The sequence below is a fragment of the Myxococcus hansupus genome (assembly GCF_000280925.3).
In the GTDB taxonomy this organism is placed as follows: Bacteria; Myxococcota; Myxococcia; order Myxococcales; family Myxococcaceae; genus Myxococcus; species Myxococcus hansupus.
On the sequence record NZ_CP012109.1, the window covers coordinates 5343084 to 5400330 of the forward strand.

The 57247-nt window shown below is 70.1% G+C and carries 51 protein-coding genes and 1 pseudogene (2 of these 52 only partly in view); 24 read left to right on the forward strand and 28 right to left on the reverse strand.

The window, feature by feature from the left end; translation table 11 throughout:
* Together A176_RS20555 and A176_RS20560 are read right to left on the reverse strand one after the other, a co-directional pair.
* A protein-coding gene (locus A176_RS20555; protein ID WP_002634916.1) for a hybrid sensor histidine kinase/response regulator crosses the window boundary here: on the reverse strand, positions 1-1537 show its 5' portion. The gene continues 29 nt to the left of window position 1, outside the view; the window shows 1537 of its 1566 coding nt (coding positions 1-1537); its start codon is at positions 1535-1537; its stop codon lies beyond the left edge, outside the window.
* An 88-nt stretch (positions 1538-1625) separates the two neighbouring features.
* A complete protein-coding gene (locus tag A176_RS20560) occupies positions 1626-2618 on the reverse strand; it encodes a TIGR02757 family protein (RefSeq protein WP_002634915.1) in 993 nt (330 codons plus the stop codon).
* Between the two features lie 295 nt (positions 2619-2913).
* Here A176_RS20560 and A176_RS20565 point away from each other — a divergent pair, with 295 nt between their 5' ends.
* A complete protein-coding gene (locus tag A176_RS20565; protein WP_002634914.1) occupies positions 2914-4227 on the forward strand; it encodes a hypothetical protein in 1314 nt (437 codons plus the stop codon).
* Between the two features lie 62 nt (positions 4228-4289).
* Here A176_RS20565 and A176_RS20570 read toward each other — a convergent pair whose 3' ends face one another.
* The 3 genes from A176_RS20570 to A176_RS20580 all read right to left on the reverse strand — a co-directional run bounded on the left by A176_RS20570 (position 4290) and on the right by A176_RS20580 (position 7652).
* Positions 4290-6335: a M20/M25/M40 family metallo-hydrolase gene (locus tag A176_RS20570; RefSeq protein WP_002634913.1), complete on the reverse strand. Its 2046-nt coding sequence runs from the start codon at positions 6333-6335 to the stop codon at positions 4290-4292.
* A 172-nt stretch (positions 6336-6507) separates the two neighbouring features.
* Positions 6508-6975 (reverse strand): MogA/MoaB family molybdenum cofactor biosynthesis protein, encoded by a 468-nt coding sequence (locus A176_RS20575; protein WP_044890146.1) that lies wholly within the window; start codon positions 6973-6975, stop codon positions 6508-6510.
* 359 nt (positions 6976-7334) lie between these two features.
* Positions 7335-7652, reverse strand: a complete 318-nt coding sequence (locus A176_RS20580; RefSeq protein WP_002634911.1) for a Rieske (2Fe-2S) protein — start codon at positions 7650-7652, stop codon at positions 7335-7337.
* Between the two features lie 78 nt (positions 7653-7730).
* Here A176_RS20580 and polX point away from each other — a divergent pair.
* The 4 genes and pseudogenes from polX (at position 7731) to A176_RS20600 (ending at position 13243) form a co-directional block, all read left to right on the forward strand.
* Positions 7731-9475 (forward strand): annotated as a pseudogene (gene polX / locus A176_RS20585) (DNA polymerase/3'-5' exonuclease PolX).
* 19 nt (positions 9476-9494) lie between these two features.
* Positions 9495-10112, forward strand: a complete 618-nt coding sequence (locus tag A176_RS20590; RefSeq protein WP_002634909.1) for an MXAN_2756 family trypsin-like serine endoprotease — start codon at positions 9495-9497, stop codon at positions 10110-10112.
* Positions 10109-10828 carry a myxosortase MrtX gene (gene mrtX, locus A176_RS20595; RefSeq protein WP_002634908.1) on the forward strand — a complete coding sequence of 240 codons (720 nt, stop codon included), beginning with the start codon at positions 10109-10111 and terminating at the stop codon, positions 10826-10828. The genes A176_RS20590 and mrtX overlap by 4 nt, the downstream gene beginning before the upstream one ends.
* Positions 10829-11029: 201 nt before the next feature.
* Positions 11030-13243 (forward strand): M4 family metallopeptidase, encoded by a 2214-nt coding sequence (locus A176_RS20600; RefSeq protein ID WP_002634907.1) that lies wholly within the window; start codon positions 11030-11032, stop codon positions 13241-13243.
* 111 nt (positions 13244-13354) lie between these two features.
* On the opposite strand, the gene A176_RS20605 is transcribed toward A176_RS20600, so the two are convergent.
* From A176_RS20605 to A176_RS20635, 7 genes are all read right to left on the reverse strand, one after another.
* Entirely contained in the window at positions 13355-13690 is a 336-nt protein-coding gene (locus A176_RS20605) for a DUF1330 domain-containing protein (RefSeq protein WP_002634906.1), read from the reverse strand.
* Between the two features lie 20 nt (positions 13691-13710).
* Positions 13711-15657: a GYF domain-containing protein gene (locus A176_RS20610; protein WP_002634905.1), complete on the reverse strand. Its 1947-nt coding sequence runs from the start codon at positions 15655-15657 to the stop codon at positions 13711-13713.
* A gap of 327 nt (positions 15658-15984) precedes the next feature.
* On the reverse strand, positions 15985-16494 hold the full coding sequence (locus tag A176_RS20615; RefSeq protein ID WP_002634904.1) for an STAS domain-containing protein: 510 nt from the start codon (positions 16492-16494) through the stop codon (positions 15985-15987).
* The gene (locus A176_RS20620; protein WP_002634903.1) at positions 16491-17066 is read right to left on the reverse strand and encodes a SpoIIE family protein phosphatase; all 576 of its coding nucleotides are present in this window, start codon (positions 17064-17066) and stop codon (positions 16491-16493) included. Before A176_RS20620 ends, A176_RS20615 begins: the two co-directional genes overlap by 4 nt.
* Positions 17057-17728: an ATP-binding protein gene (locus A176_RS20625; protein ID WP_002634902.1), complete on the reverse strand. Its 672-nt coding sequence runs from the start codon at positions 17726-17728 to the stop codon at positions 17057-17059. Before A176_RS20625 ends, A176_RS20620 begins: the two co-directional genes overlap by 10 nt.
* The gene (locus tag A176_RS20630; protein WP_226993941.1) at positions 17725-18168 is read right to left on the reverse strand and encodes an ATP-binding protein; all 444 of its coding nucleotides are present in this window, start codon (positions 18166-18168) and stop codon (positions 17725-17727) included. Before A176_RS20630 ends, A176_RS20625 begins: the two co-directional genes overlap by 4 nt.
* Before the next feature lie 276 nt (positions 18169-18444).
* A complete protein-coding gene (locus A176_RS20635) occupies positions 18445-19278 on the reverse strand; it encodes a class II glutamine amidotransferase (protein WP_002634900.1) in 834 nt (277 codons plus the stop codon).
* 205 nt (positions 19279-19483) lie between these two features.
* Here A176_RS20635 and dnaK point away from each other — a divergent pair, with 205 nt between their 5' ends.
* From dnaK to A176_RS20655, 3 genes are all read left to right on the forward strand, one after another.
* A complete protein-coding gene (gene dnaK / locus A176_RS20640) occupies positions 19484-21091 on the forward strand; it encodes a molecular chaperone DnaK (RefSeq protein WP_044890144.1) in 1608 nt (535 codons plus the stop codon).
* Between the two features lie 2070 nt (positions 21092-23161).
* On the forward strand, positions 23162-24037 hold the full coding sequence (locus tag A176_RS20650; protein ID WP_226993942.1) for a J domain-containing protein: 876 nt from the start codon (positions 23162-23164) through the stop codon (positions 24035-24037).
* Between the two features lie 20 nt (positions 24038-24057).
* Positions 24058-24813, forward strand: a complete 756-nt coding sequence (locus tag A176_RS20655) for a CvpA family protein (protein WP_002634897.1) — start codon at positions 24058-24060, stop codon at positions 24811-24813.
* A gap of 1 nt (position 24814) precedes the next feature.
* Here the strand turns inward: A176_RS20655 and clpX are convergent, their stop codons facing one another.
* Positions 24815-25885, reverse strand: a complete 1071-nt coding sequence (gene clpX, locus A176_RS20660) for an ATP-dependent Clp protease ATP-binding subunit ClpX (RefSeq protein ID WP_002634896.1) — start codon at positions 25883-25885, stop codon at positions 24815-24817.
* 240 nt (positions 25886-26125) lie between these two features.
* Between clpX and speA the strand changes: the two genes are divergently transcribed.
* On the forward strand, positions 26126-28153 hold the full coding sequence (gene speA, locus A176_RS20665) for a biosynthetic arginine decarboxylase (protein WP_002634895.1): 2028 nt from the start codon (positions 26126-26128) through the stop codon (positions 28151-28153).
* 144 nt (positions 28154-28297) lie between these two features.
* Here speA and A176_RS20670 read toward each other — a convergent pair whose 3' ends face one another.
* From A176_RS20670 to A176_RS20680, 3 genes are all read right to left on the reverse strand, one after another.
* Positions 28298-28825 (reverse strand): hypothetical protein, encoded by a 528-nt coding sequence (locus tag A176_RS20670; RefSeq protein WP_002634894.1) that lies wholly within the window; start codon positions 28823-28825, stop codon positions 28298-28300.
* Positions 28826-28933: 108 nt separating this feature from the next.
* A complete protein-coding gene (locus tag A176_RS20675; RefSeq protein WP_044890142.1) occupies positions 28934-29368 on the reverse strand; it encodes an OsmC family protein in 435 nt (144 codons plus the stop codon).
* A 41-nt stretch (positions 29369-29409) separates the two neighbouring features.
* Positions 29410-29694 carry a hypothetical protein gene (locus A176_RS20680; protein ID WP_002634892.1) on the reverse strand — a complete coding sequence of 95 codons (285 nt, stop codon included), beginning with the start codon at positions 29692-29694 and terminating at the stop codon, positions 29410-29412.
* A gap of 117 nt (positions 29695-29811) precedes the next feature.
* Here A176_RS20680 and A176_RS20685 point away from each other — a divergent pair, with 117 nt between their 5' ends.
* The 4 genes from A176_RS20685 (at position 29812) to A176_RS20700 (ending at position 35117) form a co-directional block, all read left to right on the forward strand.
* Positions 29812-30630, forward strand: a complete 819-nt coding sequence (locus tag A176_RS20685) for a PHP domain-containing protein (protein WP_002634890.1) — start codon at positions 29812-29814, stop codon at positions 30628-30630.
* A gap of 56 nt (positions 30631-30686) precedes the next feature.
* Complete coding sequence (locus tag A176_RS20690; protein WP_002634888.1) at positions 30687-33791, forward strand: tetratricopeptide repeat protein; 3105 nt, start codon at positions 30687-30689, stop codon at positions 33789-33791.
* The gene (locus A176_RS20695) at positions 33788-34678 is read left to right on the forward strand and encodes a sigma-70 family RNA polymerase sigma factor (protein ID WP_002634887.1); all 891 of its coding nucleotides are present in this window, start codon (positions 33788-33790) and stop codon (positions 34676-34678) included. Before A176_RS20690 ends, A176_RS20695 begins: the two co-directional genes overlap by 4 nt.
* A 202-nt stretch (positions 34679-34880) precedes the next feature.
* Positions 34881-35117, forward strand: coding sequence for an amphi-Trp domain-containing protein (locus tag A176_RS20700; protein ID WP_002634885.1), 237 nt, complete (start codon positions 34881-34883; stop codon positions 35115-35117).
* Positions 35118-35120: 3 nt separating this feature from the next.
* On the opposite strand, the gene A176_RS20705 is transcribed toward A176_RS20700, so the two are convergent.
* Positions 35121-36683: a methyl-accepting chemotaxis protein gene (locus tag A176_RS20705; RefSeq protein WP_002634884.1), complete on the reverse strand. Its 1563-nt coding sequence runs from the start codon at positions 36681-36683 to the stop codon at positions 35121-35123.
* Positions 36684-36933: 250 nt separating this feature from the next.
* Between A176_RS20705 and A176_RS20710 the strand changes: the two genes are divergently transcribed.
* Positions 36934-37305: an NADH-quinone oxidoreductase subunit A gene (locus A176_RS20710; protein ID WP_002634883.1), complete on the forward strand. Its 372-nt coding sequence runs from the start codon at positions 36934-36936 to the stop codon at positions 37303-37305.
* A gap of 6 nt (positions 37306-37311) precedes the next feature.
* Positions 37312-37875, forward strand: a complete 564-nt coding sequence (locus tag A176_RS20715) for an NADH-quinone oxidoreductase subunit B (protein ID WP_002634882.1) — start codon at positions 37312-37314, stop codon at positions 37873-37875.
* A gap of 84 nt (positions 37876-37959) precedes the next feature.
* Here A176_RS20715 and A176_RS20720 read toward each other — a convergent pair whose 3' ends face one another.
* On the reverse strand, positions 37960-38328 hold the full coding sequence (locus A176_RS20720) for a PaaI family thioesterase (protein WP_002634881.1): 369 nt from the start codon (positions 38326-38328) through the stop codon (positions 37960-37962).
* On the reverse strand, positions 38318-40453 hold the full coding sequence (locus A176_RS20725; protein WP_002634880.1) for a sulfatase-like hydrolase/transferase: 2136 nt from the start codon (positions 40451-40453) through the stop codon (positions 38318-38320). Before A176_RS20725 ends, A176_RS20720 begins: the two co-directional genes overlap by 11 nt.
* A gap of 95 nt (positions 40454-40548) precedes the next feature.
* Between A176_RS20725 and A176_RS20730 the strand changes: the two genes are divergently transcribed.
* From A176_RS20730 to A176_RS20760, 7 genes are all read left to right on the forward strand, one after another.
* Positions 40549-41856 carry an adenylate/guanylate cyclase domain-containing protein gene (locus A176_RS20730; RefSeq protein WP_002634879.1) on the forward strand — a complete coding sequence of 436 codons (1308 nt, stop codon included), beginning with the start codon at positions 40549-40551 and terminating at the stop codon, positions 41854-41856.
* Between the two features lie 179 nt (positions 41857-42035).
* On the forward strand, positions 42036-42554 hold the full coding sequence (locus A176_RS20735) for an NADH-quinone oxidoreductase subunit C (RefSeq protein ID WP_002634878.1): 519 nt from the start codon (positions 42036-42038) through the stop codon (positions 42552-42554).
* Positions 42555-42566: 12 nt separating this feature from the next.
* Entirely contained in the window at positions 42567-43817 is a 1251-nt protein-coding gene (gene nuoD, locus A176_RS20740) for an NADH dehydrogenase (quinone) subunit D (RefSeq protein WP_002634877.1), read from the forward strand.
* A complete protein-coding gene (locus A176_RS20745) occupies positions 43814-45697 on the forward strand; it encodes an NADH-quinone oxidoreductase subunit G (protein WP_002634876.1) in 1884 nt (627 codons plus the stop codon). The genes nuoD and A176_RS20745 overlap by 4 nt, the downstream gene beginning before the upstream one ends.
* A gap of 2 nt (positions 45698-45699) precedes the next feature.
* The gene (locus tag A176_RS20750) at positions 45700-47148 is read left to right on the forward strand and encodes a complex I subunit 1/NuoH family protein (RefSeq protein WP_002634875.1); all 1449 of its coding nucleotides are present in this window, start codon (positions 45700-45702) and stop codon (positions 47146-47148) included.
* 42 nt (positions 47149-47190) lie between these two features.
* A complete protein-coding gene (locus A176_RS20755) occupies positions 47191-47964 on the forward strand; it encodes a NuoI/complex I 23 kDa subunit family protein (RefSeq protein ID WP_002634874.1) in 774 nt (257 codons plus the stop codon).
* 195 nt (positions 47965-48159) lie between these two features.
* Positions 48160-48525: a (2Fe-2S) ferredoxin domain-containing protein gene (locus A176_RS20760; protein WP_002634873.1), complete on the forward strand. Its 366-nt coding sequence runs from the start codon at positions 48160-48162 to the stop codon at positions 48523-48525.
* Between the two features lies 1 nt (position 48526).
* Here the strand turns inward: A176_RS20760 and A176_RS20765 are convergent, their stop codons facing one another.
* Positions 48527-51061 carry an adenylate/guanylate cyclase domain-containing protein gene (locus A176_RS20765; protein ID WP_044890141.1) on the reverse strand — a complete coding sequence of 845 codons (2535 nt, stop codon included), beginning with the start codon at positions 51059-51061 and terminating at the stop codon, positions 48527-48529.
* Positions 51062-51219: 158 nt separating this feature from the next.
* Between A176_RS20765 and A176_RS20770 the strand changes: the two genes are divergently transcribed.
* Positions 51220-52056, forward strand: a complete 837-nt coding sequence (locus A176_RS20770) for a hypothetical protein (protein ID WP_002634871.1) — start codon at positions 51220-51222, stop codon at positions 52054-52056.
* A gap of 268 nt (positions 52057-52324) precedes the next feature.
* Here the strand turns inward: A176_RS20770 and A176_RS20775 are convergent, their stop codons facing one another.
* The 8 genes from A176_RS20775 to A176_RS20810 form a co-directional block, all read right to left on the reverse strand.
* Positions 52325-53245 carry a hypothetical protein gene (locus A176_RS20775; protein WP_002634870.1) on the reverse strand — a complete coding sequence of 307 codons (921 nt, stop codon included), beginning with the start codon at positions 53243-53245 and terminating at the stop codon, positions 52325-52327.
* Positions 53246-53344: 99 nt separating this feature from the next.
* Positions 53345-53644, reverse strand: coding sequence for a YtxH domain-containing protein (locus A176_RS20780; RefSeq protein ID WP_044890077.1), 300 nt, complete (start codon positions 53642-53644; stop codon positions 53345-53347).
* Between the two features lie 38 nt (positions 53645-53682).
* Positions 53683-54117, reverse strand: coding sequence for a hypothetical protein (locus tag A176_RS20785; protein ID WP_002634868.1), 435 nt, complete (start codon positions 54115-54117; stop codon positions 53683-53685).
* 35 nt (positions 54118-54152) lie between these two features.
* A complete protein-coding gene (locus tag A176_RS20790) occupies positions 54153-54353 on the reverse strand; it encodes a hypothetical protein (RefSeq protein WP_002634867.1) in 201 nt (66 codons plus the stop codon).
* Between the two features lie 41 nt (positions 54354-54394).
* On the reverse strand, positions 54395-54616 hold the full coding sequence (locus tag A176_RS20795; RefSeq protein ID WP_002634866.1) for a DUF3618 domain-containing protein: 222 nt from the start codon (positions 54614-54616) through the stop codon (positions 54395-54397).
* The gene (locus A176_RS20800; protein WP_002634865.1) at positions 54606-55067 is read right to left on the reverse strand and encodes a phage holin family protein; all 462 of its coding nucleotides are present in this window, start codon (positions 55065-55067) and stop codon (positions 54606-54608) included. The genes A176_RS20795 and A176_RS20800 overlap by 11 nt, the downstream gene beginning before the upstream one ends.
* Before the next feature lie 142 nt (positions 55068-55209).
* On the reverse strand, positions 55210-55974 hold the full coding sequence (locus tag A176_RS20805; RefSeq protein WP_002634864.1) for an endonuclease/exonuclease/phosphatase family protein: 765 nt from the start codon (positions 55972-55974) through the stop codon (positions 55210-55212).
* A 17-nt stretch (positions 55975-55991) separates the two neighbouring features.
* A complete protein-coding gene (locus A176_RS20810; RefSeq protein WP_002634863.1) occupies positions 55992-56513 on the reverse strand; it encodes a hypothetical protein in 522 nt (173 codons plus the stop codon).
* Positions 56514-56813: 300 nt separating this feature from the next.
* Between A176_RS20810 and A176_RS20815 the strand changes: the two genes are divergently transcribed.
* On the forward strand, positions 56814-57247 hold the 5' portion of the coding sequence (locus A176_RS20815; protein WP_002634862.1) for a M23 family metallopeptidase. 556 nt of this gene lie beyond the right edge of the window; only the first 434 of its 990 coding nucleotides appear in the window; the start codon lies at positions 56814-56816; its stop codon lies beyond the right edge, outside the window.

Below are 57247 nucleotides of genomic sequence, written 5' to 3' on the forward strand. Positions count from 1 at the left end.
AGAGGCGCTCGCGCTCGAAGGGCTTCTCCAGCAGCCCGCGCGTGCGGCGACCCACGAACTCACGGGCCTGCGCGGTGAAGGCGCCGCCGGTCATCAACCCGGTGCGCAGCGCCAGCTCGGGCGCCAGGCGCTCCAGCTCCACCACGAAGTCCAGCCCGCTCATGCCCGGCATCATCACGTCGCACAGGATGGCGTCGAAGCGCTCGCCCATGGACAAGAGCCGGAGGGCCTCGCGCGCATCCTGGACGACGTGAATCTCGTAGACGTCGCGCACCAGGCGGCTGACGGAGTTGCCCACGGAGGGCTCATCGTCGATGAGCAGCAGCCGGCGGCGCATCATGGGCGACACGGGCTCTGGAACCACGGGAACGAGGGGGGCCTCCGTCCAGCCCGCGGTCTGCGCGGGCAGCACGATGCGGAAGGTGCTGCCCCACCCTGGCGCGCTGGAGACCTCGATGCGTCCGCCCATGGCCTGCACCAGCGTGAGGCAGATGGACAACCCCAGCCCCGTGCCCTCGCCCACGGGGCGCGTGGAGAAGAACGGATCGAAGATGCGGCGCTGCACGTCTGGCGCCATGCCGTGCCCGTTGTCCGAAACCTCCAGCTCCACGTGACGGGAGCTGCTGGCGCGCAGCGACACGCGCACCCGGTTCTCCTCCGGCGTCCGGTCCGGCAACGCCTGCAGCGCGTTCAGGAGCAGGTTCACGACAATCTGGCTCAGGCGCGACTCGTTGCCATGAACGGGCAGCACCGGCTCCAGCGTGCACGTCAGCCGCGCGCGCAGCGCAATCTGGTTGCGAAGCAGCCGCAGCGCGCCATCCACCACGTGCGCCATGTCCACCGGGCCATGCAGCTCCTCGTCCGCACGGGAGAAGGTGCGCAGGTCGCGGACAATCCCGCTGATGCGGCCGGCGCCTTCCTGGGCCTCGGCCACCACCTCGCGCAGCTCCATCAACTGCTCGGAGGGCAGCTCCTGCTGCGAGAGCAGCTCGCGCATGTACGAGAGATTGGAGCTGACGTACGACAGCGGGTTGTTGATTTCGTGCGCCACGCCCGCGGCGAGCGTGCCAATGGACGCCATCCGATCCGCCAGCACCCACTGCGACTCCAGCCGCTCGCGGTCCGTCAGCTCCGGGACGGCGGGCGCGGAGGCTTCATCCCCCGCGGACTTGGGCACCAGGCGCCTGCGGAGCGCCACCAGTCGGGCGCCCCAGTGCGTCCCCGGCGCGGGCAAGCACTCGTCCGCGCCCGCGTCCGCGAGCACTTCCGTCTGCTCCGGTGCGCGGCCCGTGAGCAGCACCAGGTGCGTGCGCGCCACCACCCGGCAGGCGTGGACGCGCTGACACCGGGCGAGCACGTCCGACAAGGCACCGCCATCATCCCAGAGGACGATGAGTCCTTCCGCGATGGCTTCGGGCAAGGAGCCCGCCAGGGACACATGCAGAATCTGGCAGTTCCGCCCCACGTCGGATTCGAGAATCCCCTGCTCGACCTCCTCCGACACCTCGGGAGGCAATGCCACCAGCGTTGCAAACACGGCGTCAATCCTCCGGCCCCATGAGCCTTGGGTTCCGCGCGCATGAGCCGGAGCCACCCGCCCATTGCAGCGCCCAGTCGCTCCCCGGTCAACGGCGTCGCGCCACGGACAGTCCATTGCCCTTTCGAGCGGTGGTTTTGCCGACCCGGCGGGTCGCCACCGCCACCACCTCTGGCCCCACCGCGCACACCTGCAGCAACGGGCAGCGCCCACAGTTTTCTGACACGGGTTGGGCGGGACACGCCCCACTCATGCCGTAGTGACACAATGCGAAGTCGAAGCGAACGGGGTCGGCCGCATCCAGCGCGCGCAGGGCGGCCGTCACCTCTTCCGCCGTCCGCCACGTCAGGTCACTGCGGTGTGTCAATCCCAGGTGCCGCGAGATGCGGCCAATGTGTGTATCCAGCGGAATCAGGAGCGAGGAAGGCGGAATGCGCTTCCAGATGCCGAAATCCACGGCGTCCGGACCTCGCACCATCCAACGAAGGAAGAGGTTGAGGCGCTTGGCGGCCCCTGCCCCCAAGGGCGATGGCAGCAGGTGGTGCAAGCCCCGTTCGGGTCCCAGGGCCGCGCGCAGAGGCTCCATGGGCACGGCGCGCAGGCCCGTGGTGAAGTGGTCCAGCGCACCGTGAAGCGTCCCGCGCGTCTGGAGCCCCTCCAGGAACAAGGCCTCCAGGCTGCCGTGCTCGCGCAGCACGCGGCCCATGCCCAGCAGGAGCACCGCCACGTCCGTGCCCACGTTGAAGCGGTACACGAACCCGGTGAGCAGCTTCCGAGCCCCTGGCACGTCGAGCGCGCGAACGAAGGCCGCGGGCGACGTCCCCATGCGCTGGAGCAAGGCGTCCACCTTCGGCCGGAACAGGTCCGCGCGGCCGTACGCCAGCCCAGCGGCCAGCAGGGCGCTGACCTCGATGTCGCGCGGGTCGGTGTAGCGGTGCGGGAACTCCACCGGGTCAGCGGCGATACGGGCGCGGGCGTCCGTCGACGACAGGACGGCCTCCAGCCGCGGGCGCAGGTGCTCGACCGCTTGGGGTGAGAGCCCCGTGACAGCGGGCCCGCGCGGCTTGGACTTCAGTGGCACGTCGGGGACTCCCAAATGGTCCTAGAACGGCGGGCTGCCCCCCAGTCTTCCCCACTCTCGCGGCTGCCTCCACGGCGCGCAACGGTTCGTCACGACGACGTCTCAAGCCAGCGCCATGCGTCAAACACAGTCATGGGCTGTAAAACCAACCGGCCCTGCGCCCGGTGCGTGAGACATCCACATTCCGCTTTACTCATAACCTCTTTAAGTCGTAATTCGAGAATGTCGCGACCACCGGTCGGACCGCGCGCCCGGAAGCCGCGGGCGTGACGCAATCCCAGAGGGGGAAGTCCACATGCAAGAGCAACCGTCGACGCAGGGCGTCTGGGGCGCCGTGCGAGCCGTCATCTCTCACCCGGGGCTCCAGACCCTGGCGCTGGCCGTGGCCATCACCGTGCCCTGGAGCGCCTCCGCGCAGCCCATGTCCCTGCCAGGGATGGATTTGAATCAGCACTGCCGAAGCGTCTACGACAACACCGCGTTCGCGTATCTCGCGACGTCCAACGCCTTCGGATGGAAGTGCTACCACCAGGGACAGGACAAGCCCATGGACCTGGACCGGGCGTGCCGGGACCAGTACGCGTACAACAGCGAGGGCTTCCAGGCGGACTACCTGAACTTCAGCGATCCGTATTCCTGGTACTGCGTGCTCAAGGCCAACTACACGCCCGCGAGCTACCCCTCCACCACGCTGTCGATGTTCCTGTGGAAGGGACGGAAGATCGCGCTGCGGACGCCGGACCGGACGACCTGCACGACGCAGCAAATCCAACACATCGTCACGGGACTCGATAAGGGCGCCGACTTCTACGAGCTGGCCACGGGACGGACGCCCACCCCGTATCTCAGCTACGGCGGACTCAACAGCTTCGTCGTGCTGCCCAACGGCTACGTCTCGCCGTGCGGCGGCCTCGCCTGCGGCTACGTGGGCTACACGGGCGTGGAGTTCAAGTTCGAGGTGTTCCGGGACCAGATGTGCCCCGATGCCGCGGCCGGCGTTCACGACAGCACGCCCTACTACGAGCTGGGCCGCAACTACTGGTTCTACAGCGCCCAGCTCGCCTCGACCGAGTCCGCCTACGGCAGCAGCATCGTCACGGGTTATGCGGTGGCGATGCGGTTCCTGGCCATGAACCACGAGGGCCTGTCGGGCAACAGCACCCACAACGCCCTCCACAGCCAGGTCGTGGGGCTCGTGGACACGTACCGGACGGCGACGGTGGCCTGCGGAACGGCGGGAGCCACGACGACGCCCACCACACCCGGCGGCTCGACGTGCTACCGCCATGACTGGGAGAACACGCTGCGGGCCGGGACCGGGCTTTCGGGCCTCAATTCGACGGACCTGTTCGCGTCCTTCGTCCTCCGGCTGCGCCGGCAGCACGGCTGGAGCTTCGTCTACAACGTCTGGCAGGAGGCCGCGGCGCTCAGCAGCGTGAGCAGCGCGTACCATGCGGCGGACAACTTCGTCATCGCCGCCAGCCGGGCCGCGGGCGCCAACCTGTCGGACGTCTTCCAGCAGTCCTGGCGGTGGCCGGTGAGCAGCAGCGTCCGGACCCAACTGCAGAGCGAGCTGGGCACGCCGGTCGGCGTCACCGCGTACCACTGAACCCAGGCCGCGTGACGAGGCCCCCACCCCGCTTCGTGGGCGGGGGCCTCCTCCGCGTCACCTCAGTACAGGCTGGGGTCGCGCCCCACGGCGAAGACGAGGTCGTCGTGGTCGTTGTAGCTCCCCGGGTTGCAGGGATACGCGCTGCCGCGCACCCGGAAGATGGCGCGCACCACCTGGGTGGTGCCCGTCGGCAACAGATACGGGGTGGACAGCACCTGGAGTCCCTTGTCCGGCGGAGACAGCGTCGCGACGAACTGCCAGACCGGCGCGTTCGCGTCAGCGGCGACGTACAGGTCCAGCTTCTCGCTGCGCGGCGTCTGAGACCAGACCGTCGCGCTGATGTTCACGAGCGCTCCGCCCGTCAGGTGCGCCCCATCGATGGAGGACACCACGATGCGCTCGTTGGACGACTCCCGCAGGTATGTGCCCGACAGGCCGTCCGCGCAGCTATTCTGGACGGTGTTGGGGGCATTCAGCTCCGGGCCCATGAAGCCGCCGCGCCCGTTGAGCAGCGTTCCGGAATCACACTCGTTGGAGACAGACGCGCACCGCGGCGCCCTCAGTCCGGAATCGAAGCCCGCCGCGCTGGTGGCGTTGCTCACCGTCACGAGAACCCCAGCGCTGGTGGCGGACTGATTCACACCGTCCACGGCCCGCGCCGTCAGCGTGTGGCTGCCATTGGTCTCCACGGCCGTGTCCCAGGCGAACGTATAGGGGGACGTGGTCGCCGTCGCCCTCACCACGCCATCCACCAGCAGCTCCACCCGGCTCACGCCCGAAGCATCCGTGGCGTTGACCGTCACCGTCGTCACGCCGGACACCGCGCTGCCCTGGGCCGGAGAGGTGATGGCCACCTCCGGCGGCGTCACGTCATCCGGCTGCAAGCTGCCCTTGGCGAGCTCCGCCAGGTACGCCGTGGCGAGCTTCGCGAACTTGAGCGACTGGTTCGCGTTGCCACCGCTGTTGGCGAGCGTGTCCCGGGGCGTGTGGATGTGCGGATTGGACACGCTCAGCGGCGCCTCGAAGGGCATCGAGGCCGGGAAACCCGCGGTCGTCCACGACGCATGGTCCGAGCAGGCATAGCCGCACGACGTGGTCGTCCAACTGATTTCGCTGCTGAAGTAGGTGCCGATGAGGCTGGTGAGGAACGTGTTCTGCGCCGCGTTGGTGCGGTCCGTCACCAGCGCCACGTCATGGGTCGGCGAGCCCTTGTAGTTCGTCATGTCGAGCTGCAGGACGCCCACCACGTCGATGTTCCGGTTGCGGTGGTCGGTGGCGATGGCCGCGGAGCCACGCAGGCCCACTTCCTCGGCCGCGTACGCCATGAACTTCACGGTGCGCTCCGGACGGTACCCCTGGAGCAGGGCCACCCGAATCACCTCGGTGAGCGTGGCGATGCCCGACGCATCGTCGTCCGCCCCCGGCGCGGCGCTGCCCGAGCTCGTGGAGTCCAGGTGACCGCCGAGCACGATGACCTCATCCGACAGCGTCGTGCCGTTGATGGTCATGATGACGGAGGGCTGCGCCGACGACGGCGTCGGGAATTGCGCGACAGAGACCCCCGTGCGTCCCGCGGGAATCAGCGACTCCCAGCGGTCCTTCAGCGCGTTGGAGGCATCCAAGCCAGACTGCGACGAGTGGAAGCGCGTCTGGAAGGCGGACAGCGTGTTGATGGTCTGCCGGATGGCGGTCTCCTGGAGGCCCGCGACCAGGCTGTTGACCGTCTGTGCATTGTCAATGCTGTACGTGACAGCCGTGGCCTTGGCGGCCTCCTCCGCAACCGTCAAATCCAGCGCGGCCAGCGCCGCCGATTCCGTCTCGTGATAGATGAACCCGCCGCAGCGCTTCAGCGTCTCATGCATCGTCCGCGAGATGAGGTTGAGCTGGGACTCCCGCACCCGCAGGACGGTGATGCCGTCTTTCTCCCCACCCGACGCGGCGGCCTCGTGACCGGCGTTCTTCAAGGCCTTGTGGACGTGGTCGAGGGCGTCCGAACCGATGGTGATCCACACCTCACGGTCCGGCGGCTGCGCGGGCTTCGCCTTCGCGAATGCCGAGACACTCCAGAGCACCAACAAGACTGAAGCCAGGCGCTTCATGTTCATGCGTTTCTCCACTGCCATGTGGGGGGACCTTGCGGCGGAACCGGCAGGGACAGGATTCCCTGCGTCCACCGGCAATTTACACTCCCGGAAAAAACAGGGAATACTGCTCAATCCAAAACACAGGCCCTGTCAGCCATTCTCACGGCGTGAGACAAACGCGGCGCGGCGGACGTTAGCGAGACAGCTCGCGCACGGCGTGGCCCAGCTCGGGAAGGATGAGTGCCTCCAAGGCGAGCCGCACGGCCTTGGGTGAGCCCGGCAAGGCGAAGAGGATCATCCCCTGGTACGTGCCGGCCGTCGCGCGGGACATCATCGCCGCGCTCCCCACCTGTCGGTAGGACAGCATCCGGAAGAGCTCACCGAAGCCCGGGAGTTCCTTCTCGAACAGGGGACGCAGCGCCTCCACCGTGCAATCGCGCCGGCCAATGCCCGTGCCGCCGGTGAACAGCACCGCCCGGGCGCCCGACTCCCGCGCGGTCTCCAACGCGGCGCGAATCGCCTCCGGGTCATCCTTCACCACCACGGAGCCCGCGAGGGTGTGCCCGGCGGCCTCCAAGCCGTCACGCAGCACCCGGCCACTCTCATCGCGCGCCGCGTCGCGGCTGTCCGAACACGTCACGACGAAGGCGCTGACATGCACCGGCGCATGCGCCTTGTGCTCCGCCACCGGCCCCGCGTCGTGCGCGTGCGGGGCGTGGTGGTGGTGGTGGTGCTCATGCGTGTGGCCGTGGTGCTCGTGGGCGTGGTCGTGGTGCCCAGGACCGTGCTCATGCTCATGCCGGTGCGAGTGTGCGTGCTCGTGGGTATGGCTGTGCTCGCCGTGGCGGTGCTCGTGGGTGTGGCCATGGCTGTGCTCATGCGAGTGCCCGGAGTCCGCAGGACCGTGGTCGTGGCCATGGGGGTCATGCCGATGCGCGTGGCCGTGGCCGTGCGCGCCGTCGTGCTCGGAATCGTGTCCGTCGTGTGCCATGGCGGGTGCTCCAGCCTGCGAGAAGTATGTCAGGGGTTTTCGGGCAGCTCGACGACGAGCGCGCCGTCTTCCACGGCCACGTTCACTGTCGGCTGGTCGTCACAGACCCCCGGCGAAGTCTCATTGCGCCCGGTGTCCATGTCGAAACCGACCTCATGGCACGGGCAGACGACCATGTTGTCCTCGATGCGTCCGCCCGACAGCAGGCACCCGGCGTGGTTGCACCAATCGTCCAGGCCCTTGTAGCGCCCGTGGATCTTCGCGATACACACGTTGCGCTTGCCGACCTCGTAGCCCCGCATTTCCCTCTCGGCGAAGTCCGCCGGTCCCAGCTTGATCTTCGTCATCGCGGCCCCTTTTCCCACAATGGAGGACGGGCTGCACTCCCGATACCCGGGCATTACCTTCAGCCAGTGACTCCCGACGTGACCCAACCTACCGCCGTCGACAAGGCCACCGTCGCCCAGGTCCTCCGTGACATCTCCCTCTTGCTCCAACTCCAGGGCGAGAGCGGGTTCCGCGTCCGCGCCTACGACATGGCCGCCGACCGCATCGCCGGCCTGCCGCAGGACCTGGGCACCGTGGTCGCGGAAGGCCGCCTGGAGAGCCTGCCGGGCATCGGGCCCGCGCTCGCGGAGAAGATTTCCGAGCTGGTGACCACCGGACGCCTTGGCTACCTGGAGGAGCTGCGGGCTCAATTCCCCCGGGCCTGCTGGAGCTGACGCAGCTCCCCGACGTCGGGCCGAAGAAGGTCGCCAAGCTCTGGAAGGAGCTTCAGGTCAGCGGCATCGAGGAGCTGGAGCGCGCCTGCCGCGAGGGCCGCGTGCGCCAGCTCAGCGGCTTCGGCGCGAAGAGCGAGGCGAAGATGCTGGAGGGCATCGCCCTGTACCGGCGCGCCCGCGGCGAACGCAAGCTGCTGGGTGACGTCATGCCCGTGGCCGCGGCGCTGCTGGAGCGCGTCAAGGCCGCGCCCGGCGTCGTGCGCGCCAGCCTGGGCGGCAGTGTCCGCCGGCAAGCGGAGACGGTGGCGGACGTGGACATCATCGCCTCCGCGCCCCAGGCGGGCCCGGTGCTGGATGCGCTGGCGAACGCCCCCGGCGTGGCGACGGTGCTCGGCAAGGGCGACAGCAAGTGCTCCGTGCGGCTGGAGGCCGGCGACCTCCAGGTGGACCTGCGCGTGCTGCCCGACGAGGACTTCGCCACCGCGCTGCACCACTTCACGGGCTCCAAGGCGCACCACATCCGGCTGCGCAACCTGGGCCATGAGCGCGGCCTCAAGATTTCCGAGTGGGGCATCCACCGCGATGACGGCACCAAGGTGCCGGTGAAGGACGAGTCCGACCTCTACGCGCTGCTCGACATGCAGTACGTGCCGCCCGAGCTGCGGGAGGACACCGGAGAGTTCGAGGCCGCGCGCGCTGGCACGCTCCCCAAGGACCTGGTCACCCTGGAGGACATCCAAGGCGCGGTCCATGCTCACAGCACCTGGTCCGACGGACGCAACAGCCTGGAGGAGATGGCGCTCGCGGCCCAGGCCCTGGGCCTCAAGTACCTCACCGTCACCGAGCACAGCGAGGCGGCCATCTACGCGGGCGGCTTGAAGGAGGACGACCTCAAGCGCCAGTGGGAGGAGATCGACCGCATCAACGCGGCCATCCCCGGCGTGCGCCTGCTCAAGGGCATCGAGGTCGACATCCTGGAGTCCGGGGCGCTCGACTACGCGGACTCCCTCCTGGAGCAGTTGGAGGTCGTCATCGGCTCCATCCACGTCCGGCATGGCATGGACGAGGACCAGATGACGCGCCGCCTGCTGGCCGCGCTGGACAACCCCTGCCTCCAGATTCTGGGACACCCCACCGGCCGGCTCATCAACAGCCGGGAGCCCTACCCCGTCCGCATGGAGGAAATCCTGGAGCGGGCGGCCGAGCGCGGCGTGGCGGTGGAGGTGAACGGCAAACCCGCGCGGCTGGACATCAAGGCCGAATACGTCCGGCTGGCGGTGAAGCTCGGCGTCCGGCTGGTGGTGAGCTGCGACGCCCACCAGAAAGAGGACCTGCGCAACCTGGCCTTCGCGGTGGCGACCGCGCGCCGGGGCTGGGCGCCCAAGGGGAGCGTGCTGAACACGCTCCCGGCCAGCCGCTTCATCTCCGCGCTGCGCGACCGCCGGTGATAGGCTGCGGCCCTCGCCGATGGCCCGCCTGTTGCCGCTCGTCCTCTGTCTCACGTCCCTCGCCTCCGCCGCCGCGGACCGGGAGCGCCCGTCCCGCGCCGCCCTCCAGCGCGCGCTGGAGCGGCACGAGCGCTCGGTCGTGCACGTCCAGGGGCCTCGCCGCGCGGGCCCCGGCGTCTTCATTGGCGCCGCCGGCCAGGTGCTCACCTCCGTGGCACCGGTGGGCCTGGGCTTCACGGGGTTGAACGCCACCACGGTGGAGCACGAGGGGAAGTCGCTGCCCGCCCGGGTGGTGATGGCCAGCGAAGAGCTCCAGGTGGCCGTGCTCGCCGCGCCAGAAGGCACCTACCCCGCCGCGCCCGTGAAGCTGCTGAAGGACGGCGCCAGCCTGGAGGGCCAATGGCTGGTGGGCGTCATCCCCGCCACGCGAGGCAAACCCGCGCGCCCCATGCCCGCGCAGGCGCGCGCGGCCCCGCAGCCCTTCTATGACGTCGCCCTGGCCCTCCCCGCGGGCAGCCCCGTCTTCGACGCGGAGGGTCGGCTGGTCGCGGTGGTCGTCAAACAGCACCGCCGAGGCTGCCGGGTGTTGCCCCTGGGTGCGGTGAAGGTGGAGCTCGCCGCCATGGACACGCCATGACCCAGGCCATGACGACGCCGTGGCGTCCGAGCGCCGTTCAGGAAGCCGTGGGCCTGTGGGCCGTGGGCTTCCTGACCATCGTCGCCGCGTTCCTGCTCCTGGCCGGCACCGACTACCCCAAGCTCATCGCCACGGTGGGCTTCCTCTACCTGCCCCTCATCCCCATGCGCTGGCGGAACGAGGACTACCCGGACTACGGACTGTCGCTCCGCGCCTGGCGCGAGGACCTGCGCCTGTTCCTGGTGATGTCCGCCGTGGTGGGCCCCGTGTTCTTCCTGGGCTTCGCCGGCTTCGTGGAGGTGCTGCCCCATCTGCCGGCGGAGCTCTCCAGGCACCTCACGCCGCTGGTGGGCGAAGCCCGCTTCCAGCCCCGGCTGCCGCCGCGCTTCGGCGAGTGGGTCGTCGACCAGCTCCTCGTCGTCGCCCTCCCCGAGGAGTTCTTCTACCGGGGCTACCTCCAGACGCGCCTGCGCGACGCCTGGCCCCAGGGGCGCAAGTTCCTGGGCGGCCGGCTGGGGCCCGCGTTCTGGCTCACCGCCCTGCTCTTCGCCCTGGGCCACCTGGCCATCTTCCAGGCCTGGCGGCTGTCCGTGTTCTTCCCGGCGCTGATTTTCGGCTGGATGCGCGAGCGCACCGGAACCGTCATCGGCGCCGCCCTGTTTCACGCGGCCTGTAACCTCTTCGTGCGATTTCTCGAGGTTTCGTTTTTCGGCTGAGGCACTCCGCGGCACAGCCCGGAGCCACCCGCCGTGAAACATGGCGTGTTTCACCTGCCCGTAACCTGAATTCTACGGAAGCTGACGCACGTTTTACTTGCTTTCCGTTCGCACGGTTTTGCATCGAAAATGTCACAGGAAACTTCGTGGCACACCGCGGCGATAACTCTTCAACCCCCTTGCACTGAGTTCGAGACCCCCATGACGATCCGCCGCACCGAAGGTCCGAAGCCCACGATTCGCACCAACGCCGCTTCCGAGACGCAGGCGAAGACGGCGGCCAAGCCCGCGACCATCGCGCCGAACGTCATCAAGGATGGGTTCGGTCCCGCGGCGAAGACGACCGAGCTGGCTCGCGCCGAGAAGACGCTGAAGCCGCTGCCGCCGGCGGTGGGCCGCCTCTCCCTGGACAGCCGCGAGGCGCAGTCGGCCATCCAGACGTCGCTGGCGCACCTGACGCCCAACACGAAGACGTCCATCCGCAACCCGGGCATCGTGGGCGGCTTCCAGTTCCCCTCGTACACCCCGAAGAGCGTGGACCGTGACGAGCTGGGCATGACGCACGTGCGCCTGGACCGCCAGCACGAGGGCGTGAAGGTCTTCGGCGAGCAGGTCGTCACGCACCTGGACCAGCAGGGGCAGTTGAAGTCCGTTACGGGTGACCAGAACGACATCCCCGCGGGCCTCGGCACCCAGAAGCCGGCCCTGTCCCACACGCAGGTGCTGGACATCGCGCTGAAGGAGTTCAACGGCAAGCCGGACCGCCAGCCCCACTCCGAGCGGGTCATCTACAAGGACCCCACCGGCGAGTACCGCAACGCCTACCGCGTCGAGGTCTCCAACACGGACGGCACCGATGAGCCCCGCCGGATGAACTACCTGGTGGATGCGAACTCCGGGAAGATCTACGAGCAGTTCAACACCATCGACGGTTTCGCCCGTCAGCACGGCGCGGTGAACGGCCACGGTCACAGCCACGCGCACGGCGCGGATGGCCACGACCACGCCCACGGCGCGGATGAGGCGCACGCGGCGGCTCCGGGCACGTCCGCCGCCGACTCGGACATCAAGGCCTCCGCCACGCCGAAGGCCCCCATCAACGACCTGGCGACCGTCACGTCCAAGATCAACATCGACCAGGACGTCACGGTGGACCAGCTCAAGCTGGACCTGGACATCGACCACACCTTCAAGGGCGACCTGACGGTGGCGCTGACCAGCCCCTCCGGCAAGACGGAGACCATCCACAACCGCACCGGCGGCAGCGCGGACCACATCAAGGGCAACTTCGACCTGAGCGCCTTCAAGGGCGAGTCCGCGAAGGGCGAGTGGACGCTGACCGTGAAGGACAACGCGCGTCGCGACACGGGCACGCTGAATAGCTGGAGCCTGAACATCACCCCGAAGGCCACCCAGAAGCCCGAGGAGCCGGGCAGCCAGGCCAAGGCCGACGACACGTCCATGTACAGCGGCAAGGTCGCGCTGGAGACGACGAAGAACGCGGACGGCACCTACCAGCTCGAGGACAAGACGCGCGGCAAGGGCATTGGGACCTACGACGCGCTGAACCGTGAGCGCGCCAGCGGCCAGACGCAGGTCAAGGACGACAACGACGTCTGGGGCGAGGCCACGGACCCGGAGCGCAACCGCGCCGCGGTCGACGCCCACTTCGGCGCCCAGGCGACGTACGACTTCCTCAAGAACGTCCTCGGCCGTGACTCGATCGACGGCTCGGGCGAGAAGCTGGTCTCCTACGTCCACGTGAGCAACAACTACGTGAACGCGTACTGGGACGGCGAGAAGATGAGCTACGGCGACGGCGACGGCAAGACGGCCGGCCCGCTCACCGCGCTGGACATCGCCGGCCATGAAATCGCGCACGGCCTCACCGAGCGCACCGCCGGCCTCATCTACCGCGGCGAGTCCGGTGGCCTGAACGAGGCCATGAGCGACATCATCGGCGCGGGCGTGGAGTGGTACGCGGCCAAGTCGAACCCCGGCGTGAGCTTCAACTGGACGGTGGGCGAGCGCGCCTGGACGCCGACCAACGGCGATGACACGGACGGCCTGCGCTACATGGACGACCCGACGAAGGACGGGTACTCCATCGACCACTACAGCAACTACCCGAAGCAGACCGCCGTGCACGGCTCCAGCGGCATCGCGAACAACGCCTTCAAGCTGATGGTCGAAGGCGGCACCAACCGCACGTCCGGCATCGAAGTGAAGGACGGCATCGGCATGGAGGCGGGCCAGAAGATCTTCTACCGCGCCCTGGCCCACTACATGACGCCGAGCACCACGTTCGCCCAGGCCCGCGTCGCGACCATCAACGCGGCCACGGACCTCTACGGCGCGGACTCGGCCGAGGTGGCGAAGGTCAAGGAAGGCTGGAGCGCCGTCGGCGTGAACTAGTCGCCTGACGTCCTGAAGATTCCAGAGCCCGGTCCGGCCCGCGATACACCGCGGGCTGGCGCCGGGCTCCGGCTTTTGGAGGGCCCCGTTCGTGGCGAGGAAGGACCCGCGTCAGGAGGCGGAAGCCGTCACGGGTGCCTCCGTCACGGGCGTCGTCGCGGGCACGCCTTCCACCAGGAGCATGATGGAGTGCGCGCTCTCATGACGGAGCGCCTTGGCGGCGGCGTACTCCGGGGAGGACCACCAGGCCTGGGCCTGCTCCACGGAGGGGAACTCCAGCAGGACGAAGCGCGGGGGCTGCCACGTGCCCTCCAGCGCCTGCGTGGGCCCGCCGCGAACGAGGTAGCGGCCACCGTAGGGTTCGAGCGACGGAGGAGCGAGCTGCTTGTACCGCTCGTAGGTCTGCGCATCGTGCACCGAGACCTCGACCACGACATAGGCAGGCATGGACGCTCCTTGCGGCTGTCTCAGAACTCGTATCGGAAGACGACAGGTGCTCCCTGGGTCCGGTGCCGAGGGAACGTCCAAGCCCCAATCTTCTGCTGCATGCAACGCACGAGCGAAGTGCCGCGCAGCCACGGCGTCTCCGTGGTGATGGACTCCACCTTGCCACTGGGGAGAACGCTCAAGCGCAGCACTGCCCGGTCGCCCTCCCCCGGCGGCGCGGACTGCTCCCGGCCACAGGCCGCGAGCTCCGAACGGCGGGCGTGAACCACCGCGAAGACGGTGGCCAAGTCCAACGTCTCGCGCGGCGCGGTGGGATCCGGCGGCACCCACACGGTCCGCTTCTCCCGCTTGGTGGCGTTGGGGCCAGGCCCCGACAGCATGCGGTCGAAGTCCTCGTCCGGGCCCAGGTCATCCTCCGACCGGGGCGCCACCGCGGCCTCCGCCACCGTCGTGGCGGGCCGAGCCGAGGATGCCGGCTCCGGCGCGGGCGCCACCGAGTTCTTCCCAATCACGAACGCCACGGCGACATCCCGCGACGAAAGGCTGCCCGTGGGCCGCTCGAAGACGCGCTCCTCGGGCGAGGTGCGCGTGCCCCCCGTCGCGGCGCGCGTCGTGCGCTCTGTTCCCGTGAGCTCCGGTACGCGGTCTCCACGGTCGACGGAGACCGCGGACAGGCCCGGAGCGCTCGAGCCAGCACCCACGGGCGCCTCCGGAGGAGCACGCCGCGCGGTCTCCGCCACGGACGGGGCGAGCGAACCCGTGCTCGCGACCGGGCCATCGGACTCCATCCGGGTGCCACCGCCCGCGCCCCCGGCAGAGGGCGTGGGCGCCGCGACGTCGGGGCTCGCCTGCGCGACGGCCTCCGCCTCGGCCGATGCGGGCTCGGCGACGGCGGGCGTGGCCGACGCGCGAGGCGTGGCATCCACGGCGTCCGCGCCCTGCCCCTCGCGCTTGCCACCGTCGAACACGCCCAGCGCCAGGGCCACGGACATGCCACCCACCGCGCCCACCGCCAGGACGACGCCCAGCCGGCGCTTGCGGCGCGCCCGTGCGTCACGCGAGGCCGAGGCGTCGGTCAGCACCGCGTGCGTGCCCACCGGCTGCGGCGCGACCTCCATGGGAGGCGCCCCTCTGGCCGCGAGCGCGACGGCGCCATCGAGCGGTTCCGCATGCGGCGCCGCCGTGACAGGTCCAGGCGTCCGTGGTGCCGCGAATCCAGGGCTGTCGCTCCGGGCGGCCTCACCGCCGCTGAAGCCCGCGACGGGCTGTCCCGCGCCCTGCGGGGCACCGCCCCCGGGCACCGTCACGGGCTCCGGCGCGTCCATCCGCGGTGCCAGCGTCGCGGGCGGCACGGCCGCGGGCGTCGTCGACACCGGCGCGTGTGGCTCCAGGATCACCCGCTCCGTGGTGGCCTCGGCGAGGTCCACGGTCCGCGCGACCTGGGGCAAGCCAGACCCCATCGCGGCGGCGGGGACGGGCGGCGCCCCCGCGGGCACCGAGGAAGGCAGCAATGCCGAGGCCAGCTCCGGGATGTGCCCCAGGGGCAACCACTCCCCGAACCCCTCGCGCCAGCAGAGTGAATCCGGCCCCACCGCGCCGCGGTCCAGGTGGCCTTTCAACTCCGTGAGGTCGTGCGGGCCATAGGCCGCGCCTCCGATGACGATGTACCAGGCCTGCTTCGCGGGGGGCGGCGCCGCCTCGCGAGGAGGCTCCTCTCCCAAGGTGGAGGCACGGGTGCGGCCCGCGCCCCGGTGCAGGCGCTCCGACTGCGGGGCCTCACGGTAGCGCGGTTGGGCGGAGGCGCGGACGCGGAGGTTCTTGTCCGTCCGGAGCTGGCCCACGATGGCATCCAGCTCCGCGTCCGACACGCCGTCCAGCACGGGCGAGCTGCCCGCGTCAGGGGGCTCGGGGGCAGCCTCCCGGCGGTGGTCCGGGTTGGCGTTGTCTTCCCCTGAGTTGCCGGCCATCGACCCGCTCCTTCATTCCATCCGGTCCCGGATAAGCCGCACCATCAGACCTCACCCAATGGAATGCCACCACGGCGATTCGTCAACGGCGAGCGTCTGCGCGGAGGTGGACATGGCCCCCACGTAGGACGGGTCCCTAGCGTAGTTCCCCGGACCCACCTTCGTACAATCGAGCGCCTGTGCGCCGCGAACGTACAGCAGCAGACGCCGCCTCCCTGGTCGGCCACCAGGCACGAAACGTAAGCCCACTGACGGGCTCAGCGCACCTTGACGGCGAAGGCGCGTGGCCACACCACATGTCAGGGATTCACCTACGCGATGCCCGTGCTAACGCCCCGGCCCCGCGGGAGGCTTCGCCAGGGGGACCTCCTCGAAGCCCAGCATCGCGTCGGCCAGGCGCTGCGCCGATTCACGCTCCGCCTCGGCCGTGAGCGCCCCCATCACCTGGATGCCGAGCAACGACAGGCCTTCCTCCAGCCCCAGCGCGGTCTCCACCCCATCGAGTTCGATGCCCATGCTCTGGAGCGTGAGGGCCACGTCCGCGCCCATGCCGCAGAGCACGGTCCGCGTGCCCATCAATCGCGCGGAGGCCGCCAGCCGGGCCAGCACCGCGCACAGGTGGCTGTCCACCATCCAGAGTCCGGAGATGTCCACCACCATGCCGCGCGCGCGGGTGCGCTGGATGTCGCGCAGCACGTCCGAGCACAACTGCGCGGCCTGCGCGTCGGTGATGTCGCCCTGCAACGGAACGATGAGATTGCCCCAGAGCGGAATGATGGGGATGCGCGCGGTGTCGCGCTCGGGCCGGGCGAGTGCAGCGGAAGCGGCGAAGCTCATGGTGTCTCCACGTCCACCACCAACACGGTGGCGTCGTCGGTGTTGCGGCCGTAGCGCTCCATCAGCAGGTCGCAGGCCGCGTCAGGAGAGAGGTTCCGGGTGTCATCGAGCTCCAACCGCGAACTCAAGCCATCGCTGAAGACGGCCATCCGGTCCCCCGGCAGCAAGGCCGCGGACGTCACCCGCAGCGCGCGGTGGGACTGGCCGAGAATGCCCGGCGTGGGAATCACGGGCACCCGCGTGCCGCGCGTGCGCAGCTCCACGTTGCCCACGCCGCCGCAGTGCACCCGCTGGCCGTCGAAGAGCGCGACCATCACCGCCGCGCCCCGCCCACTCCGCAGCGCCAGGTGCATCGCGGCGACGATGGACTCCACGTCCTGGTTCAAGTCGACCTGCGCCAGACACCGCAGGGCCTCCGAGGTGACCCGGGCCGCCACAGGGCCGTGGCCCAGCGCATCCACCACCGCGCACAACGTCCGCGAGCGCTCCTGGCGGACCATCACCCCGTCCCCGTTCTCCAATTCGCCCACCTTGGGCCGGGAGCGATGGGCGATGGCGAGTCTCACAGCCACACCTCGAACTCCACCTGCGTGCCGTCGGGCCCGGTGCGCACATCGAAGCGGTCCGCCAGACGCTTCACGCCCAGCAGCCCCAGCCCCATGCCCGTCTTGCTCTTGTAGGTGCCCGACAGCACGCGCGTCAGGTCCGAGATGCCCTGACCGGAGTCCTCGGCGCTGACGCGCAACACCCGCTTGGGGTCAAGCTGCGGCGCGAGGTGGATGGTGCCGCCCCCCGCGTAGGAGATCTGGTTGCGCGCCAGCTCACTCACGGCCGTGGCCACCTTCTGGCACTCGTAGCCGCGGCCTCCCATGGACTCGCACATGACCTTCGCCGCGAGCCGCGCATGGCTGGCGTCCGCCTCCGTGCGCACCAGATAGGTCGTCGCACGGACGTCCGATGGCGCGGCCGTGGCCCCCACCCCGTTCGAGGCGGGCGACGTCGACAACAACAGCTTGAGCTGCGTCATCAACTGCGGCTTGCGCACGGGGTCCACGAAGTGACGCGTCGCCGGCTCCAGCGCTTCGATGATGCGAGGCAGCTCCGCACGCGTCGCCGATTCCAGGGACAGCCGCAGGGGCTCCAGCGTGCCGCGCAGCACCAACCGCGCCGCCGTCTCCGACATGAATTGCTGAAGGACGCGCAGAATCCCCGCGCACACAGGACCGCCGCTCACGCCTGCCTCCGCTTCTCGTGAACCACCCGCTTGCGCGCCACGACTTCCAGGCCGCCGCCGTCGCGGTTCGCCACGTGGACCGAATCGCTGAGGCGCCGCACCGCCGCGCCGCCCTCGCCCAGGCTCTCCCCGGGCAGCGGCCCCGGACGCCCTTCCTCCCGGCCCGAGAAGAGTCGTGAGGGGTCCGCCATGCCGGGGCCTCGGTCCGTCGAGCGGATGCAGAGCCACTCCGGCTCGCGCCACAGCTCGACCCAGCCGCGGCCCCCCGCGTGGCGCACCAGGTTGGTGGCCAGCTCGCTGACCACCACGGCCACCTCGGCGCTGGCGCGGGCCGGAAGGCCGTGCTCCCGGGCGTAGCGGCGACTCAGCGCGGCGGCGACCGCGGCATCCGACCTCGAGGAAACCTCGATGCTGAACATCGGCTCAACTTCTGAGAGCATGGGAGTTCGGGAGAGCAATCGTCCAACCAAGCTGCAATATTGCAATGCAGCTCCCTCAATCGAACCACCACCGCGCCGGTGATGTAAAGCAACGCCCAGTCATCCCCGACCCTCGGCTTCCATCCCTGGAAAGGCCGGACTTGAATGAAGGGTTTTCCCGAAGTCGAAACGGGAGTTCAGCGCTTCCCGCCGACGCGGCCCCGAGTTCCCGGAACCGGCGTCAGCGCCCGCCTGCCGCGCCCGAGCCCCCGAAGGCGGCTCGGGCAGTCCTCCCGTTCAGACGCCGGTCAGCTCGTGCAGTTGGAGGTCCGGCCCCACGGCCAACGTGTGGCCCTGGGCCAGCTCCACCCAACCCGCGGAGCGCTTGAGATGACTGGCCACCACGACGGTATGACGGCGGCGGTGCGCGCTCACCGCCGGCTGGGTGTCGGGTGTGGACGGCGTCACCTCGCACAGCTCGCATTCCGCCGCCCCCTCCAGCCGCGTGCAGAACAGGGGCGGTTCGCCGAAGCGGGTCGCCGCCAGGAGGGTGCCGTTGGTGGCCACGAGGTTCAGCGAGGGCGTGCGCGCCACGCCAGCCTGGGCCGCGGCGCGCGCCACTTCACGCGCGGTGTCCGCCAACACGCGACCCGCCAGCTCCGCCTCGAGCCGAGGATCCTCCGTGCGGCCGAGGTCGCGCAGATTCTTGAGGAAGGTGGCGAACAGGAGCTCCCCCGGTGTGCCGCCACGCACCTGCCGGCGCAGGTGATCCGGGAGCGCGTCCATCAACGCCGCGCGAAGTGGCTCGAGCCCCTGTCCGTCGCCCTGGTGGGCGAAGAGCCAGCGGCGGGACCGGAAGGGCTGGGTGTTCTCCTCCAGCGACAGGCCCACCGGGAGCTGGCCCGCGTGGAAGAGCAGCGCGTCGGACTCATGCGGAGGCGCGAGCGAGTCCAGCGTCAGCGCCTCGCTGCTCGCATAGCGCCGCAGGAGGACTTCATCCTGGGCGTAGGAGCCCACCCCCACGGCGTTGGCCCTCGAATCACCATGGAGCAGGACCTGGCCCTGGAGGCGGTGCAGCTCGCATCGGAGCAGGTTCGGGTCGGACGTCAGGGCAGCGAGGATGACGGACATGGATGAGTAAACCCCCTTCCCATCGAGAGATAATGGCCTCGGTGCGCCCCCTCAAGCCAGCGGGCATGCTCCCTTGCACCCTCCCTAAGCCCTTGAAATGGCTGGGCTTTATTGACACGGGAACGTTGACACCCGCTTCTGGGGGTGCCTAACCTCCGTGCCCTTCACCGACGGACCTCTGCTGAAGGTCTTCACCGGAGACGGAATGGCGGACGACATCGCAATTGGCATCGACCTGGGCACTTCGTACTCGTGCGTGTCGGTGGTCCAGGACGGCCAGCCCATTGTCATCCCCAACGAATGGGGTGAGACGACCCATGCCTCCTGCGTCTCGTTCCTCGAGGACGGCTCGGTGCTGGTGGGCAACGCGGCCAAGAAGAACATCATCACCAGCCCGGAGCAGACCGTCTATTCCGCCAAGCGGCTCATCGGGCGCTACTACTTCTCCGACGAGGTGAAGAAGGCGCAGGCGGTGATGCCGTACCGCATCGTCGAGGGCGAGAACAACTCGGTGCGCATCGCGGTGAACGACCACAGCTATTCGCTCCCGGAGATCAGCGCGCTGGTCCTCAAGGAGATGAAGGCGGTGGCGGAGACGTACCTGGGCCAGGAGGTGACCAAGGCCGTGGTCACCGTGCCCGCGTACTTCAACGACAACCAGCGGCAGGCCACCAAGGACGCGGGTCGCATCGCGGGCATGGAGGTGCTGCGCATCCTCAATGAGCCCACCTCCGCGGCGCTCGCGTACGGCTTCGGCCGCGACGTGAACCAGCGCGTGGTGGTCTACGACCTGGGCGGCGGCACCTTCGACGTGTCGATTCTGGAGATCGGCAAGGACGTGTTCGAGGTGCTGGCCACCGCGGGCGACACGTACCTGGGCGGCGACGACTTCGACGACCGCATCATGACGTGGCTGGCGGATGACTTCCTGGCCCGCACGCGCCTGGACGTGCGCCAGAACAAGTTCTGCCTGCAGATGCTCAAGGAGGCCGCGGAGAAGGCGAAGATCGACGTGGGCCAGACGGGCTCGGCCGACATCCTGTGCCAGGGCATCTGCCAGGACGCGGACGGCAACATCATGGACCTGAAGGGGCAGCTCAATCAGGACCAGTTCAACCGCATGGTGATGGACCTGGTGCAGCGCACCTTCAAGGTGTGCGACGAGGCCCTCCAGAGCGCGCGCCTGACGGCGGCGGACATCGACGCGGTCATCCTCGTGGGCGGCCCCACGCGACTGCCCATCATCCGCAACTCGGTGAAGCACTACTTCCAGAAGGATCCGCTGGAAGGCATCAACCCGGACCAGGTCGTGGCCATGGGCGCGGCGCTCCAGTCGCACGCGCTGCTCGACAGCAAGACGGAGACGTTCCTGGTGGACGTCACGCCGCTGTCGCTGCGGATTGGCACGGTGGGCGGGTACACCGAGAAGATCATCGACAAGAACACGCCGGTGCCCATCGACCGCTCGAAGACGTTCACCACCAGCCGGGATGGCCAGGAGAAGGTGAAGATTCGCGTGTACCAGGGCGAGTCCAACCGCGCCGACGAGTGCGAGATGCTCGGTGAGTTCGAGTTCGCGGGCTTCCGCATCGGCTACCGCGGCGAGGTGAAGATCGAGGTCACCTTCGAAATCAACACGGATGGCCTGGTGCATGTCTCCGCCTGCGACACGGAGACGGGTCAGAAGACGTCGACCTCCATCACCTTGTCGTCCGGCATGAGCGAAGCCGACATCCAGCAGTCCATCCAGGCCAACCGGAACACCCGGCTCGCCGGCCACAACAGCAACGACCTGCCCGCCGTGGCGCAGTAAGGCCGCGACCCGACCACGCCGATGTCCCAGCCCTCAGACCCCAGCGACGGGAAACCGACGGGAGCGCCGCCCGGGACGCCGGCCACGCCCGCTCGGCCCGCCGTCCCGCGAGTGACGGCCGCCGTGCCTGGGCCCGTGACGGTTCCGACGGCCCCCGCCAGCGCGGCGACGCCAGCGCCTCGGCCGCCACCGGCCGCGAAGTCACCCGCGATGGCGCCCACGCCGCCGCCCCGGGCCACCCTGACGGGGATTCCCGCCGTGCGCCCGGCCACGGGGGCTGGCGCGGGGACACCGGCGGGTGGACGTCCCGCCGTGCCAGGGGCCACGGGCGCGGGTGGCGTGAATCCGCAACGCCCCGTGCCACCCGGAGCGGGTGTTGGGGCCGCGCAGAAGTCGCCAGCCTCGGTGCCTGGGGTTCCGCCTGTCAGCGCCAGTGCGGCGCCACCGGTGTCGCCCATCACGCTCCCGAACATCCCCGCTGTGGAGTCTGGTCCCACGCCTCGCGGGACGCCCACCACCCTCCCTGGCATTCCTTCCGTGTCACCTGGAGCGACGCCCCGAGTGGGCGCTGACACGAGTCCGCCACTCCCCCGCGCGGCGGGGACGGCCAGCCCCGATGGCACGCCAGCCACCGGCCGCGTCGCCGCGGCGAGAACCACTCCCGCTGGAGCCGCCACACCCCCGCCACGCCCGGGCATGGTCCCCGGTGCCGCAGGGGCACCCACGCCCGCACCTCGCACAGCGGCAGGCGGAACCACTCCAGTTCCTCGCCCCGTGGGCGCGGCTGGCGGCGCGACTCCCGTTCCTCGCCCTGTGGGTGCGGCAGGCGGAACCACGCCAGTTCCCCGCACGGCAGGCGCAGCAGGCGGAACCACGCCAGTTCCTCGCCCCGCCGGCGCGGCAGGCGGCGCGACTCCCGTTCCTCGCCCTGTGGGCGCGGCAGGTGGAACCACGCCAGTTCCTCGCACCGCAGGCGCAGCAGGCGGCGCGACTCCCGTTCCTCACATCGGCCCTGACGCTGCTCCGGCCAGTGCGCCGCTGAACCCCGGTGTCGCCGGAGGCTCGGCATCGGAAGCAGTGCCATCCGTCGCGCCGCTCGGTCCCAATGCGACAGGTGAGACGTCCGCCACGGGGGCCGTTCCCTCCGTACTGAGCGCGGGCACGGCGTCGGGCACGGTCCCTTCTGTCGCGCCGTTGAGCGCCAAGGCTCCGTCTGGCCCCTTGCCTTCAGTGGCACCGACGAGGCCCACCGTACAGTCAGGCGCCGTGCCCTCTGTCGCGCCACTGAGCTCCAAAGCCCCTTCAGGGGCGGTGCCTTCTGTCGCGCCCCTGAGCCCCAAAGCCCTTTCGGGAGCGGTGCCCGCAGTCCCCTCTGTCGCGCCACTGAGCCCCAACGCCCCTTCGGGAGCAGTGCCCTCTGTCGCGCCACCGAGCCCCCAAGCCCCTTCGGGAGCGGTACCTTCCGTCGCGGCACTGAGCCCCACTGCTACGTCTGGAGCGGTGCCCTCCGTCGCGCCGCTGGACGCCAACAAGACATCAGGGGCAGTGCCCACGGTCGCTCCGCTGGGCGCCAACAAGACATCAGGGGCAGTGCCCACCGTAGCTCCGCTGGGCGCCAACAAGACATCAGGGACAGTCCCCACTGTCGCGCCGCTGGGCGCGAACAAGACGTCAGGGGCCGTCCCCACTGTCGCTCCGCTGGGCGCGAACAAGACATCAGGGGCAGTCCCCACCGTCGCGCCGCTGAGCACTGGCGCCGTGCCCTCCGTGGCCCCAGCGCGGCCGACCGCACCTTCTGGCGCCGTGCCCTCCGTGGCCCCAGCGCGGCCGACCGCACCTTCTGGCGCCGTGCCCTCCGTCGCGCCAGCGCGGCCGACCGCACCTTCTGGCGCCGTGCCCTCCGTGGCGCCAGCGCGGCCGACCGCGCCCTCTGGCGCGGTGCCCTCCGTCGCGCCGCTGAGCCCCAGTGCCCCGCCGGGAGCAACTCCCGCCATCCCCCCCGTGGCCGGTGCTCCCGGAGCCCGCCCGCGCCCGCCGCCCGTGCTCGCGCTGGGCCAGGTGGCCCCGCCCGTGGCGCCATCCGCGTCGCCTCCGCAGCGGCCCGGCGCACGGCCCACCATGTCCCTGCCCGCGCTGGTGCCCGCGGGCGCCACGCCACCGCGCCCTCCGGCCGCCCCGCGCCCGCCCGCCGTGCCTGGAGTCCCGTCCGTCGCGCCGCTCGCGGCCACGCCTGGAATCCCCTCCGTCGCGCCGCTCGGCGCCGGGCCGAAGGCACCGACCCTCAGCGTGCCCGCGATTCCCTCCGTGGCCCCGGCCGTGCCGCCAGCGGCCGCCGTCCCCCCTCCCCCGCCGACGTCTGCGGACAAGGGCCCGGGGCTCGACCTCCAGCAGCTCGCGGACCTGGAAGCCCGCTGCGCGAAGCTCGACCAGCTCGACTACTTCGAGCTGCTCGCCCTGGAGCGCACGGCCACGCCCGCGGACATCAAGCGCGCCTTCTACCGGGAGAGCCGCACCTACCATCCCGACCGCTTCTTCCAGATGGATTCGAAGGAGCTGAAGGAGCGCGTCAACGAACTCTACAAGCGCGTCACCGAGGCCTACTACGTCCTGCGCGACGACACGAAGCGCAAGAAGTACGTCGCCGACGTGACGGGCCCCGAGCGCGCCCAGAAGCTGCGCTTCACCGAAGCCTCCGAGGCCGAAACCAAGGCCGCCGCCAAGAAGGAGCAGGAGGAGCAGATCGGCACCCACCCCAAGGGCCGCCAGTTCTTCCAACAGGCGCAGAAGGACGCGGACGCCGGCAACTGGTCCGCCGCCGAGCGCAACCTCAAGATGGCGCTCACCTATGAGCCGGCCAACGCCCGCTACAAGGAGCGCCTGGCGGAAATCCAGAAGCAGTCCCAGGACGAGTCCCGCGACAAGGGCGGCTCGTTCAAGATTCGCTGACGGCGGCGCCTGGGGAGAGCATGGTCATCGACCTCATCATCCTCGGACTGGTGCTCTTCTTCGCCCTCATCGGGGCGGCGACGGGCGTGTCCCGGCAGGTCGCCAACTGGGCGGGGCTCGCGGTGGGCTACTTCGCCTCGCGACGGCTGGGCCCGGTGGCGGGGCCGCACCTGGCGGAGGCCCTGGGCAGCCCGCTCTTCCTGGGCTTCATCGTGGGCACGGTGCTCGTCTTCATCTGCACCTGGCTCGCGGTCCGCTACGCCCTGGGCGCGCTGCTCCTGCGCATCCTCTCCACCGGCCAGCACAACGAGAACCGCGGGCTGGACCGCTTCCTCGGCTTCGTGCTCGGCGGCGCGAAGATGGGCCTCATCGCCTGGGTCATCCTCAGCGGCATCGCCTTCTTCGAACAGCACGTCGTCATCGCCGGGCGCCGCGTGGGCTTCTCCCCGAAGGAGTCGCTCTCCATCGAGGTGGCCCGCCGCTACAACCTCTTCGAGATGACGCAGTTCGCCCCCGTGGGGAACCTCGTGGAGGTCTCGAAGGCGGCGGGCGACCCGAAGCGCGCCGGCAAGCTCCAGGACGACCCCGCATACAAGGCTTTGCGCAAGGACCCGCGCTTCCAGCGCCTGCTCCAGGACCCGAAGCTGAAGCAGGCCCTGGCGCGAGGAGACACCGCCGCGCTGCTGCGCAACGACGGTGTCCTCCAGCTCATCCAGGACCCGGACGTGGTGGCCCGGCTGGGCGCCGCGGCGCGCGCGTCCGAGCGCGCGCCCTGACTCACACGTCCAACTGCGTCGAATCCAACCCGCGCAGCCGCTCGCGCACGAAGCCCGCGTCCACCGTCACCTGGTGCCGCCGCCGCTCGGGCGCCTCGAACATGACGTCCGACATGACGTGCTCCAGGATGGACCGCAGCCCGCGCGCGCCCAGGCCCCGCTCCACGGAGTAGCGCACCACCTCGCGCAGCCCGGGCGCGGCGAAGTCCACCTCCAGCTCGTCCATGGCCAGCAGCTCGCGGAACTCGCGGACGATGGCATCCGGCGGCTCGGTGAGGACGCGGAGCAGGTCGTCCTCCCCCAGCCGGTCCAACTGCACCACCACCGGCAGGCGCCCGAGGAACTCCGCCAACATGCCGAACTCCGTGAGCTGGCGGGTGCTGATGCGCCGCTGTCGCTGCTTCGCCGCGTCGTCCGCGCCAAAGCCCATGGAGCGCCCGCCCTCGTCACCGTAGTCGTGCAGGTCGCTGAACGTCCCCGCGCAGATGAAGAGGATGTCGCGCGTATCCACCTGCACGAAGTCACTTTTGTTCCACGCCTGGGTGACATTGAGGGGCACGTACACCTCGCGGCCCTCCAGCAGCTTCAGCAGCGACTGCTGCACGCCCTCGCCGCCGATGTCGCGGCTCCCCGCACCGTTGCGGGCGCTCTGGGAGCGCCGGGCAATCTTGTCCACCTCGTCGATGAAGATGATGCCCCGCTGGGTGTCCTCCACGGAGTGGTTCGCCTTGAAGAGGAGGTCGGAGATCATCACCTCCACGTCCTTCCCGTAGTAGCCGGCCTCCGTGTACTCGGTGGCGTCCACGGTGGTGAACGGGACATTGAGGATGTCCGCCAGGTTGCGGGCGATGTGTGTCTTGCCGCTCCCGGTGGGGCCTATGAGCAAGATGTTGGATTTCTTGATGAGCGAGGTCCGGCGCAGCCTTCGCGCCAGGAGGCGCTTGAGGTGATTGTGGGCAGCAATGGCCACGGCGCGCTTGGCGCCGGACTGGCCGATGACGAAGCGGTCCAGCCGCTCGTAGATTTCCCGCGGGGTCAGCACCGCTTCTTCCCTGCGTGCGGACGACTCCATGTACCCTCCCCTTGTGTCCACGCGTCCCTCGGACGCACCGGGAAAAGGTAGGAATTGAATGGAGAGTCGGCCCGAGGGAGGAGAAGCACCGGGCGGCCGCCCCGCCAGCCTGCCTGCCCTCCGCGCAAGCGGCTGTTGAATACGGAGGGGGTTTCCGATAGTTCCCGCGCGATTTCCCGTGCCCGGCTTCATAGTGCATGGGGAGTTACCCCCTTCAACCCAGGGAGCCTCGAGAAGCCGATGCCCGCAAACGCCCCTCCCCACCGCTGGACCCTTGCCGACGCGCACGAGCTGTACGGAATCCGCAACTGGGGCAAGCCCTACTTCGGCATCAACGAGAAGGGCCATGTGATCGTCCACCCGGACGGTCCCCAGGCCCCGAACATGGACCTGAAGGAGTTGGTGGACGAAGTGCGCCGCCGGGGCATTGGCCTGCCGCTGCTGATCCGGTTCACGGACGTGCTCCGCCACCGCGTCGTCCACCTGAACGAGGCCTTCCGCAAGGCCATGGTCGACCAGGGCTTCAAGGGCGACTACCGCGGCGTCTACCCCATCAAGGTGAACCAGCACCGCTACGTGGTGGAGACGCTCATCGAGGCGGGCAAGGGCTACAACTACGGCCTGGAGGCCGGCAGCAAGCCCGAGCTGCTCGCGGTGATGGCGCTGCTGGAGAACGAGAACGCCCTCGTCATCTGCAACGGCTACAAGGACGAGGAGTACATCGAGACGGCGCTCTTCTACTCGCGCCTGGGCCGCAACGTCATCCTGGTGGTGGAGAAGCCCAGCGAGCTGCCGCTCATCGCGGAGGTCGCGCGCCGCACGGGCATCGTCCCCCGGCTGGGCATGCGCGTGAAGCTGTCCACGCGCGGCGCCGGCAAGTGGGAGGCCAGCGGCGGAGACCGCTCCAAGTTCGGCCTGTCCTCCTCCGAGCTGATGAACTGCATCAGCTTCATGAAGGACACGGGCCTGCTCAACTCCTTCGAGCTGCTGCACTTCCACCTGGGCAGCCAGATCTCCAACATCCGCAACGTGAAGAACGCGCTGCGCGAGGTGGGCTGCTTCTACGTGGAAGTGGCCCGTCAGGGCGCGCCGCTGAAGTACCTGGACGTGGGCGGCGGCCTGGGCGTGGACTACGACGGCTCCCAGACGAACTTCGCCTCCTCCATGAACTACACCACGGAGGAGTACGCCAACGACGTGGTGTTCGGCGTGATGGAGGCGTGCGACCGCGCCGGCGTGCCGCACCCCACGCTCGTGTCCGAGTCCGGCCGCGCCGTGGTGGCGCACCACGCGGTGCTGGTGGTGGACGTGCTGGGCACCAGCGAGTTCGACCCCGCCCAGGTTCCGGAGAAGGTGGACGACAAGGCGCCCTCCGTGGTGCGCAACCTCTGGTCCACCTACCGCGAGGTCACCAACAAGAACCTGCTGGAGGCGTGGCACGACGCGCAGGACGCCAAGGAGGAGAGCCTCACCCTCTTCTCGCTGGGCCACCTGTCGCTGGAGCAGCGCGTGGCGGCCGAGAACATCTACTGGGCCACCTGCCACAAGATCATGCGCATCGCCAAGGAGCAGGGCGAGATTCCCGAGGAGCTCGACTCCCTGGAGAAGGCGCTGAGCGACACGTACTTCTGCAACTTCTCCGTGTTCCAGTCGCTGCCGGACTCGTGGGCCATCGACCAGCTCTTCCCGATGATGCCCATCCACCGCCTGGCGGAGAAGCCGACGCGCCGCGCGACGCTGGCGGACATCACCTGCGACTCGGACGGGAAGATCGAGCACTTCATCGACAAGCGCGAGGTGAAGGACGCCCTCGAACTGCACGCGCTGAACGATGACGACTACTACCTGGGCATCTTCATGGTGGGCGCCTACCAGGAGATTCTGGGCGACCTCCACAACCTCTTCGGTGACACGCACGCGGTGCAGGTGTCCCTGGGGCCCAACGGCGGCTACCTCATCGACAACGTGGTGGCCGGCGACACGGTGACCGAGGTGCTCAACTACGTCAGCTACACCAAGGACGACCTGGTGGCGAAGCTGCGCAAGTTCACCGAGGCCGCGCTGCGCCAGGGCCGCATCACCCTGGACGAGTCGCGCAACCTGCTGCGCATGTACGAGGACGGCCTCTCCGGCTACACGTACCTGGAGCGCGAAGTCGACGCGAGCTTCGGTGGCAGCGCCAGCCAGCTCCGCCTGGTGCCCACGCCGGACGCCACGGCCCGGCCCGCTTCGTCTCCGCCCGGCGCCTCCGGGACGTCGGGGAGCTGAGCCCCCGAGCCTGAACAGAAATGAAGTTCCGGCCCCCTGTCGCCATGCCGCGGCAGGGGGCTTCTTCATGCCGCCCCGTCCCGCGCAGTGCCCCGCGACCAGCGGCTCGCCTGAGCCGAACGGGGCTGGGGCGCCCCGTCCCGCTCAGTGCCCCGCGATGAGCGGCTCCCCCGAACCGAACGGCAGGGGCTCCTCCGAGAAGGCCACGTCCGCGGCCTGGGCCCGCAGGCGCTGGAGCACCGAGCGCTGCGCCTCACCGCGCTGCACGAGCGACTCGAAGGGGAAGCGCGCCAGCCGAGGGTCCTTCACCGACACGCGGGCCAGGGTGCGCCACAAGGACAGCCGGCCCTCCGTCGCCGCGCACAGCCCCTCCAACTCCAGCAGCCGGCTCAGCGGGGAGTAGCGCACCAGCGTGCCATTGAGCTTCAACCGCGACACCTTCTCCACGGCCCAGGCGGCGCGCGTCTTCAGCCCGTCGCGCTTCAGCTCCAGGGCCTCCATCACCGACACCAGCGTGGCCTGGTCCTCCTTCAACTCGGGGATGAGCGTCGCCAGGTAGCGGCCCAGCAGGTTGCCGTGGTTCTCCGCCTCGGTGCGGACCGCCAGCTCCACACCGCCCACCGAGCCAGCCAGATGGTCATTGAGGTAGATGCCCAGCCGCTTCGCATGCATGCCCAGTCCTCCGATGGGGAACCCCGCAGCCGGGGAACCTGGACACGGCGATGCCTGCCCGCAACAACGGCGGGCAAGCTCGTTCGGAGGGCGGGCGAGCCTGCGTCCTCAGTCCGGATAGCTGAACGCGATGGGCAGCTTCACGTCGGGATGGAGGCTGCGAGCCACCGGGCACTCCCGGCCCGCCGTCTCCAGCTTCGCGCGCTGCTCAGCGGACAGGCCCGCCGGCATCTGGATGTCCAGCACCAGCTCGCCAATGCGGCGAGGCGGCGGCGTCATGCGCTTCTCCACGCGGGCGCGCACCTCGCCCAGCGAGATGCCCTCACGCGAGGCGAACAGGTGCATCGTCGTCACCGCGCACGACATCAGCGCCGCGCCCACCATGTCCGTGGGCGAGAAGCTGCCGCCGGTGCCTCCGTTGTCGCGCGGCGCCTCCGTGTGGCTCACCGTGCTGGACGGGCCGTGGGTGAGCTGCGTCTTGAACTGGGGCTGGCTGACCAAGGTCATCACCACGCCCGTGGCGGGAGTCTGCGTCTGGCTCATAGGAGAAGGCTCCACGGCCTTCACGCTCCAGTCCAGCGTCTTCACTTGTTCCGCTTCCGCGCCCCACCCGACACCTTCGTGGGCGACTCCGGGACGCGCTCGGGCGCGCCGAGCACCTGTGCCCGAACCTGCTCGGCCGGGAGGTGGGAAGTGTCCGCCAGGACACAGGAGACGAAGGCCAGCTCCGCCAGGGCACGCCGCGCGCGCTGACGCACCGCGGGGTCCTCCGAGGACAGGACGTCCGTGGCGGAGGCGACATAGCTGCTCGCCAACGACTCGAAGAGGTACACCCGGTTCTCGATGGTCGTATCGGTCTTCTTGCCCATAGGGCGCTGAGAGTAGGCCTCCCGGGTGGCGGCGGCACCCCGGATGGCGCAAGTTGGTGTGAAACCCGGCACAGGTCGCGTAAGGGACCTGACGCACCTCTCACCTCGGAGCCCGCCGTGATTGACCTGCACTCGCACACCACCGCCAGCGACGGTCAATATGCGCCCACGGAGCTGCTGACGCGGGCGGCCGCCGCGGGTGTCACGGTGTTGGCGGTGACGGACCACGACACCGTCGCGGGACTGGCGGAGGCCGCGGAGGCCGCGCGCGCCCATGGCGTGGAGCTGGTGCCGGGCATCGAAATCTCCGCGTTCATCCACGGCCGCGAGTGCCACATCCTGGGCCACTTCCTGCGCCCCGATGACGAGGACATCGCCCGCTTCGCGGACCGGCTGCGGCTGGAGCGCGAGCAGCGCATGGAAGCCTTGCTCGAACGGATGCGGCAGCTCGGCTACCCGGTGCGGATGGAGCACGTGCTCGCGGTGGCCGGTGACGCGCAGTTGGGCCGCCCGCACCTGGCCCGCGTGCTGGTGGACCGCGGCTGGGTCGTGGACGTGAAGGAGGCCTTCGACCGCTTCCTGGGCGCGCGCGGCGCCGCCTGGGTGGAGCGCTTCAAGCTCGCGGGCGAGGACGCCATCCGGCTCATCCGCAACGCGGGCGGCACCGCCACCCTCGCCCACCCCGGCTCGTCGCGCATGGAGCGGCTCGAAATCCGCGCGCTCGCCCAGGCCGGACTCGCCGGGTTGGAGGTCCTGCACGAGGACCACAACCCCAGCGTGCGTCAGAAGTACCTCGCCCTCGCGAAGGACCTGGACCTGGTCCCCACCGCGGGCAGCGACTTCCACGGCGAGGCCATCTCCGCCGACCACCGCCTGGGCACCGCCTCCATGCCGCCCGAGCTGTTCGCGAAGCTCAAATCACGCGCGCAGGCATGAACTGCTACAGGCATGTAAAAATGAGATTTCGAGAAATTTGATAGGCTCCGGCCTGCATGGAGTGCCCCAGCGAGACGACACTGAGCGACTTCCTCGAGGGAGCGCTCCCGGACGCGCACCGCACGCGCGTGCTGGTTCACGTCGAAGGCTGTGAGCGTTGCCAGGAGCACCTGGCCCTGGGCGCCAGCGCGTCGGAAGCCACGCCCGAACCCACGGGCGGGCCACTCGTCTCGGCGGGCACGCGGCTGTCGCGTTACGTGGTGCAGGAGCGAATCGGCCAGGGCGCCATGGGCGAGGTGTACGCGGCCCATGACCCTGAGCTGGACCGCCGGGTGGCGCTCAAGCTGCTGCGCCCCGAAGGCCGTCACCTGGAAGAGCTCCGCCTGCGGCTCCTGCGCGAGGCCCAGGCCCTGGCCCGGCTGGCCCACCCGCATGTCGTCACGGTGCACGATGTGGGAGTGTGCGACGGCTGCGTCTTCCTGGCCCTGGAGCTGGTGGAGGGCATGTCCCTGGCGGAGTGGCTGGAGACGCCGCGCCCCTGGCAGGACATCCTCCGCGTGTTCATCGATGCGGGACAGGGCCTGGCGGCCGCGCACGCCGCGGGACTGGTGCACCGCGACTTCAAGCCCAGCAACGTCCTCGTCGGGCGTGACGGCCGGGTGCGGGTGACGGACTTCGGGCTCGCGCGGCCCTCGAACCACCTGCAACGGCTTCGGAGCGCGCCACCGCCTTCCACCGCGGAGCCCTCGCTCGACACGCCACTGACGCGCTCGGGCGCGCTGCTGGGCACGCCCGCGTACATGGCGCCCGAGCAGCTCCAGGGCCACGGGGTGGACGCGCGCTCGGACCAGTTCAGCTTCTGTGTCGCGTTGTACGAAGCGCTGCACGGCGTGCGCCCCTTCGAGGGCAAGAGCCTGGAGGACCTGGGCCGCGCCGCGCGCGAGGGCCGCATCCGTCCACCGGAGCGCGAATCGAAGGTGCCCGCGCGAATCCGCAACGCGGTGCTGCGGGGACTGCGCGCCCGGCCGGAGGAGCGCTTCGCATCGGTGGAGGCCCTGCTGACCGAGCTGTCCCCTCGCACCCGGCGCGTCCGAGCCTGGGTCGGCGCCCTGGTGGCCTCGGCGTGTCTGCTGGGGCTCACCGTGGGCTACGTGGGGGCGCAGCAGCGACAGTCGAGCTGTGAGCAGGAAGCCCAGAAGCTCGCCACCCTCTGGGGCTCGGAGCGCCGGGAACGGATTCGCTCGGCCTTCCTCGCCACCGGCAAGCCCTTCGCCGCGGACGCCTGGGAGAGCGTGGCCACCACGATGGACAGCCACGCCACCACCTGGCGCGAGCTGCGCACCGAGGTCTGCCGCGCGTCGCGCGCCGATGCCAGCGCCGCGTGGCAGACGGCCACGTGCCTGGACACCCGGCTGTGGCACCTCTCCGCGGTCATCGACGTGTTGGAGAAGGCCGATGCCCGGACGGTGCAGAACGCACCGCAGATGGTGGCCGCGCTCGAGGGGCTCACCGGCTGCAGGGACGCGCCCGAGCTGGCGACGCGGCCCCAGCCTCCGGAGGTGCTGCGCGCTCGGGTGGACGCCGCGCGCCGCAAGCTGGCGGAGGCCCGGGCCCACATGGACGCGGGCAATCACCCGCAGGCCCTGGAGGTCTCCACGGCCCTGCTGAAGGACATCGAGGGCCTCGACTACCGCCCCCTGGAGGCGGAGGTCCGCACCCTGCACGGCTATGCCCACGGGCTCGCGGGCAAGCTGCCGGAAGCCGAGGAGCACCTCTACCAGGCGCTCTTCGCGGCCGAGGCGGGACGCGACGACGAGACGGTCGCCCGCGTGTGGAACCTCCTGCTGTGGGTGGTGGGCGACCAGATGGCGCGCGTGGACGAAGCCAACCGGCTGGTGCGGCACGCCCGCGCGGCGGTGGAGCGCCTGGGACGTGAGCGGTTCCCCAACGTCGCCACCGACCTGCACCTGCGCATGGGGGGCTTGCTGCTGATGCAAGGCAAGCTGGAGGAAGCGGACGCCGAGTACACCCAGGGCCTGGAGCTGGCACGCCGGACGACGGGCCCCTCGCGCCCGCGCGTCACGTACTTCCTCACCGGGCTGGGCCGCGTGCGCTCACGGCAGCTCCGCGCGGAGGAGGCCCTGGCGCTCTACCGCGAGGCCCAGGCCCATGCCTTCCAGGAGCGGCAATGGAGCCCCGAGCATCCCGTGCTCGCGCTCAACCTCAACAACATCGCCACCGAGCTGCTGGCCCTGGGCCGCACGCAGGAAGCGCTCGACACCTTCCAACGCTCGCTGTCGCTGCTGGAGGCCGCGCGCTCCAAGGACCACGCGAGCCTGGCCGCGCCGCTCAACAACCTGGCGGGCCTGCTGCGCAGAGAAGGCCGGCTGGAGGAAGCCCGCGACCACTACGCGCGGGCGCTGGCCATCTTCGAGCGCGTGAAGGGGCCGGACCACCCCAACACCGTCACCGCGCTCGGCGGCCTGGGCATGGTGGCCTATGACTCGGACCGGCTCGACGAGGCGCTCGCCCACAACCAGCAGGCCCTGGAGCGCATCCAGCGCAGCGTGGGTGAGCATTCGCCCAGGCTGGAGATGTCCCTGCGCAACCTGGGCCTCATCCACCTGCGCGCGGGCAACCCCGCGCTGGCGCGGAGGCAACTCACGCAGGCGCTGAGCCTGCTCCAGAAGGAGAACGGCGCCGACAGCGTGGTGACCTGCGGCGTGGTGCGGGACCTCGCCCGGGTGGACCTGGAGACGCGGGCCTACAAGGCCGCCCTCACCCGCTGCGAGCAGTCCCTGGCGCTGGACGAAGCCGCCCAGGGAAAGGACAGCCCGGACGTCGCCCTGGACCTCGCGTGCCTGGGCGAGGCGCACCTGGGCCTGGGCACCCCAGCGCGAGCGGTGCCGCTGCTCGAACGCGCGCGGCGCATCCATGCCCGCGTGTGGTTGGACCGCAAGGAGGCGGCGCGGGTGTCCTTCCTCCTCGCCAAGTCGTTGTGGGAGCGGCCGGGCCAGGAAGCACGCGAGCAGGTGACGTCCCTCCTCCATGAAGCCGAGACGTGGCTGGAGGCCCAGGGGCTGCGCGCACGGCGTGACTGTGACGAACTCCAGACCTGGCGGGCGCGGAACCTTCCCAGCGTGAGCGAGGTCCGGCGATGACAGCCTCGTCCGGCACGCTGACGGCGCTGCTGCTGGCGGCCGCCCCGGCGGCGTTGCATGACGCGCTCCTGTCGTCACCGGAGCTGGAGTCCCTGCTGGCGACGCTGCTCGAACAGGGACGAGAAGCCTGGCCCACCGTCACGCTGGAGCCAGGACACGTCTTGCATCACGTGGGCCGCCACCTGCGCGAGGAAGGCACGCCGATGGACGCGCTCCGCCAGCTCAACGCCGCGGACGTGTACCTCGCGTGTGCTTGCGCACAGGGCGTCCCGCACGCGTTGCAGCTCTTCGAGAAACACGTCGTTCAGAAGACGGCCGCGCGGCTGTCCCGGTACCCGGCGGCGCTCGTGGACGAGGTGCTCCAGGTGACGCGCCAGCGGCTGCTGCTGGGCATGGAGGGCCGGGCTCCAAAAATCGCGGAGTACTCGGGCCGGGGCTCCCTGGGCGGCTGGGTGCGCATCGTCGCCTCGCGCATCGGCGGCGAGCTGCAGGAGCACGCGGGCCGGCATGCCCCCCTGGTCGCGGCGCCCGAGGCCCTGGAGCAGTTGCTGTCGCGCGCCGACCCGGAGCGCGACGTGCTCCAGGCCCACTCCAAGCAGGCCTTGTCCGAATCGCTCCAGGCGGCGCTCGCGGCCCTCACTGAGCGAGAGCGCGCCCTGCTGCGCCTGCACCACCTCCACGGCCTCACCATGGACCGCATCGCGACGCTGTACGCGGAGCCCCGCTCCAGCGTGGCGCGCCACGTGGCGCAAGCCCGCGAGCGGCTGCTGAAGCAGACGCACCGGGAGCTGGCCACGCGGCTGAAGCTGAACGGGCGCGAGGTGGAGAGCCTCCTGGGCCTGGTGCAGAGCCGCCTGGACCTCAGCCTCCACCGGCTGATGGGATGAAGCACGGCACGCCTGCATCTCCCATGAACAGCGCATACGCTTCGCCCACGAGGTGGAGCGGCGCATCGACGGGGTCCAGCAATCCCACGCCTGAGCGCCGCACCCGCTTGAGCTCCAACGTCGCGCGCTTCTAGATTCGCGGCCACGGCCCGTCCGTGGCCGCGCATCACCCCACCGCACCTGGACGAGAGAGCTCACGACGATGGCGCAGAAGAAGGCGAAGCGAGCCGACAGGGATTTGGAGAAGACGTATCCCCGCAAGGACTTCGTCGCGAAGCTGCGGCGGCTGGCGGACGCCATCGAGGCAGGCAAGGCCTTCAACATCCAGGTCGCCGGCGAGCGCCTGCGCATCCCCGCCGACGCGCTCTTCAACATCGAGCACGAGCGCGAGGACGGCGTGGACGAGGTCGAGTTCCAGCTCCGCTGGCAGCGCGAATGAGGCTCAGTTCCGCGTCGTCTTGAAGCGGCTGGTGACGGCGGTGAGCCCCTCGGCCACCGCCTGCAGGTCCTGCGCGATGCGCGTCGTGCGGCCCGTCGCGTCCACGCCCTGCTTCACCAGCTCCGCGACGTTGCGAGCGCCCTGCACGGCCTGCTCGCTGGACTGACGCTGCTGCCGGGTGGCGATGGTGATTTGCCGCGCCGCCTCGCTGGTGCCTCGCGCCAGTTCGACGATGCGCTGGAACACGGAGGAGGCCTGCTCGGCCACCTCCACGCCCCGGTCGCTGGTGGCCATGCCCACGCGCGCCTTGGCCGCCGCCTCCTCGCCGGAGTCCTGCACCTTCTCCACGATTCGGGCGATGTCGCGCGCGGAGGCGGACACGTTCTCCGCCAGCTTGCGCATCTCCGCGGCCACGAGCGAGAAGCCCCGGCCCACCTCGCCCGCCTTGGTGCCCTCCAGCGCCGCGTTCAGCGCCAGCAGGTCGGAGCGCTCCGCCACCTGGTTGATGACCTGGGCGATCTTCGACACCTGCTGGAGGTCCTGGTTGAGACCGACAATCGCGTCCGCCACGCCCTTGGACTCGGTGCGGATGTCGTTGATGCCGGCGACCACCTGGGCCACCACCGCCATGGCCTCGGCCACCGCTTCGTGCGTGCGGCGCGCGCTCGACTCCACCACCTCGGTGGAGCTGGAAATCTGCTCGGCGGTGCGGCTCAGCTCCTCGAACGTGGCGGCGATCTGCTGCGCGTACGCCGCCTGCTGACTGATGACGTGCTCCTGGTCCGCGGACGCGCCCAGCAGGCCGCGCGAGGCCCCGGACAACTGCTCCGTCCGAGACACCATCTCCATCACCGAGCCGCGCAGGGTGCCCAGCATCTTGTTGAAGGACTGCGCCATGAGCCGCACTTCACCGGTGGCCGGCACATCCAACTCGCCGCGGGACATGTCGCCCCGGGCCACGTCCCGCACCACCTCCGTCACCCGGGCCACGGGCTCGGCGATGGCGCGGCTGATGAAGAGCGACAGCGCCAGACCCAACATCAGCGCGCCCGCGAGCCCCGCCACCACGGCGCCCCGCATGTCGTCCACCGACGTCAGCGCCTCTTGCACGCTGAAGCCCGCCACGTAGACGCGCTCCGCGCTGGCACAGCGCACTGACACCTCGTCGCGCTGGCTGGCCGTCACGCAGCCCTCCATCCCCACCCCGCCCAGCGAACGGGCCGACGCGGGGATGAGGCCGCGCGCGTGCAGCACCGTGCCATCCGCCCCCAGCAGCCCCTGGTAGCGCAGCGTGAAGCCGCCGCGCTCACTCACCGACTCGGGGGCCTCCAGCAGCGACAGCACGTCCTTCACCCGGGACATGGACTCCGGCGAGCCGTCCGCCGTCAGCAGCGCGGGGTGCTGGGACATGAGCCGCCCCACCACCCGCACCCGCTTCTGGAGCAGCTCCATGGTGACTTCCCGCTGGTGCATGGGGAAGTACGCGATGCAGAAGCCCACCACCGCCAGGCAGGGCACGACCACCGCGATGGCCACCTGCGTCCGCAAGCCGAGCCGGCCCCACATGCGTAGTCGTCTCCCCGGTGAGAAAGTTTCACGCCGGTTGGATGACCGGCGTACTCGGACGGTAGGCGTCCCTTCGCGGAGCGTCAAACCGGCCGGCCGGCGCCAGGGCGGGCGGGCCGCTGATCCACGCCAGGGCGGCTTCAAGCCAGCATGAACACCGCTTTTCGCCGTTATTCTAAGGGGTTGGCGCGACGCCCCCTGGACTTTCCCTTTGACATGGTGAGCGCGGTGAAATTAGGTTCCGCGCGCGATGACTCCGACTCCCCTCACGCCCTACCTGCCGCTGGCCGTGGTCCTGCTGCTGGCGGGTGGCATGGCGATGCTGATTCCCCAGATCACCACGCGGCTGGGTCCCCGCCGTCCGAGCGCCATCAAGGCCACCGCCTTCGAGGCCGGCTCCGAGTCGAGCGGCCCGGCGCGGCAGCGCTTCGCGGTGAAGTTCTACGTCGTGGCGCTGCTGTTCATCGTGTTCGACGTGGAAGCGGTGTTCCTGTACCCCTGGGCGGTGAACTTCCAGGCGCTCGGCTGGTTCGGGTACGTGGAGATGCTCGTTTTCGCTGTGACGCTGGTGGTCGGCCTTATCTATATCTGGAAGAAGGGCGCCCTGGACTGGGAGAGCTGAGACATCATGGCTGACGCTGACCTCGGAAACATCGTTACGACGCGCCGCGAAGAGTCCATGGGCTGGCTCCAGTCCATCGTCTCCAAGGGCCTCGGTTGGGCGCGCAAGTACTCGCTCTTCACCTACCCGTACGCCACGGCCTGCTGCGGCATGGAGTACATGTCCGTGGCCGCCAGCCGGCACGACATCTCCCGCTTCGGCGCCGAGTTCCCCCGGTTCTCGCCCCGTCAGGCGGATCTGCTGATGGTGGTGGGCACCATCAACCTGAAGCAGGCCCCCATCCTCAAGCGCGTCTACGAGCAGATGGCCGAGCCCAAGTGGGTCGTGTCCTTCGGCGTGTGCGCGTCCTCGGGCGGCTTCTACGACAACTACGCGGTGCTCCAGGGCATCGACCGCATCATCCCGGTGGACGTGTACATCCCCGGCTGCCCGCCGCGCCCGGAGCAGGTGCTCGACGGCCTGATGCTGCTGCAGGACAAGATTGGCAACCAGGTCCACCGCATCGCGGACCGCGAGCAGCCGAACCCCACGGCCGCGCGGCATGACCTGCTGCTGTCCATGAACAAGTAACGCGCCCCACGCGCGGTACCACTCGGGCCCCGCCCGCTCCCGCTCACCCGAGCGGAAGCGCCGGGGCCCCGGTGTTTCTGGCGGCTACCAGCGGTGATACGCGGGGTGGCCCGGCTTCACGGCGACGAAGGTGCCCCGGCAGATGGCCGTCACCTTCCCGCCCGCGGTGAGCGTGCCTTCGATGACGGCGCGGTCCCCCTGAATCTCCACCGGCTTCGCGGAGAGCTGCAGCGGCCCGGCCATGGGCGTGGGGCGCTTCAGCGTAATCGCGTACTCGGCGGTGACGGTGCAGGGCGGCGCGTCCGCGCCTTGCGCGCGCATCAGGTGGTACGCCGCCGTCCAGTTGCAGTGACAGTCCAGCAGCGTGCCCACGATTCCGCCGCTGAGGACCCCGTCGAACGCGTGGTGGTGCGCCTGCGGCGTCCAGTCCGCGACGACGGCGTCACCCTCCACGCGGCTGCGGATGCGCAGGCCCTGTGCGTTGGCCGGGCCGCAGCCGAAGCAACTGTTCTGGGGAGCGTAGCGTTCCTGAAGGCTGGGGGTTTCCGGAGTCATGGCCGGCCACCTTACGCCAGCGTCCCGGGGCCGTGCGGCCCTGCACGCCGTCGAACCACGCCTCCAGCGCGATGGCGTCCGGCCCTTCACAGTCGCCCGAGCAGGCGCGCAGCACGCGCCCGTCCGCCTGTGGCCGGTCCACCCACCACCGCGCGCCATCGAAGGCGCCCACGTCCTTCTCCTGGAGGATGCCCGCGTGCGCCGCGGGACCCATCTCCACCACGCCATCCGGGCGGATGCGGTACGCGTCGAAGGCGCGCGGCGCGCCCGGCCAATGCCCCGGGTCGAACACCTCCGGCAACACGTGCGTGAAGCCCGTCTCCGCGTACAGCGACAGCGGGGCCCAGGCCTCGCCGCGCAGCAGCGGCGCCAGTGACACGCCATCCACATCCGTCAGGCCCGGCAGTCCGGACAGCTCCAGCAACGTGGGCCCCACATCCACCAGTCGCACCAGCGCGTCCACGGACGCGGGCCCCGTCCCCCGCCCGCGCGGTGGCTTCACCGCCAACAGGATGCGGTTCTCCTCTTCCGACAGCCGAGCGCCATGAACGGGCGTGGCGCCGGCCAGGTCCTCGCGGTCCGCGTGGAAGCTCTCGCCGTGGTCCGACATCAAGAGGATGAGCGCGTCGTCATAGCGCCCCGAGCGGCGCAGCGCGTCCAGCAACATCCCCACCTGCGCGTCCGCCTGCGCGATGAGTTCGTCATAGAGCGCCTCCGCGCCCGGGCGATTCCAGCCCCCCTTCGCCCCCGGAGACACGGGCGCGAAGTGCATGCGCAACCGCCGCTCCAGCGGCTCCGAGGCGGAGACGAAGCGCCGGTAGAACGGGTGGACCGGGTCCCCGGGGAAGTGCGCCGCCGTCGCGTGGAAGGCGAACAACGTGGGGCCCTGGCTCGCCTCGTCCACGAGCCGTGACGCCAGCCGCTCCGAATACCCCATGGCGTCGTGGATGCCCGCCAGCGCGCGGTTGTCGATGAACTCGGGCAGCCAGGCCGCGCCCAGGGCGTTGTCCGCGAAGACGCCCACCGCGCGGTAGCGGAGCTTCTCCAGCAGGAAGTTCACCGCGCCGCGCGGCGGCTGAAGGCGCGTCTCGAAGCCGGACGCCGGCCCCTCCGCGTGGAAGCGCGAGCAGTCGGTGGCGAACACCGTGCGCCACCCGGCCTGGGCGAACGACTCGGCGAACGTGCGCTGGAGCTGCATCCGCGAGTCCGACGTCAGGGAGTAGCGAACCCCCGTCTCGTGCGGCCAGCGCGCCGTGAGCAGCGAACGCCACGCGGGCTCCGTCTGGGCAATGGGCGTGTACGCGCGGGTGAAGAGCGTCCCCTCCTCCAGCAGGCGCTCCACGTTCGGCGCCACCGCGCCCGTGCCTCCCTGGGACTTCAGCCGGTCCGGGCGGAAGGCGTCGATGCCAATCACGACGACCAGCGGATGCGCCGCCTGGCCCTGGCCCCACGTCCCCTGGCCCACCAGCAGCACCACCGCCGTGCCGGCCGCCGCCGCGCCCAGCCACAACGCGCGCCGTCCGCGCCCCGCGCCCGAGCGCAGCACCCACGCCGCCGCATGCACCGCCAGCCACCCCACCGCGAAGGCGCGCGGGTGCCAGGGCTCCCCATGGTCCACCAGCCAGGCCAGTAGCGAACGGAGCGCGGGCAAATCATCGAAGAGCGCGGGCCGCGCGATGGCCCGGTCCCACGCCAAGAGCGAGAACAGCAGCAGCCCCTGCCCCAGCGTCGCCAGCGCGCCACCCTTGCCCCAGGCGCGGGCCAGCAACGTCGCCGCCGCCGCGAGCAGTGCGCCCGCCGCCGCGTACACGGCCGCCACGCGCAAAAGCAGTCCTGGGATGACGGGCTGCACGGCCGCCATCAGCGCCGCGTAGGGGCCCTCCACGGGGATGTCCATGCCCACCACGCCTGAACGCAGGAGCAGCCACGACTCGCCCGCGAACAACAACAACCCCAGCGCGGCGCCAGCAAGCAGACGAACGAACCAGGAGCGAAGGATGCCGGACGGGGGGAGCTCGGGCATGACCTGGACTTCTATACCCGATTGCAACAGCCGCGTGCCTGCGCGGGCCCCCCGCATTTGGGGGATGCGCCCGAACCCGGATATGAACAATTTGCGTGCGATTGAACCCCACCAGCGCGACCGGCCCCGCCGGCCCTGAAATGCCAGACGCCCCGCTCCCCGAGGGCAGCCAGGATTTGGTGAGCCAGGCGCTGGACGTCGAGCGCTATCACCACGCCCGGCAGATGGCCCGGCTGCGGCTGGTGGCCGTCACCCTGCTGCTGGGCGTGGCCCTCCACCAATCCACGCTGAGCGCCAAGGCGGACTGGGCCGTGTATCTGGTCCCGCTGGGCGGCTACTGGCTCTGCACCGTCCTGGGCATGGTGGCGGTGGCCCGCTGGCGCCACGGCGTCTGGTGGGCGGGCCTCACGCTGGCCTTCGTGGACGCGCCCGCCATCTATTGGATGCAGCACCTGGCCATTCCGGTGTCGCCCTCTCCCGGAGGCGTGGCCGGCTTCTCGCTGGGCATCTACACCGTGCTGGTGCTGCTGGCGGCCTTGTCCCTGCGCCGCTCCGTGACGGCCATCGTCATGACGGTGGCCGCCATCGCCGAGGTCCGGCTCCAGTACGAAGCGGGCATCGGCGCCGGCGCGCAGATCGCCGCGGTGGTGCTGCTGGGAATCACGGCCGCGGGCGCCCATTACCTGCTGGGCCGCATCCGCACCCTGTCCGCCGCCGTGTCCCGCGAGGAGCTCAAGCGCGCCCGCCTGGGGCGTTACTTCTCGCCCTCAGTAGCAGACCGACTGCAACGCCAGGCCTCCCTGCCCCCGGAGCTGCGCGAGGTCACCGTGCTCTTCGCGGACCTGCGGGACTTCACCGCGCTGAGCGAGCGGATGCCGCCCGAGCAGGTGGTCGAGGTCCTCAACGAGTACTACGGCCGCATGGTGGAGGTCGTGTTCCGCCATGGCGGAACGTTGGACAAGTTCATCGGGGACGCGCTCATGGTGTACTTCGGCGCCCCGCTGGATGACGCCCACCACCCCCTCAGCGCGGTGCGCTGCGCCCTGGACATGGTGGCGGAGCTGGAGGCGGTCAACGCCGAGCGGGCCGCCCGGGGCGTCCCCGGCCTCCGCATGGGGGTGGGCATCCACACCGGGCCCGTCGTCCTGGGGAACATCGGCTCCACCACCCGCCGCCTGGAGTACACCGCCATTGGCGACACGGTGAACGTGGCCTCCCGCATCGAGCAGCTCACGAAGGGAGCCGGCGTCCCGGTCCTCGCCTCCCAGGCCACCCGGGAGCGCTGCGCGGAGACCTTCGACTGGGTATCGGTGGCCCCGGCCTCGGTTCCTGGAAAGCGCCTGCCCGTGGCCACCTTTTCCCCGAGTGTGGGACAAGTCGGGGCCATTCGGGCGGCCGGCTGATCCACCCCCTGTCCGGGTCGCCAGCATCCCTCCCACCGCGTCATGCGCAACGCCCGCTTCTGGGCCTCCTAAGTGGGCTACATGGTTGAGGGTTTACGTTGACGCACCCCGCGAGGGCTCCTTATAAAGCCGCGGATTCTTCTCCCTTAGTCATTGGGGCCCCCTTGAGCACTTTCGCGTTGGACAGGGTCTCCGCCCAGCTCCCAGAGGCGGTGGCGGATCGCTACGTGGACCGGACCGGAGGCGCCTGGGCCGTCATCCATGCTGACTCGCTCCCGAAGGTCGCCGCGTTCCTGAAGAACGACCCGGAGTTGGAGTTCAAGCTGTTCGGCTCCATCGACGCCGTGGATCGGCTGCACCTGGCGGAGAGCGACCCTCGCTTCGAGGTCGTCTACTTCCTCTACTCGCTCAAGCGGCACGAGCACGTGCGGCTGAAGGTGCGCGTGAGCGAAGCCAACCCGGTGGTGCCCACGCTGGTGCCGCTGTTCCGGGGCGCCAACTGGTGGGAGCGGTTGACCTTCGACTTCTACGGCATCCAGTTCGCCGGGCACCCCGACCTGCGCCGCATCCTCCTGTACGACGAGTTCAAGGGGCACCCGCTGCGCAAGGACTACGCGCTGCGCGACCGGCAGCCGCTCATCCCCGAGCGCCCCATCAAGGACATCTTCCGCGGCCCCGGCACCAGCGGGCTCTCCTGAGCGAGGACATCCATGGCTGACACCCATAAGCCCGACGAAGCGCCGAACCCCGATACCGACTCGTACGCCCACGAGTCGGAGCTGGAGGCCCACCTCCAGACCAAGCGGATGGTCATCAACATGGGCCCCTCCCACCCGGCCACGCACGGCACCGTGCGGCTGAAGGTGGAGCTCGAGGGTGAGACGATCGTCAAGATCGACCCTGAGATTGGCTTCCTGCACCGCGGCTTCCAGAAGAGCTGCGAGAACGTCACGTGGACGCAGTGCCTGCCCTACACGGACCGGCTCAACTACCTGTCCGCGATGATGAACAACTTCGGGTTCCTCAACGCCGTGGAGAAGCTCATCGGCCTGGAGATTCCCGAGCGCGCCCAGTACATCCGCGTCATCGGCTCCGAGCTGCACCGGCTGACGGACCACCTGACGTGCGTGGGCGCCACCGGCCTGGAGATGGGCGGCTTCGCGCCGTTCCTCCTCGCCATGGAGTTCCGCGAGCTGCTGCATGACCGCACCGCCGAGCTGACCGGCGCGCGCCTCACCACCAGCTTCGGCCGCGTGGGTGGCAGCAACCGCGACCTGCCCGAGGGCTGGATTCCGCTCGTCCGCAAGACGCTGGACCAGGGCGTCGCGCTGCTCGACGAGATGGAAGGCCTGCTGACGAACAACCGCATCTTCGTGGACCGCACGAAGGGCACGGGTGTCATCAGCGCCGAGGACGCCATCGAGTTCGGCTACACCGGCCCCGCCCTGCGCGCGTGCGGCGTGGACTACGACATCCGCAAGACGAAGCCGTACTGGGTCTACGACCGGTTCGACTTCGACGTCCCGCTGGGCGAGCACGGCGACAACTACGACCGCTACCTCGTCCGGCTCGAGGAGATGCGTCAGTCCATCCGCATCCTGCGCCAGGCGATGGACACCATCCCCGCCGGCCCCATCATCGTGGATGACTGGCGCATCGCGCTGCCGCCCAAGCCCGAGGTCTACGGGACCATCGAAGGCGTGATGTCGCACTTCAAGCTGGTGATGGAGGGCATCCAGGTGCCCCCCGGTGAGGTGTACGACGCCACCGAGGCCTCCAACGGCGAGCTGGGCTGGTACCTGGTGAGCGACGGCCGCGGCCGGCCGTACAAGGTCCACGTGCGCGCGCCGGGCTTCCCCGTGCTCGCGGCGGTTCCGCACATCATCGAAGGCAAGATGCTCGCGGACCTCATCCCCACGTTTGACACCATCAACATGATCGGCGGCGAGGTCGAGCAGTGAGCGACAACGACACGAAGAAGCCCACCGGTGATGCGCAGCCGCCTCCGAAGGGGGCGCCCACGGACTCGCCCGCGGCCAAGACGGGCCCGGAGCCGTCCAACCCGCCCGCCGGCGCGAAGCTGGACAACCCGCCCGCCGCCGCCAGCGGCCCCACGGGGACGCCTCCGCCCAAGCCGCCCTCCGGTCCGCCGCCCAAGCCGGCGCCGAAGAACCCGGGGTTCATCACCGCCACCATCGACGGCAAGGAAGTCGTGGTGAAGCCGGGGACGAACATGATCGAGGCGGCCAAGGCGGTCGGCTCGGACATCCCCTACTACTGCTACCACCCGCGCCTCTCCATCGCGGCCAACTGCCGCATCTGCCTCATCGAGGCGTCCAACGCGCCCAAGATGGTGCCCGCGTGCCAGACGCCCATGGCCGAAGGCCAGGTCGTCAAGACGACCACGCCCAAGGTGAAGGAGCAGCAGCGCGCGGTGATGGAGTTCCTGCTGCTGAACCACCCGGTCGACTGCTCCATCTGCGACCAGGCCGGTGAGTGCAAGCTGCAGGACTACTACATGAAGTACGACTACCGGCCCTCGCGCCTGGAGGGCACCAAGGCCCTCAAGAACAAGCGCAAGGTGCTGGGGCCCCGCGTCGTCATCGACCAGGAGCGCTGCATCATGTGCACGCGCTGCGTGCGCGTGATGAACGAAGTGGCCAAGGAGCCGCAGCTCGGCGTGTTCGGCCGCGGCAGCCACGAGCGCATCGACGTGTTCCCGGGCAGCGAGCTGAGCAGCAACTACTCGCTCAACACCGTGGACGTGTGCCCGGTGGGCGCGCTGCTCAGCCGCGACTTCCGCTTCAAGGCGCGCGCGTGGTTCCTGTCCGCCACCCCGTCGGTGTGCACCGGCTGCTCGCGCGGCTGCACCACCTACGTGGACTGGATGTCGCAGGACTCGTACCGCTACCGCCCGCGTGAGAACGAGGCCGTCAACAAGAGCTGGATGTGCGACGAGGGCCGCCTCACCTACAAGTACCTGAACGTGGGCCGCGTGCTGCAGGCCCAGGTGGGCCGCCGCGCCAGCCGCTCCGGTGAGGCCGAGCCCGTCACCAGCCGCAAGGAGGCCGTGCAGGCCGCCGCCAAGGCGCTGCGCCCGCTCACGGGTGGCAAGCAGTTGGCGGTGCTGGCCTCGCCCCTGGCCTCCAACGAGGACCTGCTGGCGGGCCTGAGCTTCGCCAAGGTCACGCTGGGCGTGTCCACCGTCTACGTGGGAGGCCGTCCGTCGGGCGCCGCCGACCACTTCCTGATGACGGCGGACAAGAACCCCAACCGCAAGGGCCTGGAGCTCATCGCCAAGGGCCTGGGCCTCAAGCTGGAGACCTTCGACGCGCTGAGCACCGCGCTGAAGGCGGGCACCGTGAAGGGGCTCTACGCCATTGGCACCGAGGTGCCGGGCAACGTGGAGTCCTTCGCGCAGGCCACAGGTCAGCTCGACGTGTTCGTCGCGCAGGCCTTCAGCGAGTCCCCCATCACCGCGCAGGCCACGGTGCTGCTGCCGGCCGCCGTCCCCGTCGAGGACGAGGGCTCCTTCGTGCAGCAGGACGGCATCATCCAGCGCTTCCGCAAGGCGTACCCGCCCAAGGGCGACGTGCTCCCCGGCTGGAAGTGGGTGGCGGAGCTGACGCGCGAGCTGGGCGGTGAGTCCCCCGCTTGGAGCCACGCGCGCGACGTGTGGCGCGAGCTGGCGGGCAAGGTCGCCGAGTTCGCCGAGTTCAATTGGGAAAAGGCGTCTCCGGCGGACCGGGAGAAGCCGGGCATCAATCCGCTGCCGGCAGGTGCCGACGGTCGCCCCGCCGGGTACCGTGAGTTCGGCACGCCTCGGGTGAGGGGTATCTAGTCATGAGCCGCGTACTGACGATTCTCGTCGCCATGTTCACCATCGTCTTCCTGATGGCGGGTGGCATGGCGTCGGCCTACCTCGTGGGTGGGCTGGTGGAGGAACACTGGTTCACGGGCGCGAGCCGGTTGACCAACGTGCTGTTCCTCGTGCTCGTCTTCGTGATGGTCATCGCGACGCTGCTGACCATGGCGGAGCGCAAGTGGAGCGCGTTCATCCAGGACCGCATGGGTCCCAACCGCGCGCGCATCGCCCTGCCCGGCCTGAAGAACCGTTCCCTGGGCGGCCTCCCGCACATCCTCACGGACGTGCTGAAGATGCTGACCAAGGAGGACCTGATTCCGGCGACGGCCAACCGGTTCATGTTCAACCTGGGCCCCATCCTCGCCTTCGCGCCGACCTTCGCGCTGTTCGCCGTGGTGCCCGCGGGCCCGTCGGTGACGGTGTTCGGTCACCGGGTGGACATGGTGGTGGCCACGCCGGACTTCGGCATCCTCTACGTGCTCGCCATCGCCTCGCTGGCCGTCTACGGCACCGCGCTGGCCGGCTGGGCGTCCAACAACAAGTTCGCGCTGCTGGGCGGCGTGCGCGCCACCTCGCAGATGATCTCCTACGAGGTCGCGCTCGGCCTGTCGCTGGTCGGCCTGTTCCTGATTTTCTCGTCGGTGCAGTTCCCGGCCATCATCGGTGACATCGGCCACGCGATGGGCGGCGGCACCGGACAGGCGCAGTACCTGTGGCGCACCGACGGCGCGTTCGACCTGGGCCTGCCGGCCTGGGGCATCATCATCCAGCCGCTGGGCTTCCTGCTCTTCTTCGCCGCGTCCTTCGCGGAGACCAAGCGCGCCCCGTTCGACCTGCCCGAAGGCGAGTCCGAAATCATCGGCTACTTCGTCGAGTACTCCGGCATGAAGTTCGGCCTCTTCATGATCTCCGAGTTCGTGGAGGTCGTGGTGCTCGCCGGCGTGACGACGGCGCTCTTCTTCGGCGGCTACCACCTGCCCTTCGGCAACGAGTGGCTGGCCAACCTGCCCGTCATGCAGGAGCACGGCTGGCTGCTGGGCACCATCCTGGGCACGGTGTTCTGGCTGAAGGTGCTGTTCCTCATCTGGGTGCAGTTGCTCATCCGCTGGACGTTCCCCCGCTTCCGCTACGACCAGATTCAGTCCCTGGGCTGGAAGATTCTCCTGCCCATCGGCCTGGTGAACGTGTTCGCGACCGGCGCGCTGGTCCTCTGGGATCCGTCCCTGCGGGCGCTGGCGGTGCTGGGCATGGTGGAGATTGGGTTGCTCGTGGTGTTGACCACGACAACGAAGGTCCCAGAAGGCGGCGATGCCCATGGCGGTGCGCACGGCGCGCACGGTCATGGCCACGACCATGGACACGGTGGGCACGGCGCCCATGACCTCCCGGCGCACGCCCACGGCGCGGCCCCGGCCTCCACCCACTAGGCCGCAGCTTTCGGCCCCTGCATCCGGGAATCGAGAACCCACATGGCCTACAAGGTTAGCAAGGACCCTCGCACCGACATCCGCGAGCGCGCCTATGTGCCCAACCTCCTCCGCGGGTTGGGCATCACCGCGAAGCACTTCTTCCGCAATCTCTTCGGCACGCGTGACACCAACACGCAGGTGGTGGACCGCACCGGCACCAGCCTGATGACGACGGTGGCGTACCCCGACGAGAAGCCCATCTACCCCGAGGGCTACCGCGGCCTGCACCGGCTGGTTCCGCGCGAGGATGGCAAGCCGCGCTGCGTGGCTTGCTACATGTGCGCCACCATCTGCCCGGCGCAGTGCATCTACATCGAGGCGGGCGAGTACGGCGAAGAGGGCGGCGACGCGGAGGACCGCGTCATCGAGAAGTACCCCACCCAGTTCGTCATCGACGAGCTGCGCTGCATCGTGTGCGGCCTCTGCGTGGATGCGTGCCCCAAGGACGCCATCCGCATGGACACGTACACGCACACCCCGCCCGAGTACACGCGGCAGAACTTCGTCTACGACATCCCGAAGCTGCTCAAGGGCGCGCCGGTGTCGCACCCGTCGGACCCGTGGAACAAGCGCGAGGGCTCCGAGCAGCCGCACCACGTCCACAAGGAAGCGCACACGCGCATCGGCGAGGGCCTGGTGGAGCTGAAGCTGCCCCACGGCGACCACGGGCACGGGGACCACGGCCACGGCAAGGCGCTCCCCGCGGGCGCCCACGGCCACCAGACGGTGGTGACGCAGCAGGGCCCCATCCAGGTGACCAAGTTCATCAAGTGAATCCAGATTCCCTGCGAGGCCCGTAAGCGCCTCGCCAGGATTCCCGGCCCGCCCTCCCGCGTTGAAGCGGAAGGCGGGCCGGCGCTTTTTCAGGGGGCTGGTGGTGAGGATGAAGCTCTTCAATACGCTTGGTGGCGGAGCATGCGCGGCGCGCGCTGCAAGGCACGGTGAGCGCTCCCTCCGGGAGTCGCCGCCGTGAAGCGCTACCGGCTGTCGGTGTGCAAGGGCTCCAGTTGCAAGGCGGGCGGCGCGGATGCCGTCTACGCCGAGGCCCGGGACTCGCTGTCAGGCCAGGGCCTGGTGCCCCGCTGCGAGCTGTACCGCGGCGGCTGCTACGGCTTCTGCCACATGGGTCCCAACGTCGTCGTGCGCGAGGACACCGGCCGCAAGCGCGACCCGCTGTCCCCGGAGGACTACCAACTCATGGGGTGGGACGGTGAGGTGTACTACTCCGAGATGACGCCGGAGAAGATGCGCCGCGTGGTGTCGGAGCACATCGCGAAGGACGCCCCGGTGAAGGAGCTCTTCGGCCAGCCGGACTCGGACTGCGGCGAGGACTGAGTCACGCCGCGGCGGCGGAGGGTCCGGACGCGTCCACGCCGTGCACGCCGTCCCAGTCCGCGGGCGGCGGCGTGACGAGGAAGCGGGCGCAGCGCTCGGCGTAGAGCACCGCCACGGTGTCCAGGAACTCGTGGGCGGCCCGCTCGAAGAGCGCATGCGCCTCCGCGAAGCGCCGCTGGTGGTAGGCGGTGAGCGCCTGCTCGTGAAGCGCGAGCTGCTCCTGCATGCGAGGGGTGAGCTCTCCCCGCCGCGCCACCAGCTCATGCACCCGCACCGGCTGCGCGCGGCCCGGGAAGCGCACGTGGTCCACCATGCGGAAGACGTAGCTGCTGCTGGCGAGCTGCGCCGTCGTCTCGCCGGCCAGCACATGGGTGCCGTACACCTTGTTGATGGCCTCCAGGCGCGACGCGAGCCCCACCGCGTCTCCGAGCACGGTGTAGTTGGACTTCATCTCGCTGCCCAGGTCGCCCACCACCAGCTCCCCGGTGTCCACCGCGGCGCGGAACGTCAGGCGGTGGCCGTACTTCTTCTCCCAGGCGTCCTGACACTCGGCCAGCACCTCGTGCATCTTCAGCGCGGCCTCGCAGGCCAGATGCGCGTGGCGGTCCGTGCGCACCGGCGCGCCCCAGAAGGCCATCACCGAGTCGCCGATGTACTTGTCCACCTGCCCCGCCGTGGCCCGCACCACCGCGGCGATTTCCGTGAGGTACGCGTTGAAGAGGCCCACGAGCTGCTCGGGCGGCAGGCCCTCCGAGATGCGCGTGAAGCCCTCGATGTCGCAGACGTACACGGACATCTGCCGGCGCTCGGGACGCATCAGGCTCAAGTCCCGCGCCACCAGCCGCGCCACGTCCGGACTCACGTACCGGCCGAGCGCGTTGTGCACGAAGTCGCGAATCTGCCGCTCGGTGCCGTAGGCATAGCGGATGGTGACGACGAAGGCGCCCACCATGGCCAACAGCGGCCCGGCCATGGCCACCCAGAGGCGCTGTTCGACGAAGACGTACGCGGCGCCGAAGGCGTAGCCCGCGCCCGCCGCGACGAGGAAGCCCACGTAGAGCACGGCGCCGCGCACCGAGCGCAGCAGGAAGCTGAGCGACAGCGCGAGGAAGGCGCCGAGGAAGGCCAGCCCCACGGTGAGCAGCAGGTCCAAATCCGGCGAGGCGCGGGTGATGCCGTCCGAGCGCAGGAGGTTGGCCAGGGCCTGCCCCAGAATCGCGCCGCTGGGTGTCTCCGCGCCCATGGGCGTGGCCCGCACGTGCCCGGGCTCGCCCGCCGTCTTCGTGAGGATGACGGTGCGGCCCTCCAAGTCGTTCTCGAAGCGCGCGGGGCGCTCGTCCGCCACGTCGAAGACGTTGAGCAGCACGTTCCACGCGCGGATGGAGCGCGCCAGCGAGCCGCGGGAGCCCCGGCCCACGTTGGGCGCGTCCCAGCGCAGCAGGCTGAGGCCCGAGGGGCTCATGGGGATGGCGTAGGCGTCCCCCACGTGCAGCTTGCCGTCCTCGTAGCGGAGCGTGCGCGTCTCGGCCAGGCGCATGGCCGCGGCCAGCGGCAGCGACGGCAGGATGTACCGTCTGCCTCGGAGGGTATGGCTCACCAGGTGGGGAATGGCGCGCACCTGCCCATCCGGGTCGGCCAGGAGCGTGGTGGCCCCGAAACCCGCGCCGGCGCCCAAGAGCGGCACCACGGGGTGCTGGAGGTGGCGCAGCTCGACGAGCTCCGCCGCGTCCAGGCCCACCACCTCCACGGCCGACATCGCGACGAAGAGCTCCGTGGGCCCCACGCGGTAGGCGTCGTCCGCGGCCCGGCGCTCCTCGAGGATGGGCGTCGTGGCGCCCAGCCGCGCGCCCAGGGCCTTGCCGTCCGCCTCGTCCGTGACACCGGCCCACACCTCAATCTGACTTCCCGCGGGCAGGATGAACGCGGGGCGCTGCGCGGCGAGCACGGCCTGGGCGCGGGCATGCGCCTGCGCGGGCGCGTCGTAGAGGCCCAGCTTCACGCGGTAGGGCCAGAGCCGGTTGGCCGGGGGCAACACGCGCGGGCCCTGGGACTCCCAGGTGAACCCGAGCAGCGCGCGGCCGGGGTCCTTCTCCAACAAGGCCGCGAAGGCCGCGTCGTCGCAGGACATCGCGTGCGGTGGCGCGGCGCCGGTGCAGGCGTTGGGGCTGAGGTCCGTGAAGGGCAGGTCCACGAGGACGAACAACGCGCCCTCCTGCACCAGCCGGTGCACCATCCGCCCCACAAGCTGCCGGGGCCAGGGTTGGGCCGCCACGCCGGGGCGCACGTCCTGCCGGGCCTCGGCCAGCGTCTCGTCGTCGATGGCGATGACCACGGCCTCGTCCGGGCGCTCGGAGCGCTCACCGAGAACCCGCACGCGCCAGTCGTAGGTGACGCGCTCCCAGCCGTCCAGCCACCCCTGCGCGGTGTCGAACACGGCCGTGGGAACCCAGGCCCTCGACGACTCCCGCGCCGGCACGACGCCGGCCGGGCGCAGGTACACGAGCAGCCCCAGCACTCCGCCGAAGAAGAGTGCCATCAACAGGGAGACGCCAAGCCGCTTCAGGAAGCGCCGGCCTGCGAAGTGAACGCGGTGACCTTGCACGGGTGGGCCGCAGGATACCCCGAGTCGCCTCCGCGCGACGCGGTCCTTCGACGCGTGGCTGCTATGCTCGCGCGCTTATGAAACGCCTCCTGGTGTCCGCAGCGTTCGCCGCTTCCTCCCTCGCCCTCCTGGCCTGCGACCTGGACCAGCTCACCGCCGACCACCTCATGGTGGGGACGCTGCTCTCCACGCCGGAGGTGGAGGTGTCCGCCGCCGCGCTCGCGGGCGTCGACGCGGGCACCTACGCCCCCGACGGAGGCGATGTCCTGGCCCTGCCCGCCCAGACGGCCGCCGTCGTGTTCTTCGGAAGCAGGACGGGGGAGAACTCCCAGCCGTCGGGGCTCGCGGGCGCCACCGTCTCCGTGCAGCCCGTGGGCGGTGAGGCCACGGCGCTCTCCGACGAGGGCTCCGGCAACTACCGCCGCTCCAGCGTGGGCGCGTCCAACTTCGAGTACCAGTCCGGGGCCACGTACCAGTTCATCGCGACCCGAGGCGGCACGCGCTACGTGGGCCAGGTGGACAACGCGCCGATGAAGGAGACCATTGAGGCGCTCCACCCGCCCGAGGGCTTCCTGCGGGTCGACGCGAACACGCCCCTGTCCTTCGACCGGCCGGCGCCTCCGGCGAACACGGACCGCACGCTGGGCTTCGTCACCGTGGTGCCCCTGAGCGCCGAGGGCGCGCAGGGTGAGCCGACGTACACCAACCTCCCGTCGAGCCCGGTCCAGTTCCTCCAACTGGTGGGGTTGCCGGGCCCGTACCGGGAGGCGCGGGTCACGATTCCCGCGACGGCGTTCCCCCAGCGCGAGCAGACGTATCTCGTCATCTTCCACGCGGTGCGCATGGGCGGCGCGGAGTCCGGCAACCTGTTCCTCGGCAGCGCGCTGCTCGCGGGCACCGCCGAAGTGGGCGTGGTGCGCACGCGCTAGGCATGTGAGGTGCGCTGGCGCGGTCCGGCGCACCTCCCGCGTCGCTTCAATCCGCGTGGGAAATGTCTCGCGGAGGCTCGGCACGCGGTAGCGCTGTTGCGATTGTGCAGGGCCCAGGTGGATGCCCCGCGAATCGCGTGAACTCCGTCGCGACACCGGACGGCAAGGTGGGCACCACCACAACCCACCTCAGTACCGAGGCGAAGCAGGTGCCCCGCGAAACACCTCTCCTGCGCGGCAACACCCGGTGGGACAGGCCTCCTCCGGCTCAGCCCACTTCGATATCGAGCCCGATGCGGCCTTCCAACTTGAGGCGCAGCAGGTGCCCCGCGAAGCGCTCGGACTCCTCGCGGGTGAGGACGTTGCGGAAGGCCGTGCCGTCCGCGACCTCCACCTCCAGCACCGCGCCACGTTGAAGCAGGCGGAAGAAGTCATCGCCCCCACCCGGCTTCGGCACGAACACGGGCAGGAAGCCCTTCAACGGCAGCACCTCTCCTGCCCCGCGCATCCGCGCCTCCAGCGCCGCCGCGTCCGGACGCACCTCTTCCGGCGTCACGCCCTCGTCGGCATAGAGCGGCGCGGGCGCCAGCGACACGTCCTCCGTGGAGTCATCCAACAGGAAGCCATGCCGTGACGGAATCCGCCCGCTGAACAGGAAGCACAGCAGCGCGGGCGTGTCCCCCGTCACACGAGACAGGTGCAGAATCGACCGCTCCGTGCCCAACCGGCGCAGCATCAGCGTCAACGCCGGACGGCTCGCGCTCAGGTAGCGCTGGATGCGGTCCTTCAGCGTGGCGCGAATCTCCGCGAAGGCGTCGGCATGCCGCGCCTCGCTCTCCGCCTCTCGCTGGGCCACCGCCTCGCGGGCCTGCGTGAGCTTCTCCTCCGCGTCCCGAAGGAAATCCCCCGCGGGCGCGACCCCACTCACGAGCCCAGGCTCCGCGCTGGCCGGCGGCGTCAGCCCCGCCGCGCGCACCGCGCCCAGCAGAAACGACCCCTGCTGCTCCAGCCGCTCGCGCTCCTCGCGAAACCGAAGCCTCGCCGCGGCCTGCTCCAGCTTCAGCTCCAGCCACGCCTCGTAACCCGACTCCAGCGTCTCCAGCGCGCGCAGCCGCGCCAGCGCCGCGTCCGGGCCCTCGGCGTCTTGCGCGCGCTTCACCACCCCGTCACCCCGCGTCGTGTCGCTCACGAGCGCGGAGTCTACCCGCCCGGAAACAAGAAGGCCCCCACCCGCGACCGTCACCGGCGCGAATGGAGGCCTCCTGACCTGCGTGGCAGGCGAAACGAATCAGGCGGTGCGGGAAACGGTGCCCTGCGGGCCCGTCGTCGCCTGGGAGCCCTCGCCACGGCCCACGGCGTTGTTCAAGTAGTCCTGGCCGCTCTGCAGGCGCTGACGGAGGTCATCACGGAGCTGGTCGCCCGTCTTCGGCGCCAACAGCAGGCCCAGGCCCGCGCCCACGAGGATGCCCGCGGCGAAGGCGCCCACGACGGGCAGGAGCGTGTCGACCGTGTCCCGGCGCGTCTCCAGACCCACCAGGTGCAGCAGGTCGTCCTTGTCCAGCTTCTTGAGATTGTTGAAGTTCATGATTGCGACTCCAGAGGTTGGGGGGTGGGAGAAAGCCCGGCCTAGTACGCGGGCGGGCGGGGAGTTCCTGCGGAGGCGGCGTTCGCCGAGGCCACACCTTCGGACCTCGCACCACCCATACCACGACCTGTCTGATATCCCTGGAAGGCGGCTTCCGCCATGCCCAGCAGCTCATCCTTCACCAGGGGCAGCGCGGCCAGACGCACGCCGAGCCGGAGGACGCGCGCCGTCAGCGGCGTGAAGAGTCCGCCGCCCAACAGGTAGCCGACGCCAATCGCCGCCGCCATCATCCCGTACGGGTTGCGCTGCACGCGGCCGCGCAGGTCCAGGGTCTGCCCCAGGTCCTCCACCGCGCCGCGCGCGTCGGACCAGAGCTGCTGTGCGTCGCTGCCAATGTGGTCCACGCGCTGCCCGAAGCCGCCGCCCTGCGGGTCCTGCGGCGAGCCATTGCCCGATGCACCTGGAAACGTCGTCATACGTTCATCCTCTCGTGTGGTTCCAGCGCGTCCGCTCAGCGGCGCGAGGCAATGCGTCCGACGAGGAAGCCCACGGCCACCGCGCCCAACAGGCACGTCCCCGGGTTGGCGCGGATGAAGCTCACCACGCGGTCGTTCATGTCCACGAGGTTCTGGCGAGCCTCGTCGATCTGCGGCACCACGCGGTCCTGGAACTGACGGGCCTTGTCGGCCATCTGCTGCGGATTCATCTCCATCGAAGCGCTCTCCTCAATAATCGGGGGTACTGCGGAAGTCGTCAGTCGCGCGAGCCCAGCCACAACCCCACGGCGAACGCCGCGCCCAGGCTCGCGTAGGGATGGCGGTGCACCCACTGGCGCCAGTCGGTGGCCACGGACACCTCTTCGCGCAAGGCGCTCACGGACGTGGCCAGCTCGGCGCGCGTCCGCTCGATTTCGGCGCGCAGCTCCGCGCTGCTGCGAGGGCTGTGGGCCTTGGGCAGTCCATTGCTACCGGCCATGCTGCGGCTCCTTGAAGATTTCACGGTTCGCCCCCTGGAGCGCGTTCACCGGCGCACTGGGAGCGGTGTTGGTCAGCGCGGCCACGCTGAGAGAAAGCTCCTGGGACGTATCGTCCATCATCCGGCGCGCCTTGAGGCGGTTCACCGCCCACTTCGCGCCCACCGCCCCGCCCACGAGGTTCGCCAGGCCGATGCTGCCCAGCGCCCCGGACCAGCCCAGCCACGTGGACAGCCAGGCCGCCAACGCCGCGCACACGAAGCCGTAGCCCACGAGGATGAAGGGCACGAAGGCGGCGATCATCGCCACGTCCAGGCCCGTCGCCTTGACGTCCTCGGTCAACTCCATGCGCGCCAGTTGCAGGTGCTGGGTCACCAGCCGGCTGAAGCCGTCGGCCATGCGCCCAACGAGCGCGGTGATACCGCGCTCGGTCTGTTCACTCCCCACGTGCATGCGCTCTCCGGCCGACGCGTACGGCCCCACAGGTGCCGGCCAACCTAGGCATGCACCTGTTCCGCGACAACCACGTCACGGTGTTTTTGTCCGGCGCGCGCAAGCGTCGGCCAGTGAACGCGCGCCAGCCCATCCGCCCAGTCTACCCGATGAGCTGCACGGGGGGAGAGCGCGAAGGCTCCTCGAAAATGGGGGCCTCGAAGCGCAGCACGAGGGGCAGGTGGTCAGACGCCACGCGGCTCAGCGCCGTGCGATGGGGATGGATGGCGAGCGGCCGCACGCCCGCATCCACGAAGATGCGGTCCAAGCGCAGCAGGGGCAGGCGCGTGGGGTACGTCCGCGCGGGCGCGCGCAGCTCCAGCGCCGCGTCGTGGATGGCCTCCCGCACGAGCGAAGGCACCGGTCCGTTCCCCCAGTAGTTGAAATCTCCACACACGACCAGCGGGTCCTTCCGCACGGCGTCCCGGAGGATGTCCGACGACAGGAGCATGGCCTCCTGCTTTCGCCGCTCGCCCAGGCGCAGGCCCAGGTGAAGCGAGAAGACATGAAGCTGCGTGCCGCCGCCCAGGTCCAGGTCGCAGCGCAGCGCGCCCCGCGGCTCGCGGCCTCCCACGCTCAGGTCGTAGTTCTTCGATTTGAGGATGGGCAGCCGCGACAGGATGGCGTTGCCGTAGCGCCGGCCGTTGCGAACCACGTTGGGCCCGAAGGCCATGTGCAGCCCGAGCAGGTCGGCCAGGTGCTCGGGCTGGTCCTCCCGGGGCGTCACGGCGCGAAAGTCTCCGACCTCCTGGAGGGCGATGATGTCCGCGTCCACTTCGCGGAGCACCTCGCCCACCCTCACCAGGTCGAAGCGGCCATCCGTCCCGATGCCGCTATGGATGTTGTACGAAACGAGCCTCAGCTCCACGCGCGTCGCTCGCCCGGTCAGGACAGCGGCAGGATGCGGCCCGCGGCCATGCGCACGACGGTGACGGGCAGCCGGATGAGCCGGGACACGGCCTTGACGGCATCCCCCAGGCCACCGCGCAGGGCCTGCACCTGGTGCTCGGCCTCGTCGCGAATCTCCGTCATCCGCGCGCGGGGCGGCTGCTCGCGCGTGGGCGGCAGCGCGCCAATCGGCGACGTCGCGCCCACCGCGGGCGCCTCGGCCTTCTTCGCGCCGCGCTTCGTGCGCTTGGGGCCGGTGAAGCTGGGGCCGTGAGAGAACTTGGCGTCGGGCTCGGGCCGCGCCAGCTCCTCGAGCTGCGCCTCCATCTGGTGCGCGATGTAGAGCTCTTCCGTCTCTGCGAAGCGCTTGCCGTAGTGCACGCCCTCGTGGCTGTCCATGGCTTCCGGATGGGCCTTGGAGTGAGCCAGCCGCGCCTTGTCCTGCCGACGCAGGCTTCGCTTCGGCGCCGGCAGCGTCTTCGGAACCTGGTAGTGGTCAAAGCTATAGGGACGAGGCATCCGCGAATCTCCCATTCATCGAGTCCGTTCAGAAGCTAGGAAGCCCCCAGTCCCTCGGGTACGCCTTGACGCAATTCGCCCTGCCGGGCCGCTTGCTCCTCGAACAGGCAGGCTCCGAGGCGCGAGCGTTTCCCTTCCAAGTGCCGGCAACTCCTTGCATCGGAGCCACCGTTGGAAAGCGTGCAGCCATCATCCCACCCAGGCGACAAGACGAGCGCTTCCGAGGGCGGGAGCAGGCGTGCGGCAAATCTCCACCACACCCCGGGAAGAGTTGCGCGCGACGTGGTGTAAAAACGGCCCATGCCTTCGCACGCACCCGGCCGGAAGAATTCCAACTCCCCTTACCTGCTCCTCGCCCTGCTCGCGTTCGGGACGAAGGCAGGGGCGGCCGAAACCGCCTCCGTCCCCGTACGCGCGGAGTCAGGGCAGGCGGAGGAAGCGCACGCGCCCCACCTGACGCTCCAGCCGGACACGGCCAAGCCGGGAGACCCGGTGCTGGTGACGGTGAGTGGCGTGACGGCGCCGCCCACCGGGACGCTCGCGGGCCGCGCGCTGCGCTTCTTCCCCTGGGGAGACGGCTACCTGGCGGTATCGGGCCTGCCGGTGGAGGCGACGCCCGGCACCGCGCGGGTGACGGCCATGGGCCCCGTCAAGAAGGGCGCGCCGCAGGTGGAGCTGACGGGCACGTTGAACGTCGTGGCGCCGGGCTACCCGTCGCGCGAGCTGCGCGTGGC

What these genes read in the sequence shown, in the direction of transcription:
- A176_RS20565 (WP_002634914.1), top strand. Translation starts at nt 2,914, where the DNA reads ATGCAAGAGCAACCGTCGACGCAGGGCGTCTGGGGCGCCGTGCGAGCC.
- A176_RS20570 (WP_002634913.1), bottom strand. Translation starts at nt 6,335, where the DNA reads ATGAACATGAAGCGCCTGGCTTCAGTCTTGTTGGTGCTCTGGAGTGTC.
- A176_RS20580 (WP_002634911.1), bottom strand. Translation starts at nt 7,652, where the DNA reads ATGACGAAGATCAAGCTGGGACCGGCGGACTTCGCCGAGAGGGAAATG.
- A176_RS20590 (WP_002634909.1), top strand. Translation starts at nt 9,495, where the DNA reads ATGGCCCGCCTGTTGCCGCTCGTCCTCTGTCTCACGTCCCTCGCCTCC.
- mrtX (WP_002634908.1), top strand. Translation starts at nt 10,109, where the DNA reads ATGACCCAGGCCATGACGACGCCGTGGCGTCCGAGCGCCGTTCAGGAA.
- A176_RS20600 (WP_002634907.1), top strand. Translation starts at nt 11,030, where the DNA reads ATGACGATCCGCCGCACCGAAGGTCCGAAGCCCACGATTCGCACCAAC.
- A176_RS20605 (WP_002634906.1), bottom strand. Translation starts at nt 13,690, where the DNA reads ATGCCTGCCTATGTCGTGGTCGAGGTCTCGGTGCACGATGCGCAGACC.
- A176_RS20610 (WP_002634905.1), bottom strand. Translation starts at nt 15,657, where the DNA reads ATGGCCGGCAACTCAGGGGAAGACAACGCCAACCCGGACCACCGCCGG.
- A176_RS20615 (WP_002634904.1), bottom strand. Translation starts at nt 16,494, where the DNA reads ATGAGCTTCGCCGCTTCCGCTGCACTCGCCCGGCCCGAGCGCGACACC.
- A176_RS20630 (WP_226993941.1), bottom strand. Translation starts at nt 18,168, where the DNA reads ATGCTCTCAGAAGTTGAGCCGATGTTCAGCATCGAGGTTTCCTCGAGG.
- A176_RS20635 (WP_002634900.1), bottom strand. Translation starts at nt 19,278, where the DNA reads ATGTCCGTCATCCTCGCTGCCCTGACGTCCGACCCGAACCTGCTCCGA.
- dnaK (WP_044890144.1), top strand. Translation starts at nt 19,484, where the DNA reads ATGGCGGACGACATCGCAATTGGCATCGACCTGGGCACTTCGTACTCG.
- A176_RS20655 (WP_002634897.1), top strand. Translation starts at nt 24,058, where the DNA reads ATGGTCATCGACCTCATCATCCTCGGACTGGTGCTCTTCTTCGCCCTC.
- clpX (WP_002634896.1), bottom strand. Translation starts at nt 25,885, where the DNA reads ATGGAGTCGTCCGCACGCAGGGAAGAAGCGGTGCTGACCCCGCGGGAA.
- speA (WP_002634895.1), top strand. Translation starts at nt 26,126, where the DNA reads ATGCCCGCAAACGCCCCTCCCCACCGCTGGACCCTTGCCGACGCGCAC.
- A176_RS20670 (WP_002634894.1), bottom strand. Translation starts at nt 28,825, where the DNA reads ATGCATGCGAAGCGGCTGGGCATCTACCTCAATGACCATCTGGCTGGC.
- A176_RS20675 (WP_044890142.1), bottom strand. Translation starts at nt 29,368, where the DNA reads ATGAGCCAGACGCAGACTCCCGCCACGGGCGTGGTGATGACCTTGGTC.
- A176_RS20680 (WP_002634892.1), bottom strand. Translation starts at nt 29,694, where the DNA reads ATGGGCAAGAAGACCGATACGACCATCGAGAACCGGGTGTACCTCTTC.
- A176_RS20690 (WP_002634888.1), top strand. Translation starts at nt 30,687, where the DNA reads ATGGAGTGCCCCAGCGAGACGACACTGAGCGACTTCCTCGAGGGAGCG.
- A176_RS20695 (WP_002634887.1), top strand. Translation starts at nt 33,788, where the DNA reads ATGACAGCCTCGTCCGGCACGCTGACGGCGCTGCTGCTGGCGGCCGCC.
- A176_RS20700 (WP_002634885.1), top strand. Translation starts at nt 34,881, where the DNA reads ATGGCGCAGAAGAAGGCGAAGCGAGCCGACAGGGATTTGGAGAAGACG.
- A176_RS20705 (WP_002634884.1), bottom strand. Translation starts at nt 36,683, where the DNA reads ATGTGGGGCCGGCTCGGCTTGCGGACGCAGGTGGCCATCGCGGTGGTC.
- A176_RS20710 (WP_002634883.1), top strand. Translation starts at nt 36,934, where the DNA reads ATGACTCCGACTCCCCTCACGCCCTACCTGCCGCTGGCCGTGGTCCTG.
- A176_RS20715 (WP_002634882.1), top strand. Translation starts at nt 37,312, where the DNA reads ATGGCTGACGCTGACCTCGGAAACATCGTTACGACGCGCCGCGAAGAG.
- A176_RS20725 (WP_002634880.1), bottom strand. Translation starts at nt 40,453, where the DNA reads ATGCCCGAGCTCCCCCCGTCCGGCATCCTTCGCTCCTGGTTCGTTCGT.
- nuoD (WP_002634877.1), top strand. Translation starts at nt 42,567, where the DNA reads ATGGCTGACACCCATAAGCCCGACGAAGCGCCGAACCCCGATACCGAC.
- A176_RS20750 (WP_002634875.1), top strand. Translation starts at nt 45,700, where the DNA reads ATGAGCCGCGTACTGACGATTCTCGTCGCCATGTTCACCATCGTCTTC.
- A176_RS20755 (WP_002634874.1), top strand. Translation starts at nt 47,191, where the DNA reads ATGGCCTACAAGGTTAGCAAGGACCCTCGCACCGACATCCGCGAGCGC.
- A176_RS20765 (WP_044890141.1), bottom strand. Translation starts at nt 51,061, where the DNA reads ATGGCACTCTTCTTCGGCGGAGTGCTGGGGCTGCTCGTGTACCTGCGC.
- A176_RS20785 (WP_002634868.1), bottom strand. Translation starts at nt 54,117, where the DNA reads ATGACGACGTTTCCAGGTGCATCGGGCAATGGCTCGCCGCAGGACCCG.
- A176_RS20790 (WP_002634867.1), bottom strand. Translation starts at nt 54,353, where the DNA reads ATGGAGATGAATCCGCAGCAGATGGCCGACAAGGCCCGTCAGTTCCAG.
- A176_RS20795 (WP_002634866.1), bottom strand. Translation starts at nt 54,616, where the DNA reads ATGGCCGGTAGCAATGGACTGCCCAAGGCCCACAGCCCTCGCAGCAGC.
- A176_RS20800 (WP_002634865.1), bottom strand. Translation starts at nt 55,067, where the DNA reads ATGCACGTGGGGAGTGAACAGACCGAGCGCGGTATCACCGCGCTCGTT.
- A176_RS20810 (WP_002634863.1), bottom strand. Translation starts at nt 56,513, where the DNA reads ATGCCTCGTCCCTATAGCTTTGACCACTACCAGGTTCCGAAGACGCTG.